The following is a 54,702-nucleotide window of genomic DNA, read 5'->3' on the forward strand; positions in this document are numbered from 1 at the left end:
CGCCGGCCTCGGACAACCTCCCGGCGAACGTCTTCATCTCCCCGCTGGGGCACGAACTGCCCTCGACGCCCCAGTGCATGAAGACGACGACCAGGTCGGCCCGCTCCCGCGCCGACCGCACCGCGGCGGTGGCCCGGGCGGTGTCGAAGGCCATCGCCACCCCCGATCGGTCGTCCGTCGCCCGCCACGACCCGGCCAGGTCGTGCACCTGGGACATGCCGAGCACCGCGATCCGCAGCCCCCGTACGGTGGTGAGCCAGGGCGCGTACGCCGAGTCGGCGTCGCGGCCCGCCCCGAACACCGGATACCGGGCGTCCGCGGCGGCGTCGAGGGTGTCGGCGAGCCCCTGCCGGCCGTAGTCGAGGATGTGGTTGTTGGCGATCGACACCGCGTCGACCCCGGCCGCGCGCAGCGCCGCGAAGGCGGTCTCCGGAGCTCGGAAGTGGTACTTCTTCGGCTGCGGGGTACCGCGGCCGGTCACCGCCGTCTCCAGGTTGACCAGGGTCACGTCGGCGTCGCGCAGCGTCGGCGCGATCGCCCCGAAGGCAGTCTGCGGATCGTCGAGCAGGCCCAGGGTGCGGCCGGTGAAGTGGACGTCGCCGGCGAAGGCCAGCCGCACCTCGACCGGTGCGCTCGGCCCCGGCGTCGCGGTGCCGGACGCCGTCGGACCGGCCGTGACGCCGTGCCAGGCCGGCGCCGGGCCGGTCGATCCGGCGGCGCATCCGGCCACCGCGACCGCCGTCACCGCCGCCAGCGAGGCACGCGCCGTCCTGCGCATCACGCGGGCGAGGCTACGCGCTCCGGACCGCGCCCGGTGTCCCGCGTCGGGGCCCGGCGATCAGCGGCAGCCGCGTGCGGGTGACCGGCGGTGCGCATCGGATGGCCGCATCGGCATTCCCGTGTGATGGTTGCCGGATGCCCCAACCGATCCTGCGCACCGACCGTCTGCTGCTGGTACCGCTCGCCGACCGGCACCTCGAGTGGGAGGTCCAGCTCGACGCCGATCCGCAGGTGCTGCGCTACCTCGTCGGCCGGGCGCGGTCCAGGGACGAGGTGATCGCCTCCCATGCGCAGCGGATGGCCTTGGCAGGCAAGGTGGATGGCCTGGGCTACTGGATGGCGTTCGGAACCGATGGCGGCGCGCGCGACTCGACGCCGCCGGCAGGTGAGGACGACGGCGAGTTCATCGGCCTCATGATGCTCCCGCCGGCGCACGGCCCCGACCAACCTGACGACCCCACCGTCGCCGAGCTGGGTTACCGCCTCCTCCGTCGGCACTGGCGGAAGGGCCTGGCCAGCGAGGCGTCCCGCGCTCTGCTGCGGCACGCCTTCGACACCGTCGGGCAGAACCGGGTGATCGCGCAGACCATGGCCGTGAATACCGGGTCGCGGCGCGTCATGGAAGCCGTCGGCATGCGGTACGTGCGCACGTACTTCCCGGACCTGGACGACCCGCTGCCGGGAGCGGATCTGGGCGAGGTCGAGTACGAGATGACCCGCGGGATGCGGGCGGCGGATTCTGGCGGCTGCTGAGGCAGCCGTGCCCTGCCTCCAGCAGCTGTCCGCTGTCCTGGCTGCCCCTACGGTGTGAGCCGTGACGGATGACCTGTTCGATCCGACGGCCATGTACGACGAGGACTTTGTCGGAGATCGTGCGTGCACGTCGGCCCGGCGGCGCCATGGCCATGGACCTGGACAACCTCACCAGGTTCCTGGCGTCGTAAACGCCGTCGCGTGTCACGGCGACACGGGGCAACGGCGACATGCTCGTCGACCGTCATCACCTGGATCCGCTGACCGGGCGCTTCGAGGTCGAACGCATGGTCGTCCGCGACGGTCGAGCCCGCAGGCTGACCTTCGTCAAACGACTGTTCGCCTTCCCGGAGCTGCGTGACCGGTGTACCGCTGCGGGATTCGCATGGGTCACGGGTTACGGCGAGGCCGGTAGCCCGCTGAGAAGTGACCACCATCGGATGATCACGATCGCGGAGGCGCCCTAGTACGGCAGGGCGGGGACACAGCTCGATTCCGTCCCGCGGCACGTCACCCTCGCCTAGCCTGAAGCTCAGCATGCGGCGTCGGCACGGCGTGCCGCTCCGCGCACAGGTGGAGCCAACCGTCGAGGCGCTCGCCGTTCGGCCCGGTCACCATCCGGACCTTGCTGGTGAACCCTGCGGCGGGTGGCTCACGGTCACATCCGGTGCGCCGCGCACCGGTCCTGAGACAGGAGCCAGACATGCTGGTGGCCGTCGCCGGCGCGTCCGGCAACATCGGATCCCTGACCGTGGCCGCGCTGCGCCGCCACGGGCACGATCCCGTTCCGATGAGCCGGTCGCACGGTGTCGACCTGGTGGCCGGCAGCGGGCTGGACGAGGCGCTGGCCGGCGTCGACGCCGTTGTCGACGCGATGAGCGCGCCGGCGGCCGACCGCGAGGCCACCGTGGCGTACTTCGGCGCCGCCACCCGGAACCTGCTGAGAGCCGAGCAGGACGCGGGGGTCCGGCACCACGTCCTGCTCTCCATCGTCGAGGTGCACCGGATCGCCGGCACCGCGCACTACTCCGGCAAGCGGGAGCAGGAGCGCCTGGTCTCGGCCGGGGACGTGCCGTGGACCATCGTCCCCGTCACCCAGTTCTTCGACTTCGGCGAGACGGTGGCCTCGTGGACCGAACGTGACGGCACCGCCTACCTCGCGCCGGTGCTCATGCAGCCGATCGCGCCGGCTGACGTCGCCGACGTTCTCGCCGAGGTGGCCGCCGGGCCGCCGCACGGGCGCTACCGGGACGTGGCGGGCCCCGATCGGCACGATCTCGTGGACATGGCGCGCCGGACCCACCAGGCGACCGGGCGCGAGATGATCCTCGTCCCCACGTGGGAGGCGATCCTCGGCCCGGACATGGCGGGCAACGTGTTGCTGCCGGGACCGGACGCCCGCATCGCGCCCACGACCTTCGACGACTGGCTCGCGGACCGGGCGCGGCAGCGGTAGCGACCGCACTGCCCGGGCGTCGGTTCAGCGCGACGGCGGGCGGTCAGGATCGGCACGGGAAGCTGCTCTTCGTGCAGGTCACACCGGTGTTGTACGCGTCGTTGAAGTGGGTGTAGTAGGCGTCGTAGAGCGGGTGCGTGCTGCCGGTCTCGGGGGCCATCTTGACGAAGATCTCGTCGTTCTCGTTCAGCGCGTCCTGGGTCCAGTTCTGGGAGCCGGTGTAGACGCGGTACTGGTAGGCGCTGCCGTACCGGCCGTAGGCCACGAAGAACTTGTCGTGCACCTTGTCCTTGCGGCGGATGGACACGCCGGCGTCGAGCAAAGCGTTGTAGACCGACTGGCTCATCGCGATGCCGCCCTCGGCGTTCGTACCGATCGCCATCCAGACCTTGCACCCCGCGGCGCGGAACCGGGTGACAAGGCTGACGATCTGCGGGCGTCCGGTGGTCACCGACGCCATGCCCACGCGCAGTCGGCAGTTGGCGTCCGGGGTGAGGTCGTTGAGCCGGGTGGCGATGGTGTCGGTCTGCCCCGCGCCCTCCGGTGAGGCGTAGGCGTCGGCCGCGGCCGCCTGGTAGTAGCCCCGTCCGGACGCGGAGTCGTAGTAGTCGTTTCCGCTGTAGTGCCGCCGGTTCCACAGGTCGGTGAAGTTCGCGTTCAGGCCGGCGGCGAGGGCTGTGTCGCCGTAGACGGTGATGGCGTTGTTGAACGCGTCCGGACCGGTGGCGTAGGTGAGGTTGCTCGACCCGAACCAGACGACGTTGCCGCGGGCGACGCCGTTCGGGTCGGTGGTGCTGGAGAAGGTGACCAGCTTGGTGTGCATGTCCCCCGCGGCGCTCGTGCTGATGCAACCGTGACCGCCGCTGCTGTTCAGGCAGAACTGGTGATTGGCCAGCTGCTTGATCGTGGTGATGGCCGGGTCGGTCGAGGTGGCGTTCTTGCCGTCGAGGACCACCAGCACGGTGACGCCGCGGGTCTGGGCCCGCACCAGCGCGTCGGCCACCGAGTCGACGCTGAGGGAGTGGATGGCCGCCCGGATCGTGGCCCCGGTCGGCGTGGCGTCGATGAGCCGTTGCAGCTCGGTGATGATGGTGTAGTCGCGGCCAGCGGTCGGGTTGCTGAAGTGCGCCCACACCGGGTAGCCGGCCAGGGTGGCCGATGCCGCGGACACGCCCGCCTGTGCCGCCGCCGGCACCCCGCTCAGGGACACCGCGAGCGACCCGGCGAGCAGAGTGCACAACAGCATGCGACGGAACGCGGCACTCGCCCGACTGATGTTCATGGATAGGCATCGTTGGAGGGAATCTTCCGTAAGTCAATGCCTGCTGGCAGGATTCTCCGCAGGCGCCCCTGCCGCACTTCCAGATCCTGTCGCCCGGAGGTGGACGATGGCCGGATCAAGCCCACCTGCGAGCCGCACCGCGCCCGCCCGGATGCTCGCGTCGCTGTGTGCGGTCGTGGTGGCCGCTGTGGCGGCCTTCGGGTGGACCACCCCCGCCGCGGAGGCGCGCGGCGCCTCCCATCGCCAGGACCTCGGGGCCCACGGCGAATCGCTGTTCGCCGTGAACATCGACCCCAGCAACGAGGCGGCCTGGCAGCAGTCGCCACCCGCCCGGCTCGCGGACGAAGGCTTCCGTGGGGCCCGCTTCGTGTCCCGGCAGTGGATCCAGCCGCGCATCGACGAGCTGAAGCAGGCCGGCCTTCAGGTCATGGCCGTCGTCACCGACGAATCGGGCGGCTACGTGCCGTGGAACGCCGACTACCTGCAAATCGGCAACGAGCCGGACCTCCCCGGCACCTATCTCTCGCCGGCGGCGTACGCCGACCTGTGGGTGCTGTACCGCAACACGTATCCGCAGTTCGCCGGCCGGTTCGTGATGGCCGGCCTGGCCTCGGGCGGGCAGAACGCCGTCAACTACGCCGCCGCGGTGTTCGCCGCGATCGGCGGTCGCGCGCCCCTGCCGGACATCGTCGCCATCCACCCGTACGCGAAGACCAGCGAGCAGGCCGCGGGCGACTTCGACCTGATGTGGAACGCCGTGGGTCGCCCGGTGATCGCGACCGAGTGGCACAACGAGGACGACACCTGGAACTTCCAGTGCATGCTCGCCGGCCGGTCCAGCGTCTGGAACTCGGTCTTCTCCTACACCGACGCCATGGTCCCGGGCTTCGGACTGCGCGACGGGGCCGGGAACCCCAAGCCCTTCTACTACTCCCTGCTGTCCGCTCCGGAGTCCTGCCGCTAGCGGTAGTAGGACCTGACCGCCGGCTGGCCGGTGTAGTTGGGCCCGGCGCGGTCGTCGGCGCCGAGGTACGTGTACGGCAGAGACACGACGCCGGGCCCGACCCGCCCGATCCGGCGACGGCGGGTGTCGACGGTGAAGCCTGCCCCGCGCAGGGCGGCCGCCAGCTTCCGGCCGGCGGGACGGCCGTCGGCGAGGCGGATGCTGTCCAGGTCGAGATCGGCGATGAACCGCCCCTCGTCGGTGAGCCAGCCAGCGAGGCGGGTCAGCACCGCGAGTTTGTCGCCGACGTAGTGCAGCCCGTGGACGCAGGTGATGAGGTCGAACCGGCGCGGCGGCGACCAGGACGTGACAGAGGCGCAGGTCAGGTGCAGCGCCGTGCCCTGGCTGGGCGTGGGATCGAAGAAGTCGACAAGGTCCACGCCGACGATGGTGACGAGATGATCGAGTCCGTCGCGGGCGAGGGTGTTCGCAGCCTGCACGAGGCAGCGACCAGTCCCGCAGCACAGGTCCAGCCAGGCGGTCGTCGTGCGGGGTGGGGACTGCCGGACCCGGGTAATGATCCACTCGAGCGGGTTGAACCCGAGTTCCCGCGCATAGCTGTTCACGCCGGCGAGCTGGCGTTCCCGGTTCATCGCCGAGTTGGCCACCACGGCGGACGATTCCAACGCCTCGTCATCGAGCAAGCGATCCGGCATGGTGAGCAGCCTGCCAGAGCTCCGCCCTCATCCGGCAGTGGAGCCGCCCCATCACAACGACGTGCCCTTCGAGGCCCTCGACGCGGCGTTCGCCGGCTTCTGCTCGACGGACCGGCCGGGGCTCCACGGACGCCGGTGTCCGCCGCGGACCTGGCCGCCAGGCTGGTGCCGCAGTAGCCGCCGCACCGGCATCGGTCCGGAGCCGTACCTTGGTGCGGTGGCTACCTTCGCGCGCATGCCGATCACGGCCCGTACGGTGCGGCTGCTCATGCCGGTGGCCGCGCTGCTGTTCCTGGGCCTCGCACTGCTGATCCGCGTCGTCGATGACGGGGCACTGCGGCAGTACTCCGGCACCGCGCTGTACGCGTCGATGGTCTGGGCCGGGGTAATGTTCCTGCGGCCAGGGATGGCGCCGGTGCCGGCCGGGGCGATCGCCACTGTGTTCTGCTTGTTGGTGGAGTGCGCGCAGCTGACCGGGGTGCCGGCCGAACTGTCGGCGCGGAGCCTGGCGGCGAGGCTGGCGCTGGGTGTGCAGTTCGACCCGGTCGACCTGGCCTGGTACCCGGTCGGGGTGGCTCCCCTGGTGGTGCTTCACCACCTGGTGCGCGCGCGGGCCCGCCCGGCGCCGCAACCGCAGCGCGACGTCGTCCCCACGCCAGCGGCCCGCGCGGTTGACACCCTCCCGTAGCCGCTGCACCCCTTCGCGGGCGGGCGGGGGCTGACAACTGCTCACTCTCCCGTGATCAAACATACGAATATATGAGCGTTACTATCGTTCTGTGAAGCTTGCCGAGTGGGCGCGCCGTAACGGTGTGCACCCGCAGACCGCGTACCGCTGGTTCCGCGAGGGGACCATGCCGGTGCCCGCTCGGCGTCTTCCGTCCGGCACGATCATGGTGGAGGTGACCGACGACGCCCGGCAGGTTCAGGTCGTCGTCTACGCCCGGGTGTCGTCGGCCGACCAGCGAGCCGACCTGGACCGGCAGGTCGCCCGGGTGACCGCCTGGGTCACCGGGCGGGACATGGCCGTCGCGCGGGTGGTGACCGAGGTCGGGTCCGCGTTGAACGGGCGGCGCAAGAAGCCTCGGGCTGCTGCGCGACCCGGCCGTGTCGACGATCGTGGTGGAGCACCGGGATCGATTCGCGCGGTTCGGTGCCGAGTATGTTGAGGCGGCGCTGGCCGCGCAGGGGCGCCGGCTGATGGTGGTCGATCCAGCCGAGGTGGACGACGACCTCGTGCGGGACGTCACGGAGATCCTCACTAGTCTCTGCGCCCGACTGTACGGCCGCCGCGCAGCGGCGAACCGGGCCAGCCGCGCCGTGGCCGCCGCCACCAAGGACGAGTCGTGAAGCGGTACGAGCCGCCGGCCGGCTGGACCGTGCAGGCGTACCGGTTCGCCCTCGACCCGAGTGACGCCCAGGTTCTCGGTCTGCGCCGGAACACCGGCGCGGCTCGGTTCGCGTACAACCACATGCTGCGGCGGGTCAGCGCGGTGAAGGCGCAGCGCGCTGCCGAGGCCAGCTACGGAGTAGCCGAGGCGGACCTGACGCCATGGCAGGGCTGGTCCCTGCCGGACCTGCGGCGCACCTGGAACGAGATCAAGCAGTGGGTGGCGCCGTGGTGGGCGGAGTGTTCCAAGGAGGCGTTCAACACCGGCCTGGCGAACCTGTCCGCAGCACTGGGCAACTGGCACGCGTCACGCACCGGCACCCGCAGGGGCCGCCGGATGGGCTGGCCCCGAGCCAAGAAGAAAAACGGCCGTAGGTCGGCCCGGTTCACCACCGGCGCGATCCGGGTCGACCCCAGCTACCGGCATGTGATGCTGCCCCGGCTGGGTCGCATCCGCACCTACGAGTCGACCCGCAAGCTGGCCCGCCGGGTACGGGCGGGCACCGCGACGATCCTGTCCGCCACGGTCACCGAGACCGCCGGCAGGTGGTTCTGCTCGTTCCAGGTCGCAGTCCAGCGCGCGGTCGGACGGCGGCCGGCGCACGCGCCGAAAGCCGGCCGGGTCGTCGGCGTGGACGCCGGGGTCAAGCACCTGGCGGTGCTGTCCACCGGTGAGATGGTGCCGAACCCGGCGCCGTTCAAGGCCGCGTTGAGGAAACTCGGCAAGGCCCAACGCCGGGCCGCCCGGCGGATCGGCCCCTACGACCCGCAGGCCAGGCGCAAACGGACTGCGTCGAACCGGTGGCAGCGGGCACAGGACGCGGTGGCTCGACTACAGGCCACAGTCTCGGCTGTCCGCGCCGACTCGTGGCACCAACTCACCACCCGCCTGGCGCAGCAGTTCACCACGATCGTGGTCGAGGACCTCCACGTGGCCGGGATGGTCCGAAACCGCAAGCTGGCCCGGTCCCTGACAGACGCCGCCCCGGCGACGCTGCGCCGGCACCTCGGCTACAAGACCGGCTGGTACGGCAGCACGCTGTACGTCGCCGACCGGTGGTACCCCAGCTCCAAGACGTGCTCCGCCTGCAAGACGGTGAAACCCAAGCTGTCGCTGGCCGAGCGCATGTTCCACTGCACCACGTGCGGACTGTCCCTGGACCGCGACGTCAACGCGGCACGTAATCTTGCCGCGCTCGTGCGGCACGTCGACCTGGAGTTGCTGGGCGACGCAAAACCAGGACGTGGAGCCTACGTAAGACCCGTAAGACCTGCATCCGCAGGCGGGGCGGCGGGCCGTGAAGCGTCTAGACCGGTTCATCCGGTCAACGTCGCCCGGCAACGGACGACTGCCAATCGTGAGTCACGTTTGCTCACTGAAAGGTAACGGTCGTATGACGCCTCCGCCGTCCGCCGCGCTATCCGGGGCGCTCGGCCGCCAAGCCGGTGCACCGCTGTGCGGTGGCGAGGTTGTCGAGGATGCGCTTGTTGGCAAGCATCCAGATCGGGGAGATCGAGAAGTCGACGGCTCCCAGGTGCGGTCATCCGGCAGTTGGTGGAGTCCTGCCACGCCGCTGACGGGACGTTGCAGGCGGAGAACCGCGTTGCGCCGGTGCCGCGTCGTGGGCCATAGTCGTTCCATGATCTCGTACCGGAAGGGCGGCGACGCCCTGGCGCGGTGAGCGCCCCCGCGCGGCGCAACGACGCCGCGAAACCCCCACAGGCCGTTCGCAGCGGCAACCCTCACGACCTGTGGCAGCAGGCCATCCGGATCCGCCAGGAATGGCTCGACCACGCCCTGTCCACGCAGCCGGCTGACAAGTCGACCGCCGAGCGCTGCCTGAGCGCCATCTACGCCAGGGCATCGCGGCCACGACCCCGGTTCGAATGGGTCGACTCCCCAGACAAGGCGCGCCCCCTGATCACCGGCTGGCCCACCCTCGATCAGCTCTACGAGCGCATCCGGGACCCCCGGCCGCGCGGCACACCACCGCTGGCAAGCGATCTCGCCATGATCGCCTCCCAGTTGCGCGGCGCGCTGAGCGCGGGCGTCACTCACACCGATCCCGAACTGTCACCCGTGCGCACGAGCAGGACCAAGGAACCATGGCCCGAACTGGCGCCGCTACAGGCGCTCGACAGCGGCGTTCCGCTCGCTGTCGTGCTGCACCAGGGCCTACGTACGGCATTGCACCGGAGCCTCGCGCACGGGTACTGCCTACCCGTGCGTGCGGCGCTCGCGGGCGACGGCCCGTTACCCGTGTGCTGGTACGGGCAGCAGGATGCGTCATGGATCGCCTACTACGACATGCTGCATCGACTCGGCCTTGCCCGGTACGGGCCAGACGAGGCCGAACACCTCAACGCCTGGGCCGGCCTGGCCCGCTCCTGCGGCTGGTGGTGGCCCGGCGAGGACGTCTGCGTCGTGGTGGACCGGCCCCAGGCGATACGAACCGAGCCGATCCCCGGAGCAGTGCACCACCAGATCCGACTGCAACCTCGCGGCGCGCGCTACCGCGACGGCTGGCAACCACTCCTGAGCAGATGAGCTGAGTCGATGGCCGGCCGGGACGGGCACCCGCCGGTCCCGGCCGGCCCGTTCCACACCCTGCAAACGTCAGAGCAGACTTCAACAGGACAGCCGAACTCCGGCAGAGAGCCGGTTGCGGTACGGTCCGCGTCACGAAAGCTGGCGAGCGCGGGACCGCGCACCGCCGATGGGAAAGGACCGCTGCGTGGGCATGGTGTTGATCGGGCGCAGGTTGTCGGCCGAGGAACTGGCGGCGGTGCGCGCCGACCCGACGACGGTCGACGCGCTGCTCTACGGTGACCTCGACGACGATGATGCCGAGATGCCGGAGCCAGAGCTGGACCTGGACAAGTCATGGCACGGCATCCACTACCTACTCACCGGCACTGACTGGCAGATCGGTGACGGCGCTGGCGCAGCGATCCTCGGCGGTGCCGAGATCGGCCAGGACGGCGGTTACGGTCCCCCTCGGCTGCTCGACCAGGACACCGACCGCGCTGTGGCCACCGCGCTCGACATGCTGGACGTGGGAGTGCTACGCGCCCGCTTCGACCCGGACGCCATGACCGCGGCCGAGACCTACCCGGACATCTGGACCAACGGCCCCGACGAGCTCGACTACCTCATGTCGCACTACACCGAACTGCGCCGCTTCTACCACGCCGCAGCAACGAACGACCAGGCCGTGCTGCTGGCGATCACCTGACGTCGACGCCGGCTGCCCCCGATCGCCGACGGCGGCCGGCGTCTCACCGCATGCGCACTGACCCGCGCCTGGAGGGGGTCGCCGACGCCCAGGCAGCGCGCCGGCAACCACTCGACGCCCGGCGTCGATGCCAGCGAGGTCGAGGTGCAGCCATGGGGCAACTCGTCCACTTCGGCGATCCTGACGGCAACAGGTGGTCGCGACAGGCGATCGAGCTCATCCGTCGGCCGCGGCCCCTTCTACGGGCAGGGTGCGCCCGCGCAGACGTCGACGACCTTGCCGGTGAGCAGGAACACCGCCTTCTGTCGCTGGGCTCCGGCCTGAGCGCGCGGGAACTCGTGCGGATCGTCGCCGTACTCCGGCCCGGCCGGGGCGAGGTTCGTCGGCGGTGGCGCGTACGCCGTGCCGCTGTTCCAGATCACGATCGCCGATCCCCGGTACGGGTACCTGCGGATCGGTGCGATGCCCCAGTACGGCCGCACGTCCGCCGACCAGCCGTCGGCGAGCGCGGGAGTGTGCAGGCGGGCGCCGATCGTGCGCGCCTGCACCTCGGCCGCGGCGGGCGAGACCTGATGGTCGCCGAAGGCCACGTGCATGAGCACCTGGTGCGCCGGGGTGCCGGGCAACGGGCGGTCGGTCATGTGCTGGGCGTACCCGTTGGCCTCGGAGCGGTCCCACAGCATCTGGAGCAGCGCGAGGATCAGTTGCTGGTCGACCTTGTCCGGGTAGGAGCCGTCCATGATCGTCTGGAACGGGGCGAAGTCCACGCTGCGCTGCAGCAGCGTGGAGTAGTTCATCGCCGGCACGCCGAGCACCGACCGGGTCCAGTCCTGGGCGATGGCGGTGAGCGCGCCGCCGTTGATGCCGCCCTGGCTGTTGCCGTCGTAGTGCAGCCCACCGGCCACGTCGAGCAGCGGCCGCGCGGAGGCGTCCCGGAACGCCGGGTGGGCGGCGAACCCGCCCCGGTGGACCATCGCGCGACCGAGGAAGAGGAAGTTCAGGAAGCTCTGCTGCAACCGGTCCACCACGGCGGGGAAGGCACTGAGGTCGCCGAAGGCGCCGGCCACGTAGGGGACGTCGGCGGCGGCCATGCCGATCCAACTGGTCGCGCAGAAGGTGAAGTTGTACGTGTTCGACATCGTCTTGACGTTGCCGGCGTTGATCTCGGTCGGCTTGCCGAGCAGGCCGTGGCCGTAGAGCGAGAGGTGCGCCGGGTTCGCGGCGGAGGCGCTGCGCGGGATGTTGCAGACGAAGTCTGCCACCACCGTCCTGCCGGACGGCGTCGGCAGGGCGTTCGGCGTGGGTGGCGTACCGTCGCCTCCGGCCGGCCCGTAGTGCAGTCGCGAGCCGGGCCCGCCGTCGCCGGTCAGATAGGACGGTACGTCGACCGTGCCGGTCACCTGCCGGGCGATCAGCGGCTCCTGCTCCGGGGCGTAGTCGGTCACCTGCGTGACGGTGAACGACGGCACGGCGCGGCCGAGGGCGGCGAACGCGGTGTCGCGGATCGCCAGCATCCGCCCGGTCAGCCCGTGCCGGCTGGCCACCGTGAAGTCCCAGGCCAGGTAGAGGCTGTGCCGGTTGACGCCGGTCCGGCCCAGGTCGGCGAGGATCCGTTTCATCTGCGGGGCCCGGGCGTCCCGGTGGCCGAGGCCGGCACCGGTCACGTACGCCCGGAACGCCTTGGGCGCCGGGATCGTCGCCCCCGTGCCGTCGCGCATGCCGCGCAGGCCCACGACATACCGGGTGCCCTCGGTCAGCGCCACCGCCGGCCGGATGATCAGCAGTTGCCGGTCGGGCTGGCCGGCGGCGTGCGCGTCCAGCTCGGCCCAGTACGGGGTGCGTTCGCCGGTTCGGGCGTTGAGCAGCACGATCGGCGCGTCGGGCGCCAGCGAACGGCCGATGTCGGTGACCGGCGCGATGCCGGTCGCCGCGGCGTCGAGGCCGGGCACGCGTACCAGGATCGGCGAGCCGGGGCTGAACCCGTCCTGCCGGTTCCACTCCGCCGGGTCGATCGACGTCCCCTGCACGGTGGCGGGCATCGCCGAGGCCGCGAACCGCACCCGCTTGCCGGTGGGGCTGGTCCGGTCCGGCACGGTGAAGTAGTCGTTCGGGAACGGCAGCAGGCAGGCCGTCGGATCGATCGGGTCGCACGTCCGGTCCTGGGCCGGCGCGGGGGCCGCGGGTGCCGCGACGGCGCCCGTGCCGAGCAGCACGGCGCCCGTGGTCACCAGCACGGACACGGCGAGACGGAGGCGTCCGGGTGTGGCCACGCGCTTCTCCTTCGACAGGGGCGGTGCGTCGACGCGGCGGTCAACGGGTGGTCTTCTTCCTACGCTCGTGAATGGATCTCGGCAAGACCCGGTGACCGAGGTACGCCATGCCCTCGCCGCGGTACCGGCTTATCGGACCGGCGACGGTCAGGCGGTCGGGTGTCGTCCCGACGAACGCGAACTCGCGGCCCGGCAGCCATGGTGGCCGGTGTCACCGCGGCCAGACCCGGCGGGTGACGCCCACCAGCCGGTACCCTTGATCGAGTACAGACTGTACCCATATGTCCGCCAGCGGAGGGGTGCCCATGTCCGATCACATCGACCTCGCTCGCCTGCGGGAGGTGCTCGACGGACCGTGGGCCGGCGTCCGCAACGCGCACCGGGAACACCTCGACGCGCGGTTCCTCCCGGTCTACGGCGAGACCGGCGACCAGGCCCGTGCGCGGATCACCCGGTTGCTCACAGAACTCCCCACCGAGCTGGGGATCGCGTCGGCCTTCCCGACCGAGTACGGCGGCGGGTCCGACGTGGGCGGTTCGATCGTCGCCACCGAGATGCTCGCGCAGGTCGACCTGTCGCTCATGGTCAAGGCGGGCGTGCAGTGGGGCCTGTTCGGCGGCGCCGTCAGCGCCCTCGGCACGAAACGGCACCACGACGCATACCTGCGGGACATCATCTCCGGCAAGATCTTCGGCTGCTTCGCGATGACCGAGACCGGTCACGGCTCCGACGTCCAGCAACTGCGCACCACCTGCACGTACGACCCGCACACGCAGACCTTCGACCTGCACACCCCGCACGAGGCCGCCCGCAAGGACTACATCGGCAACGCGGCACGCGACGGGCGGATGGCGGTGGTCTTCGCGCAGCTGGTCAGCAACGGGCGGCGGCATGGCGTCCACGCGTGGCTGGTCCCGATCCGCGACGCGCAGGGCAACCCCCCGCCCGGCGTGACCATCGGCGACGCGGGCGCCAAGGCCGGCCTGCTCGGCGTGGACAACGGGCGGCTCAGCTTCGACCACGTGACGGTGCCGCGGGACATGCTGCTGGACCGGTACGGTCAGGTCGCGCCGGACGGGACGTACTCCAGCCCGATCGAGAACGACTCCCGCCGCTTCTTCACGATGCTCGGCACCCTGGTGCGCGGCCGGGTGAGCGTGGGCGGCGCCGCGTCGGCGGCCACCAAGTCGGCGCTGACCATCGCCGTGCGCTACGGCGACATCCGCCGGCAGTTCGGCACGCCCGACGCGGATCGGGAGGTGCTGCTCAACGACTACCTGGCCCACCAGCGCAAGCTGCTGCCGGCCCTGGCCACCACGTACGCGTTGCACTTCGCCCAGACCGAGCTGGTCGCCGCGCTGCACGAGGTGCAGGGCGGCGACGGCCCGGTCGACGAGCATCGGCAGCGGGAACTGGAGTCCCGGGCGGCCGGCCTCAAGGCGGCGCAGACCTGGCACGCCACCCGCACCATCCAAATGTGCCGCGAGGCGTGCGGCGGCGCCGGCTACCTGGCGGAGAACCGGCTACCGAGCCTCAAGGCCGACACCGACGTCTTCACCACCTTCGAGGGCGACAACACGGTGCTGCTGCAACTGGTGGCCAAGGGCCTGCTCACCGGCTACCGCGACGAGTTCGGCTCCCTGGACGGCTGGGGGCGCGCCTCCTTCGTCGCCGAGCACGTCCGCGAGATGGTGCTTGAACGCACCGCCGCCCGGTCGCTCATCGAGCGGCTGATCAGCGCCGTGCCCGGCCGTGACGAGGAGGTCGCCGTCACCGACCGCGGCTGGCAGCTCAAGGTCTTCGAGGACCGCGAGAGGCACCTGCTCGACGGCGCGGTCCGCCGCCTCCGCAACGGCGCGGCCACGAAGAAGGATCGCCCCTTCGACATCTTCAACGACGTCCAGGACCACGTCCTCGCCGTCGCGGCCGCGCACATCGACCGGGTGACGCTGGAGGCGTTCGTCGCCGGCATCGAGGACACCGCCGACACGCCGGTCCGAGCGCTGCTCTCCCGGGTCTGCGACCTGTACGCGCTCAGCGTCATCGAGGCCAACAAGGGCTGGTTCCTGGAGCACGGCCGACTCACGCCGGCCCGCTCGAAGGCGGTGACCGGAGTCGTGAACGGCCTGCTCAAGGAGCTGCGCCCGCACATGCGGACGCTGGTGGACGGCTTCGGCATTCCGGACGCGTGGCTGCACTGCGCCATCCTGCGCGAGGAACCTCTCCGGCAGGAGGCGATGGCCGCCCACGACACCGCCGGTGATCCGCAGGCCGTCGCGGCGTAGCGGGTGCGCCGGCCGGTGTTCCGCCGACCGGGCCGGCGCACGGGGTACTCACCGTTGCCACGGTCCGCGTCTGCTCAGGCAACACTCCGGCTGGGTGCCAGGGCGAACATGCGCGGCGCCGGGTCGGCTGCGCGGATCGCGACGACCACCTGAGTCAGTTGCGGGTAGTCGCCGCCGGCCGCCCTGATGAGGGCGTCCGCAGCAGCGTGGTTGTCGAGGTAGCACTCGGCGATGGCGGACAGGAGAAACGCGACGTGGCGGAGGTCCGGCGGGTCGGCATTCGGCCGAATGTCGAGAAGCAGCGACCGCGCTTGCTCCGACCGCTCGTTGAGCAGGTGAGCCAGGCTCATGGCGATGCGCGCGGACAGTGTGTGCGGGCGCACGTGGAAGGCGAGCTGGGCCAGTTCCGAGATCTCCACGACCTCTCGGTGTTCCACCGGTGAGCGGTTCACCACTGCGTCGTACAGGTACCACAACCCGAACTGGACGGTGAGTACCTGCCCGATTGCGGCGGCGGCCATCGGGTCGGTGCGGTCGGCGCGAGCCAGCGCCGCGAGCCTCTCGGCGTCGGCGATGTAATCCGCCGCCGAGTGCGCGTGCCCCATGCTCCAGCGCCGTTGGAAGGCAGCGAGCGCCAGTCGCGGGTCGTCGCCGTCGCGAACCGGTTCTCCGACACCGTGGTCGCCAACCTCCCCTCGGGCGATCGTCCGCACCGTCCTGGTGACCTCGTGCTGGTAGTAGCCCGCCCGTAGCGCGGCGCGGGCGACGGTCGGCGTCAGGAGCCAGCGAAGCAGGTTGCGGCCGTCACTGCGCGGCGATATCCCGGGGATGACATTGACCATCCCGAGCAGCCCCCCGACGAGCGCTGCGCCGAGCAGGACGACGCGGGTAAACGCTGTGCTCGCCATCGCCGCCGCGGTGGCGAGCACCGCCGCAGTGCACAGGTTCGCTATCGGGCCACCGAGGTAGAACGACACCATCCGCAGCGGCAACGCGGTCGCCGTCGGCGTCGGCCGGACCCACACTTCGCTTCGCCAGCCGGTGAAGGGCGCGATACGGACCGCGACGACCGGCAGGCGCAGCAGCTTCGCCGCGACGAGGTGCCCGCACTCGTGCAGGACGACGTGCACCCACAACGACACGCAGGTGAAGCCCACGGCGGCGATCGCACTCGTCAGGGACTCGGTGACGAACAGCGCGAACGCCACCGCCTCGGACACCAAGAGGATGGACGCGACGACCAGCCGTCGGCGGGAGGGGATCACCGGGAGATGGTACCGCCGGACACGTGAAGGCTGAGGTACGTGAGCACGTCGCAGACCCCCCGCAGTTTCCTTCTTCAACGGCGGCCAGGTGGCACACGAAGGGCTACTCACGGAAGGGGCGGGTCATGGCTGCGAGGAGGGAATGCTCGCTGTCGTCACCGGCGAGCTGCCAGGTGAACGCGCCGCACAGCCCGTGCCTCGCCGCGAACGCCGCTCGCTCCTGGATGGAGTCGGCGTCCTCGTAGCTCACGAACGTCTGGGTACCAGGGTGGTAGAGCCACGGTGTGCGAGCGACCGGGTGGCGGTGGCGCTGCCATGCCGGGTCGGGCAGCAGGTCCCGGCTGATGTCGCGCCAGTTGCCGACATCGACGGTACCGACCTGGGGCTGGAACAGGCCGGCTTGCTCGCCGGGTGAGGCGACGCGGAATCCGCGGCCGTAGAACGGCACGCCGAGCACGAGCTTGTCCCGTGGTACGCCGTGGCGCTCGTAGTAGTCGACCGCACCGGTGACGTTGTTCCACTGCCGCAGGCCGGGTTCGAGCGGGTCGTCGGCGACTTCCGCCAGCGGCGCGTTGAACGTAGCGATCTGGGAGAAGCCCGTACCGAAGTCGTAGGTCATGAGGTTGACGAAGTCGAGGAGATCGGCGAGTTCCGCGAGCTCGTAGCTGTCCGCCGGGTCATAAGGACCGGCCGACTGCAGCCGCCCGGCCGGCAGGGCGGCGGTCAGCAGGCGGTCCGGGCCGAGACGGTCACGCAGCTCCTGGAAGAGAAGCGTGCAGTTACGCCGGTCCTCGGGCCGTCGGGTGAGCTCGGCAGGGCCGCCCGATACCGGAAACTCCCAATCCAGATCCACGCCGTCGAAGCCGGCGGCGAGTTCCACGCCTTCGGCGACCAGGTCGGCGCGTGTGCGCGGGGTCAGCGCGGCATCGGAGAACCCGCCGGCACCCCAGCCGCCGATCGAGAGCACGACGCGCAGGTGCGGATGCGCCTGCTTGATCGCGGCGAGCTGCGCCGGCGCCGCGGACGGAAGCGTCAGGTGGCCGTCCTCGATCGTGGCGAATGCGTAGAACAGGTGGGTCAACAGGTCGGCGGGAAGATGCTCGATCGGGTACTCGTGCGCGTCCACTGCGGGAAAGTAGGCACCCAGAACCGTCTGCCCCATGATCACCCGCACACGGTATCAGCCGGCGTGAATCAGAGTACGGTTCAGGATTACGCGTTCGTGTCAGACGACGACTGTCACGTTCCCCTGCTCCTCGCGCACCCGGTACCGGTAGCGCAGTGGTGACACGCCCACCTCGCGCTTGAACGCGGTGCTGAAGGCGCTCTCGGACGCGTATCCCAGGTGGGAGGCAAGCGACCCGACGCGGACGTCGCCGTCGCGGAGGGCGCGTTGCGCGAGCAGCATCCGCCACCGGTTGAGATAGGTGACCGGCGGCATCCCCGCAACGGTCCGGAAGCGGTCGGCGAACGACGTGCGCGACATCGCCGCGGCACGCGCCAGCTCCTGCAGGCCCCAGGGTTTTCCAGGTTCGGTGTGCATGAGGGTGATCGCCGGGCGCAGCCGTTCGTCGGTCAGCGCCCGTAGCCAGCCTGGAGGCAGCTCGGCTTGGTCGACGTAGGCGCGCAGCACCTCCAGCAGCAGGAGCTGACCGTGCTGCCGGATCGCGAACGCCGAGCCGAGCCGACCGCCCGTCGCCTCGTCGAACAGCCGGTCGAGGCTTGTACGCAGGCTGCTGGCCGCTGCGGCCGATGCCCGCACGTGCGCCACCGGAGGGAGCGCCTGCAGCAGCAGTGTCCGACCAGCCTGGTTTAGGTCCACGCGTACACCGATGACGACGTCGTCGGTGTGACGGTCGGCGCCGGCGAGGCCGAGGTGGGGGTCGATCTCCACCGGGACGATCACGCGGGGCGGACCGTCGCCGGCGCCGCCTTCGACCTCCAGCCATGACCGGTTGTTCACGATCGCGACGTCGCCCGGCTCGAGCTCGATCGAACCGCCGACGCCGTCGGTGGTCAGACGGGCGCTGCCGCTCACCATCGCGAAGAACTTCAGGAGATCCTGCACCGGCGCGCGCGACACCCACCGGCCCCTGGCTGCCAACCCGCCGGTCAGGAGCCCGCGCACCTCGACGAGGTCCAACACCTCGGACAACTGATCGCTCGCCATCGCCGTACTCTCGCACAAGAAATTCGGACCGACAACCATTCAGAGTTCGAGGGTGCGGGCGCACAGTGGTGGAATGACTCAGAACATGACCCACAGGCAGCACCCCATCGGATCCGGCTTCACCGCGGCGTCGACGGCCGACGAGGTGCTCGCGGGGATCGACCTGTCCGGCATCAACGTCGTCATCACCGGCGGCCACCAGGGACTCGGCCTGGAGGCGACCCGGGCGCTAAGCAAGGCGGGCGCATCCGTGACGGTGGCTACGCGTAACCCAAACCGGGCGGCGGCCAGGTTGACGGGCATCGAGCGCGTCGACACCGGCCGGCTCGACCTTCTCGACCCAGGCTCGATCGACGCCTTTGTCGCCCAGTACCTCGACTCAGGGCGCCCGCTGCACATCCTGATCAACAACGCCGGCATCATGGGTGGTCCCCTGGTTCGGGACGCCCGCGGGTACGAGTCGCAGTTCGCCACCAACCACCTCGGACACTTCCAGCTGACCCTCGGTCTGCTGCCCGCCCTGCGTACCGCGAACGGTGCCCGGGTGGTCACCCTCACCTCCGGGGGGCACCGGTTGTCTGACATCCGCTGGGACGACCCGCACTTCACCAGCGGGTACGACCTCATGGGGATGCTCGGATACGGTCAGTCGAAGACTGCCAACGTGCTGTTCGCCGTCGAGCTGGACCGCCGATGGGCCGCAGACGGAATCCGGGGCTACGCCGTGCACCCGGGCATCATCTACGGCACGAATCTGGGTCCCCACATCGCCGAGGGGGTGGCGCGCACGGACACGTTGAGCGACGAGCAGCTGCGGGCCATGGGGCTGATCGACGAGTCGGGCCAGCCGGTCATCGACCCCGACCGCGAGCACAAGACGCCGCAACAGGGCGCCAGCACCAGCGTCTTCGCCGCGACCAGCCCGCTGCTGGCCGACATCGGCGGCGTCTACCTCAAGGACAACGACGTCTCACCGCTGGACGAGAACCCACAGCCCATCGCCTTCGGCTCCGGGAAGCTACCCCCCGCCACCGTCGTGCCGCACGCCGTCGACCCACAGTCCGCACAGCGCCTCTGGGACCTGAGCGAGGAACTGCTCAAGGCATAACCAGGCGCAAAGCTCACCACGGTCTCGGCGTGTCGAGTGGCCCCACTCGACAGGTCGAGACCACGAGCTCCAGCCGCACTTGGCGCCGCGGCCCGTCCACCTCGGCGATCGTGACGGTGACCATCTCTCCCATCACTGGCTTCCAGGTCAGAACTGACTCGTGGAGCAGTCCCGCGATGCCCGGCGCGATGCGGACGAAGACACCGAACGGCACCACCTTGACGACCGGCCCGGACAACACCTCCACGCTGTGGGGCGGGAGCACTCGGGCTGGGAGGGGCCTACGTAGGGTCGATGCGTGGTATGAGTGTTGGTAACGGGCATGTCGGGGGCGGGTAAGACCACGCTTCTAACTGAGCTGTCCCGTCGCGGCTACGAAACGGTCGACACCGACTATGACAGTTGGACATCGCCGGACGGCGACTGGGAGGAGCCGCGGATGGCAGCTCTGCTCGCAGATCGGCCCGTGGTAGTTGTATCGGGGACGGTGGCGAACCAGGGACACTTCTACGACCGTTTCGACCACGTCGTCCTGCTGACGGCGCCACTCGGCGTCCTACTCGATCGGGTTGCGGAGCGGTCGACCAATCCGTACGGGAAGACAGCCGAGCATCGCGCCGAGATCGCGCGCTACGTCCGCGAGGTGGAGCCGTTGCTCCGACGCGGCGCAACGCTGGAACTCGACGGCCAACGCCCAGTGGGCGAGCTGGCCGACATCATCGAGCAGTTGCTCGGTCCGGCGTCCCGGCCGCCCGGCGGCGGGCGAGCCATCCGGCCAGGCCGACCAGCACCAGCGCCTCCGCGACCAGGATCGCAACAGCCCGCCCGCCGCCGGTCCAGCGGGCCAGCGTGACTTACCAGTAGCGCACGAGCAGCGTGAGCAGCGTGACCGCGAACGCCAACGAGGCCAGCCCGTAGAGGGCGTAGGCGGCCCGGTCGCGGCGCCGGTAGCCGCGCACCGCCTGCGGCCGCGGCGGAGCAGTCGACCCCAGAAGCGGAAGCTGTCGCTCCGCAGGTCGGCCAGGTTCACGGCGTGGCTGAGCATGTAGCTGTGACAGGCCGGCCATTCGGACGGCGCGTCCACTTGCTAGCCTGAGCTGGTGAACCGCCGCACCGACCTGTCGACCGGCGATCCGACCGGCGCTCGCGCTGACGGTGAGCGGGCCGACGCGGCCAGGAATCGGGCACGGGTGCTTGCCGCCGCCCGGAAACTGTTCATCGACGGCGATCCTCGAAGCGTGACGATGGAGGACATCGCCCGCGCGGCCGGCGTAGGACGCGCGACTCTCTATCGGCGCTATCCGGACACCGCGTCGATCGCCCAGGCTCTACTCGACGAGCACGAGCGCGGCCTGCAGCAGCGAATGATGTCCGGCCCCCCGCCGCTCGGTCCCGGCGCTCCACCCGCCGAGCGGCTGGCTGCCTTCTACGCCGCGATGGTGGAGTTGCTCGAGCAAAACCTGCCGCTCGTGCTCGGCGCCGAGTTCGGGCCGGCGCGCTTCGCCACCGGGGCGTACGGCTTCTGGCGGGCACATGCGCGGGTGCTGCTGGCGCAGGCCGCCGTGCCGCAGGTCGACGCGCTCGTCGACGTCCTGCTCGCACCGCTCGCTCCGGACGTCTACCAGTACCAGCGCGAGCAGCGTCGGCTCACCCCGGAGCAGATCACCACCGCGCTGCGTGCCCTCGCCGTCGGCGTTCTCCGCGGCGGATGAGCCGTGCGGGATGGGTCCGGTGGTCGCTCCCGGACCCAGTCCGCGGCCATCCCCGTCATGCCCGGTGAGAGCCGTCCGCGCCGGGCGGTCGTACGGGTGGACAGTGCGGTGATCCCCCGGCCCTCACTCCGGGTTGGTGACACGGGCGAGCACGATGCCGCCGATGATCAGGGCCAGTGCGGCGAACCGGCCGATACTGACCGGGTCCTTGTGCAGGACGATGCCCAGCGAGATCGCCCCGATCGCGCCGATGCCGGTGAACACGGCGTATGCGGTGCCGACCGGCAGGTCCCGCATCGCGCGCGACAGCAGGTAGACGGCCGCAGCTCCGAGGACGAAACAGATCAGGGTCGGCAGCGGCCTGGTGAAGTTCTGGGTGGGCTTGATGCTCTGCGACCAGACGATCTCGACGAGGCCGGCCAGCACCAGAATCAGCCAACTCATCCGGCGCCGCCGGCCGTAACGGGCTCACCGGCGGCCAGGACGCGACCCAGGTCGTACGCCGCCCGCTTGGCTTCGGCGTACGAAGCAGCGTAGGACTCGCGCCACCTCTCCAGCGTCGGGTCGACGGTCGAGTTCACGAACTCGGCGTTGATGACGGTGACGTCGTCCACCTGGAAGTGACCCCGGAAGAAGTCACGCAGGTAACGCTCCTGGTGGTCGACCGGCTCACGGGGCGTGCCGGGTGCGTACGAGCCGCCGCGAGCCGAGACGACGACCACCTTGACGTCCAACGAAGCGCGCGGGAACGTCACCTGGTCGATCCACAACTTCAGGCTCGCCGGGATCGAGAAGTTGTACATCGGGACGCCGATGAGCAGCACATCGGCCGCGAGCAGCTCGGTCAGCAACGGCTCGACGACGGCCCAGGCCTCCCGCTGCGCCGGGGTACGCACCCCCTCGGCAAGGCGGCTCGGATCGGTGATGCCGTGCTCGAGGGCGTAGTCGCAGAGCTCGGTCCACGCCTCCCCGATCACCGGGACCGGATTCGCGGCGAGATCCCGGTAGGAGTAGGCGCTCTCCGGACTTGCCGCCCGCCACCCGTCGGCGAACAACCTGCCCAGCGCGCGGGAGTGCGAGGCGCGGCGCGCGCTGGTGTCCAGGTGCAGCAGATTGGCCATGACACCTTCCCCTTCTTCCCGACATGCGGACATCGTGTCCGCTTACGAGTGCCAACGCTAACAACTAACTGGACGCAGCGTCCACTTATTGTCGACCCCCTCCACAACCCGGGTGATCCGTCCGCGAGTCTTGATCGCTGCCACGTCTGCTGATTGGCTGACCGGCATGACCGAGCTCGGACCCGTCGCCTGGCCGCCCGAGCCGATCCGGACCGAGCGGCTCGTGCTCCGTGCGTCCGAGGCCCGGGACCGTCCGGCGTTCGTCGAGCTGCTGGCGTCGCCGAAGGTGCACACCTACCTCGGCGGCCCGCGCCGGCGTCACGAGCTCGAGCGCGAGTTGCCCGAGGTGCCCGAGCGGTGGCCCGGGAGTTTCGTCGTCGACCTCGACGGGGCGATGATCGGCCAGATCCTGCTCCGGAGAGCGACCGGGCACCGTCGCCCGGCTGCCGTGGGGAAGGTCGACCTCGGTTACCTGTTCCTGCCTCGGGCGTGGGGATCCGGGTACGCCGACGAGGCGTGCGCCGCGGCGCTCGACTGGTTCGACCGTGTGCTTCCCGGCGAGCCGGTGGTGCTCACCACCCAGACCGCCAACGTCGGCTCGATGCACCTCGCGGCGAAGCTGGGATTCACCGAGGTGGAACGGTTCCAGGCCTGGGACGCCGAGCAGTGGCTCGGCCAGCGGCCCCCGGTCCCGCCGCCGGGCGGGTAACCAGGCGCCCTACCGGGCGAGCACGTCGACGGCGAGCTCCCGCACCACCGACTCGTCCACGTCCACGCCAAGCCCCGGCCCCGTCGGAACGTGGGCGACGCCGTCCCGCACCTCGACCGTCGCCCCGGTGGCGTAGGAGGAGGTGAGGAACTGCCGACCGTTGAGGTCGACGGGTGTGTCGATGCCGTACGCGGCGAACAGGTGCAACGAGGCGGCCAGCCCCAGGTCGGAGTCGGTGAGCCCGGAGCCCATGAGCCGCACCCCGGCGTCCTCGGCGAGCGCGCAGAGCCGCCGCGACAGCGTCAGCCCGCCGCTGCGCTGCACCTTGGCGATGGCCACGTCGACCGCGTCGAGTTTCACGAAGGTCGCCAGGTCGTTGGGGTGGCGCAGGCTCTCGTCGAGGGCGACGGGAATCGGCGAGGACTCCCGCAGCCGGCGCTGCCCGGCCACGTCGTTGGCCGGCAGCGGCTGCTCGAAGGTGGTGACGTCGTACTCGGCCAACCGGCGGGCCATCCGCAGCGCCCCGTCGACGGTGTAGCCCTGGTTGGCGTCCACCCAGAGCGCCGCGTCGGGCGCGGCCTCGCGCACGGCCCGCACCACGGCGGCGTCCTCGGCCTCGCTGTGCAGGCCGACCTTCACCTTGAACGCCCGGTAGCCGAGTTCGGCGCCCTCCGCGACGGCGTCGGCGACCTCCCCGGCGGTCTGCCCGGAGACGATCCAGCCGAGCTCGATGGTGTCCCGGCGGCGCTGCCCCCACAGCACCCCGACCGGTACGCCGAGAGCACGGCCGAGCAGGTCGTGCAGGGCGATGTCGACAGCGCTCTTGGCCAGCGGCGAGCCGATGGTGAAGCCGCGGTTGATCGCGCGGTCGAAGGCGGTGGTGACGCCGTCGAGGTCCCAGGCGGGACGGCCGAGGATGGCCGGGGCGAGGTAGCGGTCGATGGTGGTGACGATGGACTCGGCGGTCTCGTAGGTCCAGGCCGGGATCGGGGTGGCCTCGCCCCAGCCCGTGACGCCACCGGCGGTGACCTTCACGAGCACCCGGATGCTGGGCGTGCCGGCGACGGCCACCGAACCACCGGAGACGCCGAACGAGCGGATGGTGGGCAGCGCGACGGCGTACGTCCGGACCGCGTCGATGGTCAGGCCGGCGAGCGGGGTCACGAGCCCACCTTCGCGGTGCTGCCGCGCAGGACCACTTCGCCGCCCATCCGCAGGAGCCGCCGCCGTCGCCCGTTGTTCTCGGTGAGCGCCAGCTCCATGGCCTTCTCCCCGAGGCGTTGCAGCGGCAGCGCCACCGTGGTCAGCGCCGGGGTGAGGTCACGGACGATCGGGATGTCGTCGAAGCCGGCGACGGAGATGTCGCCCGGGACGGACAGGCCCTGGTCGCGCAGCGCCGCGCAGGCGCCGATGGCCATCACGTCGGTCAGGGCGAACACGCAGGTGGCCGCCGAGCCCCGGGCCAGCAGCTCGGACATCGCGCCGTACCCGCCGTCGCGGGTGAAGGGGCCCTCGACGATGTCAGCCGGGTCGAGCGCCACGCCGGCCTTGGCCAGCTCGTCACGGAAGCCGCCGAGCCGGTCGGCGACGGTGGTGAGCGCCCGCGGCCCGGAGAGCACGGCGAAGCGGCGGTGGCCGAGGTCGAGCAGGGCGCGGGCCATGGCGGCGGCGCCGGCCCGGTTCTCCGGCAGCACGCTGTCGACCTTGAGGCTGCGGTGCCGGCTGACCACGGCGACCCGACCGCCACCGTCCAGATAGGGCCTCAGCTCGGCCTCCAGGGCGCGCTCCCAGCGGACGTCCTCGAAGCCGGAGCCGATCAGCAGGATGGCCGGGGCCCGCTCGGCGCGCAGCATCGACACGTACGCGATCTCGCGCTCCGGGTCGCGGAAGGTGCTGGCCAGCATGACGAGCAGGCCGTTGTCCCCGGCGACCCGCATGACGCCGCCGGCGACGGCGGCGAAGTAGGGGTCGGTGACGTCGTGGCAGATGACGCCGACGGTGCGGTGGGAGGCGCCGGCCAGGGCCCGGGCGTGCGCGTTGGGGGTGTACGCCAGCTTCTCGGCGGCGGCGATGACCCGGTCCCGCAGTTGCGGGGTGACACGCATGCCGTTGAGCGCCCGGGAGGCGGTGGCCAGCGAGACGTCGGCGGCTCTGGCCACGTCTTCCAAGGTCACGTGCGCCCGTGGCTGCATCGCTTCCCCCTGCGAAAGTTCTTGACCGGATTATTTCGGCGTGGTTACCGTAGCACCCTGAAAGCGCTTACTGAAAGCGCATTCAGGGCCGGTTCCCCGTCCTCACCGGGGTCGTCCGGCCCTGCCGACGGCACGCGCCTACCCAGCGGCTGAGTACCCGGAAACCGCCGGCCAGCCAGGGAGAACGGAGGGTCATGGCCGCGCAGAGCACCATCGAGCAACGGGAGCGCACCGCTCCCGCCGGCGCCACCACGTCGGCCGCCCGCCGCACGGGCGGGGCGGGCGCCGGCCTGCTGCGGTTCGCCCGCAACACCTGGCGCCCGGCCGCGGTCCTCGTGGCCATCCTCCTCGTCTGGTGGGTGGTCACCGCCGCGGACCTGGTGAAGCCCTACCTGGTTCCCTCACCCGGCACGACGCTGGACGTCGTCCTCGCCCAGCCGGGCTACTTCGCGCACCACACCTGGATCACCACGTACGAGACGGTGCTGGGCTTCGCCATCGCCATCGTGGTCGGCGTGCTCTCCGCCGTGGTCATGGTCTACTCCCCCACCGTCGAGAAGAGCCTCTACCCACTGCTGCTGTTCGCGCAGGTCATCCCGAAGATCGCGATCGCGCCGCTGTTCATCGTGTGGCTCGGCTTCGGGCTCTCGCCCAAGGTCGTCGTCGCGGTCCTCATGGCCTTCTTCCCGATCGTCATCTCCACGGTCACCGGCATGAAGTCGATCGACCCGGAGATGCTGCAACTGTCGGCGACCATGGGCGCGGGGCAGGCCCAGACGTTCCGGAAGATCCGGTTCCCCGCCGCCCTGCCGCACCTGTTCTCCGGCTTGAAGGTCGCCGCCACCATGGCCGTCACGGGCGCCGTCGTCGGTGAGTTCGTCGGCGCCAACGAGGGCCTCGGCTACGTGATCCTGCAGGCCAACGGCAATCTCGACACCCCGACCCTCTTCGCCGGGCTGATCATCATGTCGCTGCTCGGCGTGATCCTCTTCGTCGTCGTGGAACTGCTGGAGTACCTCGTGCTGCCCTGGCACGCCAGCCGCCGCACCGACGCCGCCACCACCACCCTGTGAACAGGAGAACCCTCGGATGAAGTTGCGTACTTTCGCCGCCGCGCTCCTGCCGGCAGCACTCCTTCTGGCCACCACCGCCTGCGGCTCGTCCTCCGACAAGCAGGAGAAGAACGCGCAGGGCCTCGACAAGGTCACCCTGACCCTCAACTGGTACCCGTACGGTGAGCACGCGCCGTTCTACCTGGGCAAGAAGCAGGGCATCTACGCCAAGCACGGCATCGACCTGACCATCCAGGCCGGGCAGGGCTCGCAGAAGACCGTGCAGGCCACCGCCGCCGGGCAGACCGACTTCGGCTGGGCCGACACCCCGGCGCTGCTGTCGGCCGTCGGCCAGGGGATGGACGTCAAGAGCGTCGGCGTCTTCCTGCAGACCACCCCGTCGTCGGTGCAGTTCTTCACCGACAAGAACGTGGCCTCCCCCGCCGACCTCAAGGGCAAGACCATCGCCTCCACGGCCGGTGACGCGCTGAGCAAGACCTTCCCGGCGTTCCTCAAGGCCAACGGTCTCGCCGCCAGCGACGTGACCCTGCAGAACACCGACCCGGCCGGCAAGATGGCCGCCGTCATGTCGGGCAAGACCGACGCGCTGCTCGGCTTCGCCACCGACCAGGGCCCGACCATGCAGGAGAAGGCCGGCAAGCCCGTCTCCTACCTGAAGTTCGCCGAGCACGGCCTGAACTTCTACAGCAACGGCCTGATCGCCTCGACCGACACCATCAAGAACAAGCAGGACCTGGTCAAGCGGATGGTCGCGGCCAGCAGCGAGGCGTGGTCCGCCGCCGAGAAGGACGCGGCCGGCGCGGTCGCCGCCATGGCGGGCGCCTCCCAGCAGCTCCCGTCGGAGAAGGTGCTGACCGACCAGTTCAACGCCACGCTGCAGCTGCTGCACACCGACGCCACCAAGGGGCAGGCCCCGGGCGTCAACGACGAGGCCGACTGGCAGAAGACCATCGCCGTCTTCGCCGACTCGGGTGTGATCACCAAGGCGGAGTCGCCGTCGGCGTACTGGGACGCGAGCTTCGCGCCGAAGGGATGAGACCGATGACGGTCGGCAACACCACCACGCAGCGCGCCGCGGACGCCACGGCGACCGGCGCCACGGTCGAGATCGACGAGGTCGCGGTCCGGTTCCACACCAAGAAGAAGGACGTCACGGCGCTGCGCGACGTCTCCCTGCGGATCGAGCCGGGCGAGTTCGTCGCCATCGTCGGCGCCTCCGGCTGCGGCAAGTCCACGCTGCTCAAGCTGGTGTCCGGCCTGCTGCGGCCGTCGTCGGGCCAGGTCCGCCTGCACGGCGAGGACGTGCGGGGGCCGCGGCGCGACATCGGGTACGTCTTCCAGCGCGCCGCCCTGCTGGAGTGGCGCACGGCCCGGCGCAACATCCTGCTCCAAGCCGAGATGCGGGGCATGCCCAAGGCGCAGGCCCGCCAGCGCGTCGACGAGCTGATCGCCATGACCGGGCTGACCGGCTTCGAGGACGCGTACCCGAACGAGCTCTCCGGTGGCATGCAGCAGCGCGTGGCCCTGTGCCGCGCGCTGCTGCACCGCCCCCCGGTGCTGCTCATGGACGAGCCGTTCGGGGCGCTCGACGCCCTCACCCGCGAGCAGATGAACGTCGAACTGCGGCGGATCTGGCGGGAGACCGGCACCACCGTCCTGCTGGTCACCCACTCCATCGCCGAGGCGGTCTACCTGGCCAACCGGGTGATCGTCATGACCCCTCGACCCGGCACCGTCGCCGAGGTCATCGATGTCGACCTCCCCGTCGAGCGGGACTACGGCCAGACGATGTCGGCGCCGGAGTTCGCCCGCGCCACGGGACGCATCCGGGACCTCCTGGGTGCGACGACGACCGCCGAATAACCACTGGAAGGACACACACGTGGAGCGCACGTCTATCGGGATCATCCTCAACGGGGTGACCGGCCGGATGGGGTACCGGCAGCACCTGGTCCGGTCCCTGCTCGCCATCCGCGAGCAGGGCGGCCTGCCCGCCCGCGACGGCAGCCGGATCTGGCCCGAGCTGACCCTGGTCGGCCGCAACGAGGCCAAGCTCGCCGAGATCGCCGCCCGGCACGGGCTGACGTCGTACACGACCGACCTGGACGCCGCGCTCGCCGACGACTCCCACCAGATCTACTTCGACGCGCAGGTCACCGCGCAGCGGGAGAAGGCCATCCGGGCGGCCATCGAGGCCGGCAAGCACATCTACACCGAGAAGCCGCTCGCCGAGGGGCTGACCGGCTCGCTGGAACTGGCCCGGCTCGCCGCCGCCCGGGGCGTCAAGAACGGCGTCGTGCAGGACAAGCTGTTCCTTCCCGGCCTGCGCAAGCTCAAGCGGCTGGTCGACAGCGGCTTCTTCGGCCGGATCCTGTCGGTGCGCGGCGAGTTCGGCTACTGGGTGTTCGAGGGTGACTGGCAGGACGCCCAGCGGCCGAGCTGGAACTACCGCACCGAGGACGGCGGCGGCATCACCGTGGACATGTTCCCGCACTGGCACTATGTCCTGGAGCAGATCTTCGCCCCGGTCACCGCGGTGACCGCGCACATCGCCACGCACATCCCCGAGCGGGTCGATGAGACCGGCCAGACCTACCGGGCCACCGCCGACGACGCCGCGTACGGCATCTTCGAGCTGGCCGGCGGCATCACCGCGCAGATCAACTCCTCCTGGGCGGTCCGGGTCTACCGGGACGAGCTGGTCGAGTTCCAGGTCGACGGCACGCACGGCAGCGCCGTGGCCGGCCTGCGCGAGTGCCGCATCCAGCACCGCGGCGCCACGCCCATGCCGGTGTGGAACCCGGACCTGCCGGTTACCGAGAACTTCCGCGCGCAGTGGCAGACCGTCCCCGACAACGAGGACTTCGACAACGGCTTCAAGGTGCAGTGGGAGGCGTTCCTGCGGCACGTCGTCGACGGCGAGCCGTTCCCGTGGGACTTCATGGCCGGGGTTCGGGGGGTGCAGCTCGCCGAGGCGGGGCTCCAGTCCGCCCGGGAGGGGCGGCGGGTCGAGATCGAGGAGATCCGACTGTGACCGTCCGCATCACCCTCCCCCGCCCCGACGGGGGCGCCGAGGAGCTGACCCTGCGCGAGCCGGCCGGCTGGCAGCGGCCGGCCACGCCGCCGGCCAGCCGGATCGCGTACGCCGCGGCGCACGTGGTCGCCGACCCGCACGCGGACAACGCGCCCGGCCGGCCCGCCCGGCTGGACTGGGACGCCACCCTGGCCGTCCGGCGCAACCTCTGGTCCTGGGGCCTCGGTGTCGCCGAGGCCATGGACACCGCCCAGCGCGGCATGGGGCTGGACTGGGCGGCCACCCGGGAGCTGATCCGGCGCAGCGCCGCCGAGGCCGCCGCCTGCGGCGGGCGCATCGTGGCCGGGGCGGCCACCGACCAGCTCACCGGCCTGCCGGACACCCTGGACGAGGTCGTCGGCGCGTACGCCGAGCAGGTCGCCTTCGTGCAGGAGTGCGGCGCGACTCCCGTGGTGATGGCCAGCCGGCAGCTCGCCGCGCTGGCCACCGGGCCCGACGACTACCTGCGCGTCTACGAGCAGGTGCTGCGGGAGACGTCCACGCCGGTGGTGCTGCACTGGCTCGGCGACATGTTCGACCCGGCCCTCGCCGGTTACTGGGGGTCGGCCGACCTGGACGAGGCGACCAAGACGTTCGTGTCGCTGGTGCAGGCGCACGCCGACCGGATCGACGGCGTGAAGGTGTCGCTGCTCGACGCCGCCCGCGAGGTGCGGCTGCGCGAACTGCTGCCGCCCACCGTGAAGGTCTACACCGGCGACGACTACCACTACCCGGAGCTGATCGCCGGTGACGGCCGCCGGTCCAGTCACGCGCTGCTCGGCGCGTTCGCGGCCATCGCACCGGCCGCGTCGGCGGCGCTGCAACGCCTCGACGCCGGAGACACGGCGGGTTTCCGGGAGATCCTCGACCCGACCGTGCCGCTGTCCCGGCAGGTCTTCGCCCCGCCGACGCAGTACTACAAGACCGGCATCGCCTTCCTGTCCTGGCTCAACGGCTTCCAGCCCGGCTTCATCATGGTGGGCGGCCTGCACAGCGGGCGCAGCGTGCCGCACCTGGTGGACGTGTTCCGGCTCGCCGACGCCGCCGGACTGCTGCTCGACCCGGACCTGGCCGTCGCGCGGATGCGCCGTTACCTGTCCGTCGCCGGGGTGTCGGCGTGAGCGCCCCGGTCGATCCGCGGCTGGCGAAGCTGTCACTCAACCAGCGCACCACCGAGTCCTGGTCGGTGCGGGAGGCCGTCGAGGGCTGTGTCCGCGCCGGCATCCCAGCGATCGGGCTGTGGCGCGAGCCGGTGGCCGAGATCGGGGTGGCTGCCGCCGCGAAGCTCGTCGCCGACGCGGGACTGCGGGTGTCCTCGCTGTGCCGGGGCGGGTTCCTCACCGCCGGCGGCGAGGCCGGCCGGGCCGCGCTGCAGGACAACCGGCGCGCCATCGACGAGGCCGCCGGACTGGGCACCGACTGCCTCGTCATGGTCGTCGGCGGCCTGCCGCCCGGCTCCCGCGACCTGATCGGCGCCCGGCAGCGAGTGGCCGACGCCCTGGCCGAGCTGGCCCCGTACGCGGGCGAGCGCGGTGTGCGCCTGGCGTTGGAGCCGTTGCACCCCATGTACTGCGCGGACCGCGCGGTGCTGTCCACCCTGGGGCAGGCGATCGACCTGGCCGAACCGTTCCCGGTCGCGCAGGTGGGGGTCGTCGTGGACACCTTTCACATCTGGTGGGACCCGGACGTCTGGCGGCAGATCGCCCGCGCCGGTGACCGCATCGCGAGCTTCCAGGTCTGCGACTTCCTCACCCCGCTCCCGGCCGACGTGCTGCTCGGCCGGGGCATGATGGGCGACGGGCACATCGACTTCCCGCCGTTCCGGCGGGCCGTCGAGGAGGCCGGTTACACCGGAGACACCGAGGTGGAGATCTTCAACGCCGAGGTGTGGGCGACCGACCCCGACGAGGTCCTCGCCACCATGAAGGACCGCTACCTCCGGCTCGTCCTCGCCGACTGATGCGGGTCGTCGTCGCGCCCGACTCGTTCAAGGGCTCCGCCACCGCCGGCGAGGCGGCCCGGGCCCTGGCCCGCGGCTGGCTGGCGCAGCGACCCGGCGACGACGTACGGCTGCTCCCCCTGGCCGACGGCGGCGAAGGCACGCTCGACGCCTTCGCCGCCGCCCGGCCCGACGCCGAGCGGCGCACCGTGACCGTGCCCGGGCCCGACGGCCGGCCGGTCAGCGCCGCCTGGCTGCTGCTGCCGGACCGGACCGCCGTGCTGGAGCTGGCCCAGTCCAGCGGGCTGCCGCTGATGGCCTCCCCGGACCCGCTCGGCGCGCACACCTACGGGCTCGGTGTGGTGGCGCGGACCGCACTCGACGCCGGAGCCACCCGCCTCGTGATCGGCCTCGGCGGCTCCGCGTCCACCGACGGCGGCACCGGCGCGCTGCGCGCCCTCGGCCTGCGGCTGCACGACGACCAAGGCGAGGACCTGCCGCTCGGCGGCGCGGCGCTGACCCAGCTGGCCCACCTCGACACCACCGACCTGGTGCCCCCGCCGCCCGGCGGCGTGCAACTGCTCGTCGACGTGACGGCGCCGCTGACCGGCCCGGCCGGGGCCGCCACCACCTACGGACCACAGAAGGGCGCCGGCCCGGCCGAGGTGGCGCTGCTGGACGCAGCGCTGGGCCGGTTCGCCGACCTCGCCGGCGGCTCGCCGGACCAACCGGGTGCCGGCGCGGCCGGCGGCACGGCGTACGGTCTCGCGGCGCTGTGGGACGCCCGGATCACGCCGGGCGCGGCGACGGTCGCCACGCTGGTCGGGTTGGGCGACGCGCTCGTCGGCGCGGACCTGGTGCTCACCGGCGAGGGGCGTTTCGACGAGACCTCGCTGACCGGCAAGGTGGTCGGCTCGCTGCTCGATGCGGCCGCGTCCGCCGGCGTACCCGTCGCGGTGGCCGCCGGGCAGGTCGCCGGACCGGTTCCCGGATCGGTGGCGGCGGTGTCACTGGTGGAACTCGCCGGCTCGCTGGACGCGGCCCTGAACGGCCCGACGACGTGGCTGGCCGAGGCCGGTGAGGCGCTGTCCCGGCGGCTGACCCGCGGGTAGCACGATGCTCCCCGTCGCATTGCGCGTCGTGGTGCTCGCCTGCCACCGGACGGACTGTCAGGAGTAGCGAAACTCCGCCGGCGAAACTGCTGTGCTGCCGCAGGTCGGTGGAGTCCCAGCGCATTCCACCCAGTGGTCCGTCCCGGCCATGACCCGGTATCCGTGCGGGCTCACGAAGCCGGTCGTCCGGAAGGGTTGGCCATGGTTCGTCACCTGGACTTTCTGCGACTCGCCGCCCACGACGAGGTCGAGATCAATGGCCCACTCCACCGTGCCCATGGTGGTGGCGGTCAGCTCGAAGACCTCGGTCTCCCCCCTGTCGAGGGTGAACCCGAAGAGCGGCAGCCGGCCGTCGACCTTGGTGGCGTACTCGGCCGACGGCACCGCTTCGTCCAGATTCATGGCGATCTGCCGCGGCGTGACGGTGCCCTGCCCGCCGCCGCAGGTCAGTGAGGTGCCGCCGGGGTCAGGGCGCTCCGAACGCCTGATGATGTGTGCGCGCATCCCCTGGATGAGCACACCCTTGTCGGACAGGCCCTGCGCCACCAGCCGCACCCTGGTGGCCTCCTGATCGACGCCGCCGTTGCGGTGCGCCCAGTCCACGATCGAGGGGCAGTCGAGCGGAGGACTTGTGGCGGGACGTGCAGTCGTGGGCATGACGAACGAGAACACGTCGTTTCCCCAGGTCGGCACGGTGGCGGGGTTGCTCACCAGATTGATCGCGATCGGCCGCTCGTCCTGCGGGTCGAGCGCCTTCGGAACATAGATTCCCGCCGCGGCGCCGATGACCGCCAGGACGGTGCCGCCGACCACGAACCACCAGCCCTTGCTGATGGACTGCAGCACCCGCCGCAGCGGGCTCAGTTCTTGCCGCGTGGCTGGATCTGCACGCGGACGCCGTCGGGTATCGACCAGATCTGCCCGCCCTCGCCTCCGTCGAGCAGCAGCCATTTCCCGTCCTCCGTGAAGTGCGGCTCCACACCGAAGTACCGCAGTTGATAGTCCCCGTTGAGCGGTGGTTGCTCGGGCAGCGTCCAGACCCGCTGCTCGCGTCGGCCGGGCACGTCCCACAGCGACAGCCTGTTGTCCGGAATCACCAGGGCCACCAGACTGCCGGCACGGTTCACCGCGCCGGTGTCCGCTCCGCAGCCGCACGGCACCCAGGAAAGCTTCTGGCTGTCCACCGCCCAGTGCAGGAATCCGTCGCTGCCGGCGGCCACGACCTGCTTTCCGTGATCGAAAACGGCGAGCGATCCCGAGTACCAGTACTTGCCCGGATCGTTGGACACTTCGATCTGCGGCGGGACCGGTGAGGCGGTCCATTTCCCCGTCGCCACGTCGATCACCACCAGGCGCCCGTTGCGGACCTTCTGGTAGTCCTCCCGGCCGACCAGGTAGGCGCTGTCCGCTGAGAAGCGAATGCTCTCCACGGACGGGGTGAACAGCGCCTTCGGCCGCTTCGTCGTCAGGTCATAAGTGATCACCGTATCGGGGTGCGCCACGGCGAGATAATGTCCGTCCGGCGAGAAGTCGGCGCCGAGGATACGCTCCGCGGCGGTGCCGAAACGGCCGAACTCCTTGCCGTCCCGGGTGACCACCATCCATTCGTTGACGTGCCTGGCCTCGAATCGTCCATCCTGGCTGAGATAATGATCGAGCTGGCGCCACGACAGGTCGAAGGCCTCGGCCGGCATCGTGATCGACGTCGGTGACGCCCGGGTGGTGACGATCGGGTCGGACCCGTCGGAGGTCGTCTGCTTGGGTGTCGACTGGCATGCCGCCAGACAGGCCAGCATCGCGACGCCCGCAACCAGTCGCACCGACGCCCTCCCCCGAAATCGCCGCACATCCTCGCCGTACTTTATAGAACCTCGTCAAGGTCACCGGCGGCGCAGCTGGATCACTGGTGAAGCATGCCGCAGAGGGGCCGCGGCAGCTTTCCTGCATCCTGGCGCCTGGATCCTCGGGTCTGATCAGCGAACGCGAGCCGGCCGCCGCGGTGGCCATCGCCCGGTCCAGCTCAGGATGGCCGCCCGCCGAACGCCCAGTCGTGCACCTCGATCTCGGCGTACCGGCCCGGGGTCAGAACGGCGCGCGCCTCGTCCCGATCCGACGCCACGACCAGCGCGGCCGTGCCCAGCCACCGGACGCCGTCGTCGGAGAGCAGCGGCCCGTACGCGATCAGGTCGTGCGGGTCGTGCGGCACGGCCACGTCGGCGGCCTGCCCCGCGCCGAGGCCGAGCACCAGGTAGCGGTTGCCGCCGGTCCGACCCCCGGGGAAGTCCCACATGGTGCGCCCGAGCAGGTTGCGCCACCGGCGCAGGAGCACGTCCCGGTAGACACCGGCCTGGTAGTTGGGCTCGTCGAACGCGAAGGCCCGGGCGGCGGCGGGGTCGGGCAGGTCGAGGATGTGCACGCTGCCGGTGGGGTTCGTGCCGTCGGCGGCGAAGGTCGGGCCACGGGCGATCATCTGCGCCGCGTACCGGTCCATGTATGACCAGTGGTGCTCCAGCAACTCCCTGCGCAGCGCCATCGAGTCGGGTCGGTCGCGGTGGTAGCAGAAGAACGCCATGCACCACATCCTGGACGGGCGGGGCGGCGGCATGCTCCCCGCCCCCACATCCTGGGTCCGTCAGGCCGGGGAGCCCGTCACGTGAACCGACGGGCACGGCCGATGGTGTCGGAGGATCGGTGTCCGTGGCGGTGTCCTGGTGGAACGCGCCGGGTCGGTCGAGGCGGCCCTGAGCGACCCGGCGAGGCAGGTACTCGCGCTGCATTGATTCCCAGCGCGGCGGGCTGCGTCAATCCAGGGAGCTTCGCTGGCGCAGGGGCGCGAGCTGCACGGTCCAGGTCCGGGCCGTTCCGACTACCGCCATTGCCCGGCAGAGGAGGTCGCAGCCCAGCTGCGGACTACCTTCTGCGAAGCCGCGGTTGATGAAGCTGATCGCTCTCGGGTGGTCACCCGCTTCAAGAGCCTTCTCCAGCCCGGCGGCCAGAACCGCGGCGAGCGCCGCGTGAAAACTGTCTGCCCCTTTTTCGCGGAGGGTCTTGGTGGGCTCCCGCAATGGTGACGAGGAGACCGTGGGCGGGGCTAACACGAAAGTCATGTCCTTCTCCTGTGTCGGTGCTGCTCGGTCGGGCCAGCCTTACCGGCGACCACCTGCCGCAGCGGCCTCGCCGTACGCGCCTGGTGGGATTGGCTGATTGTTGCCGCAAGATAGCGGCCGACGACCGGCTTGTCCGTCAGCACACTGACGTGTCCGTGGCGATCGGATGATCTGCCAACGCTCGGCCCTCAAACCTCGACGTTGTCCTGGGGACACTGCCGAGACCTGGGCAGCACGCCCGGTAGGCGCTGGCCCGCCAACGATGTTGACGAACTGATCCACCGCCCACTCTACGCGCACGACACGCAGCGGTGCCGCCGCCAGCTCAGGGAACTGACTCCAGCGACGAGTGTGGCTCCCTCCCGGCGAGAATCGACACGACCTCGGACGTCCCTCTTCGACTAGTTTCTACGACATGGCAACTACGGTGCTACGCGTCCGGCTCATCGGCGGCGACCGCATGGACCTCACGTACGACGAACCGGGCGTCTCCGACGAGGACGAGCTCGTGGAGCACGTGATCTCGACACTGGCGCAGGAGTCGGGAGTGCTGCGGACCAAACACGGTGATCGGCTCGTCGTGCTCTACGGCCGAGGCGTCGCGGCGATCGAAGTTGCCCCTCGCGGTGCCGTGCTGTGACGCGCCGCGCGCATGAGCGGCGTAGATCGACCGACACTGTGTTATGGTTGCCCGGTTGCAGTTTTGATTTCCGTAGACGTTTCGGCGCCTGATGGGTTAACCAAAACCCATCGAGGCGCTTTTTTCGTTTCGTGTCGTTTCCGGCGCGGCTGATCAACGCGGCAGCGCGAGTCCGCACAACGCGGTCTTCAACAGCCTGCGAAGGAGCAGACATGGCTACAGGTACCGTGAAGTGGTTCAACGGCGACAAGGGCTTCGGCTTCATCAGCCAGGACGGCGGCGGCGCCGACGTTTTCGCCCACTTCTCGGCGATCTCCGCGAGCGGCTTCCGCAGCCTCGAGGAGAACCAGCGGGTGGAGTTCGACATCACTCAGGGCCCGAAGGGCCCGCAGGCGTCGGACATCCGCCCGCTCTGACCCACGATTTGCCGAACGGCGGCCCGACTGGTTCAGCGGGCCGCCGTTCGGCATGTCATCCATCATCTTGTTCAGGTTCGTTCTGCGATGTCCCGCGGCCTGCGGCCCGTGCCTTCTCTGCGACGCGCCGTTCGAGGAAGGCACACCATGACCGTGATCACCACGCCACCGCGCACACCGGACGCCCACCCGGCGCCGGTCCCCGGCGGGTTCAGCGGCGACGGGCACCCGGTTGCCGGCGCTCCGCGTTTCCGCGGCCCGACCCCTGCTCCGGCCTGCGGTCCCATGGCCCCGTTTCTTTCACCGTCCACGGCGGAAGACGAAAAGCTCGCGCCTCGTGCGTCCGACTGCGGTGAGGTGACGATGCGTCGACTGCGCCACCCGTTCACCGTCGCAGCCGGCACGACGCCACACATCGAACGACAGTAACGGCGGCCGCCCCGGTCGTGTGAGCTCAGACAACACCGTGCCGGCACACCTGCGGTTGTTCCCACCCGCAGCACCGGCTACGGCCGCTTCCGGTACGAGACCGGTGAGGCCAGCGGTTTCACGCAGGCCGGCTGGCACGCGTCGTGCCTGCCGTGGCTGCATGAACGGGAGGTCGCGCTGATCGGCGCTGACACCCCCCGGGACGTTCAGCCGTCGGGGTACGAGGACGTGTTGATGCCGGTCCACGCCGTGAGCCTCGTCGCGATGGGTCTGTGGATGCTCGACAACTGCGACCTGGAGGTGTGCGCGACGACCGCCGCCGAACTCGGCCAGTGGGACTTCCACCTCACAGTCGCGCCGGTCCGGTTCGCCGGTACGTCCGGCAGCCCGCTCAGCCCGATCGCCACGTTCTGACCGTGGCGGACGGCTTCGGCCCGCCACTGCCCGTCGCGGGTTGGCATGGCCCGGCCGCTGAGCCGCCGAAGCGCCGGAGGGGACGGCGGCACCCGGCCGCCGTCCCCTCCGCTCCTCGAATCAGGCCGGGGAGCCCGTCACGGTGAACTGACGGGTACGGCCGATGTTGTCGAAGGAGCCGAAGCCGACCCGACCGGAGCTGAAGGTGGTGTCCTTCGCGGTCAGCAGCGGGTCCTTGTGCCCGTCGACGTAGACGGCGATCTCACCGGTGGCGGGCAAGTGCACGACCCGCACCTTGTGCCAGTCGGCGTCGGTGATCGCCGGGTTGGCGCCCCGCGAACGCCCGTTCCACTGGTGGTCGATCCGCTCCCGGTCGGCGTTGTTGACCTTGAAGATGCCGTTGTGCGGGTAGATCGTGTTGTCGGTGGACAGGTGCGCGTAGTAGTACTGCGTGTCCGACTGCCAGCCGAAGACGATGATCACGTCCCGGTTGGTGACCTCCACGGGCTCGTCGAGGCGCACCCGGGCGTCGATCTGGACCGAGGACCAGGCCGGGCCCTTGTTGAGGATGGCGTACTCGAACGGGCGGCGCGGGCCGGGGCGGCTCACGCCGGCCTCGGCGAGGATGACCTGGTCGCCCTCGAACCGCCACTTCGACGGGGTCACCGGCGCCCAGTTCTGCGCGCCCGCGGTGTGCACGACCTTGGTGTGGCCCACCTTGCCCTCCGCCACGGTCTTCGTGTCGACGACCTTCCAGATCTTCCCGTTGGCCTTGGCCACGATGTAGAGCTCACCGGCGGCGTCGGTGCCGAAGCGCAGGTCGACCCGGTTCGGGTCGCCGGGCGCGCCCGGGCTGGACAGGTCCTGCATGCGTACCAGGTCCCCGGCGGTGGTGTACAGCGCGAGCCGGTGGATCGGGGCGAGCCCCTCGCCGCGACGCATCTCGTTCGCCTCGGTGTAGAGCACGCGGCCGTCGACCAGGTCGCCGAAGACGTACTTGCCCTTCAGCGCGGGCACCGACGTGCCGCGGTAGACGAAGCCGCCGGCCACGGCGACGCCGACGTCCGAGGTGCAGTTCCAGTTCGCCGCCGGGTCGTGGTCGTAGGCGGCCACCGGGTAGGTGTAGCCGTACTTCGCGTCGTCGGCCGGCAGCGGGTAGAGCTTGTCGCACGGGTTGGTCGCGGTCTTGTCGAAGACCCAGTTGCCCTCGCGCTCGCTCCAGCCGAAGTTGTCCCCGGCCCGGACCTCGTAGATGGACTCGATGGCGTGCTCGCCGATGTGGCCCAGGTACATCCGGCCGGTGGCCCGGTCCCAGCTGAACCGGTGCGGGTCGCGGAAGCCGACCGCGTAGATCTCACCGAGCGCGCCGGCCCGCCCGACGAACGGGTTGTCGGCCGGGATCCCGTACCGGCCGTTGGGCGCGTTGGTGCCGCGCGGGTCGATGCGCAGCAGCTTGCCGTGCGGCAGGCCCATGTTCTGCGGGTCGCCGTTGCGAGCGCCCTGGCCGCCGTCGCCGACGGCGAGGTAGAGCATCCCGTAGTCGGGGTCGCCCGGCTTCACGGTCGGATTGAAGTTGATCTCCTGGACGCCGTGGATCTGGCCACCGAAGCCGATCCGCAGCACCTCGCGGTGGGTGCCGGCGAACGTGTCGGCGGCCGGGTCGCTGGCCGTCCACTCGGTGATCACAGCCTGGTAGATGGTGTTCGGCTGGGCGTAGTCCGGCGTCCGGGTGGCCAGCGACGCCTGCTCGGTGTGGATCGTGTAGAACCGGCCGTTGCTCCCGAACTCGGGGTGGAAGGCCACGTACCCGAAGCCCTGGCCCAGGCCACGGCCGGAGAAGAACTGCGGCGCGAAGGTGGCCGCCACGTCCAGGTAGACGTGCGGCGTGCCGTTCTCCACGAAGTAGAGGTTGCCGTTGAGGTCCGGCACGGCCCGGCGGCCCGAGCCGTCGGGCAGCTCGCTGATCGTGTTGATCCGGGCCTTGCGAACCAGCCGCTCGTCGACCGGCACCGGGTTCGGCGTGGACTGCGGGAAGCTGGCGTACTCCTGAAGCACGAGCCCCAGCCGTGACTGGATCTGCGACTCGGGGATCGGGTCGTAGACGGCGCCGTCGGCCCGGGCGGGCGCGGCGACCAGGGTGGACATGACAACGGTGGCGGCAGTGACCCCGGCGGTGAGCGCGGCTCTGCGGAGCCTGCCGGTGCTGCCAGCGCGAATGAACACGCGGTTCTCCTTCTCGGTGGGACGATCCGAGGAACGGTCAGCGGGCCATGTAGCGGTACTGCTTGGCGATGTCGCTCGCCGGGATCACGCTGTCGAGGAACATGAGGCCGTCCATGCGGCAGTCGCACGGGTTGCGTTCCAGGTTGTTCTGCGGGAAGCTCCCGCCGATCTTGATGCCGCGCGGGTCGGTGGCGCTGGTGACGTGCGGGCCGGGCCCGTTGAGCTGCCACGGGTCGCCGGCGGTCGTGTAGAAGCCGTCGACCGGCTCACCATTGCGGTAGAGCGCCATGGTGCCGCTGGTGAAGTCGTACGTGGCGGCCAGGTGCACCCACTCCCCCTTCGGCAGCAGGGTCCGCCAGTCCTCGTTCGCGGCGAAGGTTTGCGAAGCGCCGCCGTCGACGCGGCGGCCGAGGGCGACCAGGCGCAGCTCTCCGTTGACGTCGATGAGTTCCAGCAGCGCTCGCACGCCGTGCCCGTCGGAGTCGCCGGTCAGCACGCCGGCCAGGCCGATGGCGTTGAACCGGTCGGTCGGGTTGGCGGTGGTGGAGTTCAGCGCCGGCCCGTCCATGTCCCGCTTGAACCAGCCCATCACCGTGGTGCCCTCGGCGCCGCTGAACGCGCGCAGCGTCCGGACGCCGCTGGAGGACCAGGTGCCGGCCTTCCAGTCGTCGTTACCTGCAGCCTGCGGGTTGACCTGCCGGGTCTGCAGCGCGTCGCCGCTGCCCTTGTACGCCTGGTCGGGCACCCGCATGGCCGCGCCGCCGTTGACCAGCTCGATCTCGGTGCCGGAGCGGCCAGGTCCCGCTCGAGCGCGGAATCGCCGACCACCGGGTGGTCGAAGTCGTAGAAGGCGACCAGGTGCGACCAGAGGGCGGGGTGGACGTCGTGCGGTCCGGGCCGGTCGGCCTGGGCCGGGCTCGCCGCCGCGGTCAGGGCCAGCGCCAGCAGGGCGGTGGCCGCGACGGCGGCGCGTCGAGGTCTTCTCATGGGGAGGTGCTCCCTTCGTCGGTGCGGTGGTGGCGGTGACGAAAGCGCTTACGCACCGGGCGTGAATCGGCGCCCGGATGTGGAGTCGGGGTCTGTCGGGACAGGACGGTCCGCCGTGGGGCCGGCCGGTCGGCCGAGGCGGTGCCGCGCTTACGAAAGCGCTTACGTAAGCGCTTTCGTACCCTATGCTGTGCCCTACGCCACACGCAAGAGCGCGGTGCGGATCAATGCCTGCCAGGAGTTACCCATGCCCCGACCCGGACCACGGCTGCGTCTCGTCGACGTGGCGGAGCGCGCCGGCGTGTCGCTGGCGACTGCCTCCCGTGCCCTCGCCGGCCGGGAGGGCGTCAGCGAGGAGGTCGCGCGGCACGTCCGCCAGGTCTCCCTGGAACTCGGGTACGTCGCCAACCCCTACGCCCGCACCCTCGCCGGCGGCGCCAGCACCACCGTCGGCCTGATCGTCCACCAGATCGACGACCCGTACTTCTCCGAGATCGCCAGCGGCGTCCTCCAGGTCGCCGCCGAGCAGGGCCTGCTGGTCCAGATCGCCCACTCCGGACGCGACCCCGAGAACGAGCTGCGCCAGCTGCGACACCTCATCGCCCAGCAGGTCGGGATCATCCTCATCGCCGGCTCCGGCTACGACGACCCGCGCGTGGAGGCCGAGGCGCGCGCCGAACTCGCCGGCTTCCAGCGCGCCGGCGGACGGGTCGCCGTCATCGGCCGGCACGCCCTGGGCGTCGACGCGGTGGTGCCGGACAACGAGGCCGGCGGCCGCGACATCGGCGCCCACCTGCTGGGCCTCGGCCACCGGCGGATCGCCGTCGCCGCCGGCACCCCGGGCCTGACCACCGTGGCGGACCGGCTCGCCGGGGTGACCGCCGCGCTCACCGCGCACGGGCACTCCCCCGACGACCTCGCCGTCGTCCACTCCGACTTCACCCGCGACGGTGGCCGGGTGGCCACCGAGCGGATCCTGCACTACCACCCGGAGACCACGGCGATCATCGCGCTCAACGACGCGATGGCCATCGGCGTGCTGTCCGTGCTGCGGTCACGGCGCATCCCGGTGCCCGAGCGCGTGTCGGTGGTCGGCTTCGACGACGTGTCCGTCGCCGCCGACCTGGCGCCGAGCCTCACCACGGTCCGGCTGCCCATGACCGAGATGGGGCGGATGGCGCTGACCCTCGCGCTGAAGCCGAGGTCGACGCGGCCGCGACGACGGTCCACGGGGCACACGCTGATCGTCCGCGACTCCACCGGCCCACCACCCGCGACCGACGGCTGACCCACCGGGTGCTGCCACACTGGTGCCACGAGGGAGGAGCGTAGGCATGCGGGCAACCACGGTCGTCAACCTCAAAGGCCACCGCGACGACCCGGAGTACGCCGACGTGGTCTACGTCGGGCGGGCCATGTCCCGCGGCGGCTGGCGGCTCCCGCAGTCCCCGCTGTCCAGCCCGTTCCGGCCCGGCCCCGACGGCACCCGGGACGAGGTGATCGAGAAGTACCGGGCGTACCTGCTCGGCCGGCCCGACCTGCTCGCGCTGCTGCCCGACCTGCGCGGGCGCCGGCTCGGCTGCTGGTGCGTGCCGGAGCGCTGCCACGCCGAGGTGATCGCCGAACTCGCCGACGCGCCGCCGGAGTCGGCGCCCCGGGCCTGACCCGGGAGGCTGACCGTTCCGACCGCAGCCGCGGCGATGCTCGTCCGCGACCAGCGAGAGCTGACGGTGTGGGTAGCGGGGCCGGGTGCTGGCCGGCGGCGTCGATCTCGACGGCGCAGTCGCCCGGACGGCAGCAACGCGATCCGACTCCTCGATCCTGCGGGCGCACCACATGCTGCTGGGGCCGCAGTACGTGGCACCATTGCCGGATGACCTGGACCGCCCCCGAGGTGAGCCGTCCCAGTGACATCCTCATCGCACCGGAGGCCGACCACCTCCGGAATCTTCTCGACTGGCATCGCGCCACGCTGCTGCACAAGTGCGCCGGCCTTGATGCCGAACAACTGGCGCGGGCGCCATTGGCCTTCACGAACCTGTCGCTCCTCGGTCTGCTCCGGCACATGGCCAAGGTGGAGCGCACCTGGTTCCGAATGCTGTTCCGCGGCGAACCGTTGGAGGCGCTCTACTCCACGGCGGATTGGCGCGACGGCGACTTCGAGGGCACCGACCCGGCGAGCGCTCAAGCGGACTACGCCGTACTGATCGAGGAGACAGAACTCGCCCGCAAGGCCGTGGCCACGGCCTCGATGGACGACACCTTCACGTTTCCCGACGAGGACGTGGCGTCGCTGCGCTACGTCTACCTGCAGATGATCGCTGAGTACGCCCGCCACAACGGGCATGCCGACATGCTGCGACAAGCCATCGACGGAGCGAAGGGCGTCTGAGGTTCCCGAGCGGTGGCGGCTGATTCCGCGGGGCCCTGCGAGCTGCCCCGTGCAGTACTGTCCGTGGTGTGGCCATGTTCCTCGTCCTGCTTCGGCGATCCGGCCCGCGGTGGGACCCGGCACGGCCCATGGAAGAGCAGTCCGACTGGCCCGCCCACTCGGCGTTCATGGACGAGCTGCTGAATGCGGGCTTCGTCGTCCTGGGCGGGCCGCTGGCGGACGAGCACAGGGTGGTGCTCGTCGTCGACGCCGAGTCTGAAGACGTCGTCCGCGCTGCCCTCGCCCGCGATCCGTGGAGCGAGACGCATCTCCAGGTCGACAGTGTGCAGCCGTGGACGATCCGGCTCGACGGAAGGCGTGGCTAGCAGGCGCCTGACGCCGCGCCGCGCGGCTCAGCCGAGCTTTTTGCGCAGGGTCTCGAATGCGAGATCCGGTCGCAGGGGCACGCCGAACCGCTCGTCGCCGTACGGGAACGGGCTCAGCTCGCCGGTGCGGACGTAGCCGCGCCGCTCGTACCAGGCGATCAGGTCCTCCCGCTGCGTGATCACGGTCATCCGCATCTCGCCGCTGTGCCACCGCTCCCGCGCGTGCCGCTCGGCCTCGGCCAGCAGGTCCCGGCCCAGCCCGCCGCCCTGCCGTCCCGGGGCCACCGCGAACATGCCGAAGTAGACGTGGTCATCGCGACGCTCCAGGTGGCAGCAGGCCACGATCTCCGTGCCGTCCTCAACCACCAGGACCGTCCCGGCCGGGCTCGACACCGCCTCGGCCACCATGTCCGGGTCGGTCCGCTGCCCCGCGAGCAGGTCGGCCTCGGTGGTCCAGCCCGCCCGGCTGCGCTCCCCGCGGTACGCCGACTCGACCAGGTCGACGAGGGCGGCCACGTCGGCGGGACGGGCGGGGCGGACGCTACGCGGGCTGGTCATCGGCGGTCTCCACGATCACGACGGGTCACCGGGCCAGCGTACGCAGCCCGTGGACGAGGGCGGATCCACGGGGCGGCCCGACGGCGTGCGGCATGGTTGACTGCCGGCATGGAGCTGCACGTCGGTCGGCTCGAGCTGTCCGCCACCCTGGGCCTCCCGGCCGGGCCGCTCCGGGGCGGCCTGGTGGTGCTGCACGGATCGCACGCCGACCGGCGGTCGTACTTCCTGTACGAGCACCTGGCCCGGCTGCTGCCTCCGGCCGGGATCGCGGTGCTGCGGTACGACCGGCGTCCCCGGGTGGACGGGCACGACGTGCCGCTGGCCGGGCAGGCCGACGACGCGGCGGCGGCCCTGGACGTGCTCCGCGGGCACGTCGGGGACGTTCCGGTCGGGTTGTGGGGTTTCAGCCAGGGCGCGTGGACGGCGGCCCTCACCGCCACCCGACACCCGGTCGATTTCCTCGTGCTGGTCGGATGCAGCGGGGTGAGCCCCGCCGCGCAGATGCGCTACGGCACCGCCGAGCAGTTGCGCCGGCACGGGTACGGCACGGCCGACCTCGCCGAACTGGACCGGTTGCGCGGGGTCGCGGAGGGGTTCCTGCGCGGCGAGGTGCCCCGGGCCACCGCCCAGGCGGAGCTGGACGTCGCCGTGCGGCGACCCTGGTTCCCGCTCACATACCTGCCCCGCGAGCTGCCCGACACCCCGGGCAGTTGGGCCGACATGGATTTCGACCCCGAGCCGGTCCTGGCGAAGCTGTCCGGTCCGGTGCTGCTCTGCTACGGCGAGACCGACGGTTGGACCCCCATCGAGGAGAGCCTGGCCGTGTGGCGACGCGCCGCACGCGACGCGGAGCTGACCGTGGCCCGGTTGGCCGGCTGCGACCATGCGCCCACCCTCGACGGACGCGACGACCTGGCCGGCGTCAGCCCGGACTACGAGCGGGTCCTGCTGGACTGGCTCGGTGGTCGGCTGCCGGAGCGCCGGGCCGTGCGGTGACGGCCCGGTGCCCAGCCGGTCAGCGCTGCTTCTGCTGACAGGGCACGCAGAAGCGGGCGTGCGGCACCACCTCCAGGCGCTCCACCGGGATCGGCGTGGCGCACCGCTCGCACTGGCCGTAGCCGCCGTCGGCCATCCGGCGCAGCGCGTCGCCGATCTCCCCCAGGCTCTGCCGGGTGGCCGCGATCAGCGCGGCGCGGGTGTGCGCCTCGCCCGGGTCGCCGGTGTCCGCGGTGAGTTCGGTCAACCGGGCCGTCTGCGCCGCGAAGTCGTCGGTCAGCGTGGCCCGCAACCGGGTGAGTCGGTCGTCGTGCAGGTCGGTGCCCATCTGGATCCCCTTCCAGGAAAAAGAAAAAGGCCGAAGCCGGATGGCTTCGCCCTGGGTGGCCGTACGCGGATGAAGGGGGATCCGGGTGGGCCACGGTCGGTGGGGATCGGGCTCGGGAGGCCGTGGATGGGCGCGACGGAACGGCTGCCCGCCGGACGGGCGGGCACGGTCTCGGGACGCCGGCGGCGGGCAGCAGCGAACGCCGCCGTGGTGACGGCGGTCGCGGACAGCCCGACCGGGTACATCCGCCCACCATAGGCCAGCCCACACGGTTCGCCAACGACTTTGCCGACTGCTTCCGCCCTGCGCGCGCATCCTGCCGGAGCAGCCGTTCGGCCGGTCTCCGCCGCCGATCATGCCGCGCGCCGGACCCTCCGGTCGGACGGGATGTCCGGCCACCGACAGGCCCGTTCCCGGGCACCCGCGAGCTGCGGTATTCGAGAGGTGTCCCTCCGCCCACACCCCGACAGAGCGGAGCGCCGACGTGTGGATCACCACGGGAACAGCGCCGGAGGCCGTACCCCCACACCGGGCCGGCTGGCGGCTGCGGCTGCTCGGCCGCTTCGCGCTCGACCAGGACGGCGAGCCGGTCGCCCTGCCGGCGACCGCGCAGCGGCTGGTGGCCTTCCTGGCCGTGCGCGGCGCGTCGGACCGGGCGCGCACCGCCTGGTCGATGTGGGCGAACAAGCCCGAGGAACGGGCCTCGGCGGACCTGCGGACGGCGCTGTGGCGGCTGCGCAAGGCCGCGCCCGGCCTGCTCACCGACTCCACCGGCGCGCTCGCGCTGACCGGCGGGGTGACGGTGGACACCCGCTGTCTCGCCGGCCGGGGTCCGATCGACCCGGCGTTCCTGCGCCGGTACGCCGCCGACGGCTGCCCCGACCTGCTCCCCGGCTGGTACGACGACTGGGTGCTCATGCACCGGGAGCTGCTGCGGCACCGGGCCCTGCGGGCGCTGGAGGACGCCGCCGGGGCGGCGATCCGGGCCGGTGACCCGGCCGCCGGGCTGGGCTGGGCGCTGGAGGCGGTCGCCGCGGACCCGCTGCGGGAGAGCGGCCACCGGCTGGTGCTCACCGCGCTGCTGGCCGACGGGAACGTCAGCGACGCGCTGCGCCACGCCGACCTGGTGGTCCGCCTGCTCGCCGAGCAGCTGGGGGTGCGGCCGTCGGCTCAGCTCATGGCGCTGATCGAGGAGGCGGGCTCCCGGTCGGCCGTGGCCGCCGGCCGGGCGCGCGGGTAGGCGTCCAGCAGCTCGTCCAGGCAGGGATCGGGTTCCATGTCCAGCTCCCGGGCCAGCAGCCGGCGGTAGGTGTCCAGGCCGCGCCGGCCCTCCACCCAGTTCCCCTCGGCCAGGTGCGCCTCCAGCAGCACCCGCTGGGCGCTCTCCCGCAGCGGCTCCGCGCCGGCGGCGGTCAGCGCCACCTCGACGGCCTCGGCGCAGCGGCCCGTGGTGAGGAGGTGCCGGCTCATCGCCTCCATCCCGTGCAGCACCCGCTGGCGGACCCGCTCCCGTTCGGTGAGCACCCAGTCGTCGTACCAGCCGGGGAGCAGGTCGAACAGGATCCCGCCGGTGGGCAGCGCGGACAGGTCGGCGCCGGCCGGGCGGCCCGCGATCAGCCGGCCGGCCCAGGCGGTGACGAGGTCGATGTCGACCAGCACGCCGGGCCGGAACGCCAGGTGGTGCCGGTCCACCCCGATCAGCCCGACGTGCGCCTGGTTGAGCCGCCACAGCGCCGAACGCAGGTTGCCGGCCGCGCGCGCGTCCGGGGCGTCCGGCCAGAGGGTGGCCGCGGCGTGGCCGCGGTCGAGGCGGCGGCGGTGCAGGGCGACGTAGACGAGCAGCCGCTTGCTGCCCTCGGGCACGTCGTACCAGCGGGAACCGTGACTGACCCGGACGTCGCCGAGCAGCCGCAGCACCGGACCGGACCCGGCCGGCTGGTCGGCCACGAGGGCGTCGACGAAGTCGGCGGTCATCCGGGACCTCCCTGCGCCGCGGGCCTGGTCCCGGCAGGGTAGAACGCGGTGCGTCACCCCGGCGTCACATCGCGGCGGCCCTCACGGGGTGACGTCCCGGCCGACGAGGATGTCCAGCCGGGCCGGTTCGGCGGTGTCGTTGGTGAAGGTCAGGCTCGCCGGGTCCGCGCCGAGCAGCCGGGCCGCCCCGGCACCGAGGAAGGCGTGCGCGCCGTCGAGCGCGATCGCCGTGCCGTCGATCTCGTACGACAGGTCGGCGCTGGGCGTGGCCGGCACGATCAGCACCATGCCGACCCGCTCGGTGCCGGCGGGCACCAGGTCCACCTGCTGGCTCTCCCCGGCCGCGATCTCGACCGAGACCTTGTCGTACGCCTCGACGTCGACGACGCCGGTGGCCGCGATCTGCGGGCCGTGGGCCACGCGGACCTGGAGGCTCCAGTTGATCTTCTCGGTCATGTGCCTTCCCTGGGTCGGGCGGTGGGCGTCACCGCGCTCGGTGACCGGCGAGGATCTCCACCAGTCGGCTGCGCACCACCTCGACGACCGCGTCCGGCGAGGTCACCGCCCGGCTCTCCGACCGGCCGCCGACCAGGTCGACGCAGCTCGTCACCAGGGCGCGGAAGGCCAGCTCGTCGGGCCCGTCCTCGAACCACACCCGGACGACCACCACCCCACCGCGGTCGGGGTCAACGGCTGTCACGGGAGCGCCTCCGGACGGGGGTTGGTGCGTGGGCTCGCCCAGCCTGCGGCCTGCTCGTCACCGGCGCGTCGCCCGCCGCGTCACCGGGACAGCTGCCCGGGGGGATCCCAGGCAGAAGCCCGGGGCCCGCCGATCGTCACTTCTGCCGGTACGCCGTCCAGACCGCGAGGCTGAGCCCGACGGCGCCGGCGAAGGCCATGCCGCCACGGAGGATGGCGTCGGCCAGCTGGTGGGTGCTGAGCCAGACGATGAACCCCGTCCAGCTGGCCACCAGCAACGCGGCCAGGAAGACCACGGCGAGCGACATGGCCCTGGTGCCACCCGGGTCGGCGGGCGGCTGCGGCGACGGCGCCGCAGGCAGTACGGTCATGGCTGTCGTCGCTCCTCTCCGGACCCATCGCGTCATGGGTCACCTCCGTCGTCAGCCTAGGCCCGGCGGCGCGTCGACCCCGTCGACGGCAACAGCTCCGGGTACTGCGCCCGGCCTCCGCCTGCGAGTTCACACCGGCCGGGCGGGGTAGCCGGCAGTCGAGCTGGTGAGTCCGCCGGGCATTCCTCGGCTGGACCCAGCTTCGCCCCGTCCTCGAACGTGGTTGACCCGGAAACGTCCGCAGCCGCTGCGTGCGGTCACCGAGTCCACCAGGAACGGCATGTCGTCCGTGACGATCTGGCTCATCCTTTCCCGGGCCGACACGGCCGGGTGACGGCGCGGTGACGGGCGGGCGGCACAGTCGCGCCAGCGGCGTACGGCACGCCTGCGGAGTCGAGGAGTCGTCATGGCGGCAACGCTCAGCCATCCCGGCGTGTACATCCAGGAGATACCCGGCGGCAGTCGCACCATCACCGGCGTCGCCACGGCCGTGGCCGCGTTCGTCGGGCGGGCGCTGCGCGGCCCGGTCGACGTGCCGGTGGCCATCTCCTCGTACGCGGAGTTCGAGCGCACCTTCGGCGGCCTGTGGCGGGACAGCGGCCTCGGCTACGCGGTGCGCGACTTCTACCTCAACGGCGGCAACCAGGCCGTGATCGTCCGGCTGGCCCGCGACGCCACCAGCGCGCAGCTCGACCTCAACGGGGCGCTGACCCTCGAAGCGGTGGGACCGGGCGGCTGGGGCAACGGGCTGCACGCCGAGGTGACCCACGCGAGCGGCGAGGAGGCCACCACGGTCGCCGACCAGCAGGGGGTGGACGCCGACGAACTGTTCCACCTGACCGTGCGGGAGGGCCCGGCGGAGAACCCGGTGCTGATCGAGACGTACCCGAACGTGACCCTGGTGGACGGGCCGCGCCGGGTGGACACCGTGCTGGCCGCGTCCCGGCTGGTCCGCGTCGGCGCGGCGCCCGCGCTGCCCGGCACGGGCCGCCCCGACGCGGGCGGCTACGACGTGGACACCGCCGACCCGGCCGCCACCGGCACCGACGGCACCCACCTGACCGCCGCGGAGTACAGCGACGGCGGCGCGCTGGAGGGCACCAAGCAGGGCATCTACGCGCTGCGCGACGCCGACCTGTTCACCCTGCTCTGCCTGCCGCCGTCGGTGCCCGACCAGGCCCTCGACGACACCGTGTGGGCCGACGCGCTGGACTTCTGCGTACGCCAGCGGGCCTTCCTGCTGGTCGACCCGCCGCCCACCGAGACCGCCGACACGATCCGGACCTGGCTCGGCGCGCGGGGGCTGACCGCCAACGGCCGCAACGGCGCCCTCTACTTCCCCCGGGTCCGCCGGCCCGACCCGCTGCGCGACGGCGCGGTCCGCGAGTTCGCGCCCTGCGGCGCGGTCGCCGGCGTGATGGCCCGCACCGACGCGGCGCGCGGGGTGTGGAAGGCGCCCGCCGGCGTCGAGGCGGCCCTCGCGGGGGTGACCGGGCCGGCGCTCGCGCTCACCGACGGCGAGAACGGCGCCCTCAACCCGTACGCGGTGAACTGCCTGCGCACCTTCCGGGCCACCGGCACGCTGGTCTGGGGCGCGCGGACGCTGCGCGGCGCGGACCTGCTCGCCGACGAGTACCGGTACGTGCCGGTGCGGCGGCTGGCGCTCTTCCTGGAGGAGACGCTGGTGCGGGCCACCCAGTGGGTGGTGTTCGAGCCCAACGACGAGCCGCTGTGGGCGCAGGTCCGGGCGTCGATCGGCGGGTTCCTCCAGGACCTGTTCCGGCAGGGCGCCTTCCAGGGCCGCACCCCGCGGGAGGCGTACTTCGTCAAGTGCGACAGCGAGACCACCACGCAGTACGACATCGACCGGGGGGTGCTGAACATCCTGGTCGGCTTCGCGGCCGTCAAGCCAGCCGAGTTCGTGGTGATCGGCATCCAGCAGCGGACCGCGGCCGCGGCGACCTAGGAGGGGCGGGCATGGCCGAGTTCACGGTCAACGCGCAGCGCTTCGACCCGTACAAGAACTTCAAGTTCCGGGCGAAGTGGGACGGGCGATACGTCGCCGGGATCAGCAAGATCGGCACGCTGAAGCGGAGCACCGAGGTGGTCACCCACCGGCACGGCGGCGACCCCAGCAGCAGCCGCAAGTCGCCGGGGCGCACCGAGTACGACGCGATCGTGCTGGAGCGCGGCGTCACCCACGACCCGGACTTCGAGCAGTGGGCCAACAAGGTGTGGAACTACGGCTCCGGGCTGGGCGCGGAGACGTCCCTGGCGGACTTCCGCAAGGACATCATCATCGAGATGTACAACGAGGCCGGGCAGCTGGTCATCGCGTACAAGGTCTACCGATGCTGGGTGTCCGAGTGGGTCGCGCTGCCCGAACTGGACGCGAACGCCAACGCCGTGGCCATCCAGAGCATCAAGCTGGAGAACGAGGGCTGGGAACGCGACTACACGGTGGCCGAGCCCGCCGAGCCGTCCTTCGTCGAACCCTGACCGCGATGACCACGCTGGACGACCCCGGCCGGCTGCTGGCGGTCTGGGAGGCCGCCGCGACCGCCCCGCCGGCCGCCCGCGGCCCGGTGCTGCTGCACGCCGCCGGGCTCCTCCCCGACCTCGACGCCGCCCTGGACCTGCCGGTCGGGACGGTCGCCGCGCTCGCCGCCCGGCTGAGCGTCGACAGCTTCGGCGATCCGGTCGACGCCGTGCTCACCTGCGGCTGCGGCGAGGTCCTCGACGTGGCGCTGCCCCTGGAGCCGGTCGCCGGGCTCCCGGCCGGGGTCACCGGAACGGTCGCCGGCGGCGCGCTGCGGGTCCGCGCCCCCACCGCCCGGGACCTGCTGGCCGCCGGGCGGTCCGGCGACCCGCTGGGCACGCTGCTGGCCCGCTGCGTCCGCGACGCGGCCGACCGGCCCGTCGCCCCCGCGGAGCTGACCGCCGACCAGCGCCGGGCCGTCGACGCCGCCGCCGAGGAGCTGGCCGGCGCGGCGGCCGTGGTGCTGCGGACCCGCTGCCCCGGCTGCGGGGAGACCGTGGTCGCCGCGCTGGACGTGGCCGAGCTGCTGTGCGAGCGGGTCGCCGGTCGCGCCCCGGCCGTGCTGGCCGAGGTGGCCACCCTGGCCGCCGCCTACGGCTGGGCCGAGGCCGACATCCTCGGCCTGCCCGCCGGGCGGCGGCGCGCGTACCTGGCCCTCGCGGCGAGGCGGGCGGTGTGAGCGGCGACGGTGGGTTCTTCGCCCGGATGGCGCAGCGCGCCACCGGCCGGGAGCCCCTGGTCCGCCTCCGCGCCCCGCAGCCCTTCGAGGCCACGTTCCCCGACCCGCCCGTCGACGCGCCGGCCGACGTGGGTCCGACCGCGCCGGGGCCGACGCCGGCCCGGCGCATCCCCGACCGGCCGGCCGCGCTGCCTCTCCCACCCCCCGGCCGGAGGGCACCAGCGCGGGCGGCAGCCGTTGTCGGGGACCGGTCGGACGCCGACCGGACGCCGCCGGCCACGCCATCCGAGGCCGCCCCGGCCGAGCCGCGCCCGAGCGCCGCACGGGCCGAGCCGGACGGCCCGGCAGGCCGCGAGCCCGACTCCGCCCGTCCGACCACGGGCGCTCCCCCGGCGGTCGCCCCGCCACCTGACGCGAGCCCGGCAGCAGAACCCGCGCGGCCGGCCGCCGTCGTCCCGCCCGCGCCGCCGGCCCCGGCGCCCGCCGCCCGCCGGCCCGCCCCCGCCCCGGTACGCGCCGCCGCGCCCGACCTGGCCCGGCTGCTGCGGGAACGCCTCGCCCCCGCGCTGATCGCCCGCCGCGCCGTGGAACCCGGGGAGCGCCTCGTCTTCGTCGACCGACCGGGGCGGGCCGGCGCGCCGCCCCGGCCCGGCACCGCCGAGGTGCGCACCGGCCCGATCCGTCCCGCGCCCACCCCGCCCGCGCCGGCCGGGGAGGCGCCGCCGGCCGGCGACGTGCACCTGCACATCGACCGGGTGGTGGTCACCCGCGCGCCCGCACCGCCACCGCCCGCGCCGCCCGGCCCACCACCGTCCACGGTGGACCACACCGCGTACCTCGCCCGCCGCCGGGAGGACCGATGAGCAACGGGCTGGCCATCGCCGCGGTCACCTCGACCCTGCGGTACGTGCTCGAACGGGCCCTCGACGCCACCCACCCCGGACCGGTCGGCGGCGCCACCGTCACCACCCTGCGCCCCAACCAGCTCTCCGACAGCACGCTGGTCTCCACGCCCGGCATCAACATCTACCTGTACGACGTGCGCCCCAACCACGCCTGGAACCTCACCGACCTGCCCACCCGCAGCCGCGACGGCGGCTTCACCCGCCGGCCGGTCGCCGCGCTCGACCTGTACTACCTGCTCACCTGCTACGGGGAGGCCGAATCCCTCGACGCGCAGCGGCTGCTCGGCCGGGCGGTGCTGGCCCTCGCGGTCACCCCGACGCTCACCCGGGACCTGGTCACCGCCGCCATCGACCTGTACGCCGACGACGTGCCGACCGCCTTCCTCGCCGAATCCGACCTGGCCGACCAGGTGGAGCGGGTCAAGGTCGCCCCGTACACGCTGTCGGTGGAGGAGATGTCCAAGCTGTGGGCCACCTTCGCCACCCCCCACCAGCTCTCCCAGACGTACCTGGCGACGGCCGCGCTGGTCGAGGCGGACGTCACCCCGCGCCGGGCCCTGCCGGTGCGCCAGCGGACCGTCACCGTCCTCCCCGGCGGCCCCACCGTGCTGACCGCCCTGGTCACCGACCCGCCCGGCGGGACCGCCGCCACCGGTGACCGGGTCGAGCTGCGCGGCGCCGGGCTGCGCGGCCGGCCCGGGCAGGCCACCCGGGTCCACGTCGGACCGGCCGTCCTCACCCCGGAGCCGGGCGGCACCGACACCACCCTGGCCGTCACCCTCGACGGCACCGTGCCGGCCGGGCTGCACGGCGTCCGCGTCGCGCACGTCACCCCGGCCACCGGCGGCACGCCCGCCCGCGTCACCGCCGGCTCCAACGCGCTACCGCTGCTGGTCCGCCCCACCGCCTCGGTGGTGGACGGCCCGCCCGACATCATGCTCGGCGTCGACCCGCCGCTGATGCCCTGGCAGCGCGCCACGGTCCTGCTCACCCGGCTCACCCCCGGCCCGGCCGGCGAGCCGGACGCGCTGGCCGTCCGGCTCGCCCCCCTCGCCCCGGACGCCACCCCGCAGGACCGGCTCCCCCTCGCCGCCGGCGACGTGCCCACCGGCGACTGGCTGGTCCGGGTGCAGGTCGACGGGGTCGACAGCCTGCCCGACCTGGTCGGAGAGGTTTACGGCGCGCCCGCCCTGACCGTGCCGTGACCGCCGCCGACCACCGGGCCCGCCCGGCCGGCCCGCCGGCCGTGCCGTGGGACGAGGCGAACCGGCTGGCGCTGGTCGCCGAGCTGGACGTGCTGCGGGTACGGCTCGTCGCGTACCCGGGGGAACCTGATCGGGCGGACCTCGCGGCGGCCGAGGGGCGGCTGGCGGCCGCCCGCGCGCTGCTCGACCGGCCCACGGCCCTCGACGCGCTCGCCGCCGCGCTGCGGCTCACCGGCTTCGAACGGGCGGTGCTGCTGCTGGCCACCGGCCCGGAGCTGGCCGGCGAGGTGGCCGACGAGCTCACCGCCGCGCACGGGCAGCCCCGACCCACCTTCGGCCTCGCCCTGGCCGCGCTGCCCGGCCCGCACTGGAGCGCGCTCACCCCGGACGGGCCGCTGCGCCGGTGGGACCTGGTGCGCCTGCTCGACCCGGACACCCCGACCGGCAGCCCGCTGGTCACCGAGGAACGGGTGCTGCACCACCTGATGGGCGTCCGCTACCTGGAGCCCGACCTCGCCGCCGTGGCCCGGCCCGTCCCGCCACCCGCCGGGCTGCCGCCCGCGTTCGCCGCCGTCGCCGCGACCATCCGCACCGTCTGGGAGCACGGCCGCCCCGCCGTGCTCCAGGGTCCGCAGCCGGCCAACCTGCCGGTGCTCGCGGCCGCCGCGGCCGATGCCGCCGGCCGCGAGCTGCGGCTGGTCGCCGTGGCCGACCTGCCCTCCGCGGTACGCGACCGGGACCGGCTGCTGCGCCTCGTCGGGCGGGAGAGCCTGCTCGCGCCGGCCGCCTGGGCGTTCGACGCCGACGGGGCGCGCCCCGAGGACGCCCGCGCCCTGATCCGCGCGCTCGGCACGCTGCCCGCGCCGGTCGCCGTGCTCGGCGCCGTGGAC

60 protein-coding genes and 1 pseudogene (2 of these 61 cut by a window edge) are annotated in these 54,702 nt (G+C 72.0%); 36 read left to right on the forward strand and 25 right to left on the reverse strand.

The annotated features are described in order from the left end of the window. Positions 1-778: the 5' portion of a CapA family protein gene (locus RMN56_RS30230; protein WP_313724893.1), read on the reverse strand. It extends 299 nt beyond the left edge of the window; only the first 778 of its 1,077 coding nucleotides appear in the window; the start codon lies at positions 776-778; the stop codon falls past the left edge of the window. Between the two features lie 137 nt (positions 779-915). Here RMN56_RS30230 and RMN56_RS30235 point away from each other — a divergent pair, with 137 nt between their 5' ends. From RMN56_RS30235 to RMN56_RS30245, 3 genes are all read left to right on the forward strand, one after another. Then, positions 916-1,533, forward strand: a complete 618-nt coding sequence (locus RMN56_RS30235) for a GNAT family N-acetyltransferase (RefSeq protein WP_313721266.1) — start codon at positions 916-918, stop codon at positions 1,531-1,533. A gap of 230 nt (positions 1,534-1,763) precedes the next feature. Further along, entirely contained in the window at positions 1,764-2,000 is a 237-nt protein-coding gene (locus tag RMN56_RS30240) for a hypothetical protein (RefSeq protein WP_313721267.1), read from the forward strand. Positions 2,001-2,236: 236 nt separating this feature from the next. Next, a complete protein-coding gene (locus RMN56_RS30245; protein WP_313721268.1) occupies positions 2,237-2,989 on the forward strand; it encodes an SDR family oxidoreductase in 753 nt (250 codons plus the stop codon). A 43-nt stretch (positions 2,990-3,032) separates the two neighbouring features. Here RMN56_RS30245 and RMN56_RS30250 read toward each other — a convergent pair whose 3' ends face one another. Beyond that, positions 3,033-4,271, reverse strand: a complete 1,239-nt coding sequence (locus RMN56_RS30250; RefSeq protein WP_313721269.1) for a phospholipase D-like domain-containing protein — start codon at positions 4,269-4,271, stop codon at positions 3,033-3,035. Positions 4,272-4,377: 106 nt separating this feature from the next. Here RMN56_RS30250 and RMN56_RS30255 point away from each other — a divergent pair, with 106 nt between their 5' ends. Continuing rightward, positions 4,378-5,235, forward strand: coding sequence for a glycosyl hydrolase (locus RMN56_RS30255; protein ID WP_313721270.1), 858 nt, complete (start codon positions 4,378-4,380; stop codon positions 5,233-5,235). Here the strand turns inward: RMN56_RS30255 and RMN56_RS30260 are convergent. Further along, positions 5,232-5,930 carry a class I SAM-dependent methyltransferase gene (locus tag RMN56_RS30260; protein WP_313721271.1) on the reverse strand — a complete coding sequence of 233 codons (699 nt, stop codon included), beginning with the start codon at positions 5,928-5,930 and terminating at the stop codon, positions 5,232-5,234. The genes RMN56_RS30255 and RMN56_RS30260 overlap by 4 nt on opposite strands. A 235-nt stretch (positions 5,931-6,165) precedes the next feature. Between RMN56_RS30260 and RMN56_RS30265 the strand changes: the two genes are divergently transcribed. From RMN56_RS30265 to RMN56_RS30285, 5 genes and pseudogenes are all read left to right on the forward strand, one after another. Continuing rightward, entirely contained in the window at positions 6,166-6,618 is a 453-nt protein-coding gene (locus tag RMN56_RS30265; RefSeq protein WP_313721272.1) for a ribosomal maturation YjgA family protein, read from the forward strand. A gap of 91 nt (positions 6,619-6,709) precedes the next feature. Continuing rightward, positions 6,710-7,280: pseudogene (locus RMN56_RS30270) on the forward strand (IS607 family transposase). Next, complete coding sequence (gene tnpB / locus RMN56_RS30275) at positions 7,277-8,707, forward strand: IS607 family element RNA-guided endonuclease TnpB (RefSeq protein ID WP_313721273.1); 1,431 nt, start codon at positions 7,277-7,279, stop codon at positions 8,705-8,707. Before RMN56_RS30270 ends, tnpB begins: the two are co-directional and overlap by 4 nt. Positions 8,708-8,998: 291 nt before the next feature. After that, positions 8,999-9,868 (forward strand): DUF6745 domain-containing protein, encoded by an 870-nt coding sequence (locus RMN56_RS30280; RefSeq protein WP_313721274.1) that lies wholly within the window; start codon positions 8,999-9,001, stop codon positions 9,866-9,868. Between the two features lie 193 nt (positions 9,869-10,061). Further along, positions 10,062-10,556 carry a YfbM family protein gene (locus RMN56_RS30285; protein ID WP_313724894.1) on the forward strand — a complete coding sequence of 165 codons (495 nt, stop codon included), beginning with the start codon at positions 10,062-10,064 and terminating at the stop codon, positions 10,554-10,556. A gap of 239 nt (positions 10,557-10,795) precedes the next feature. On the opposite strand, the gene RMN56_RS30290 is transcribed toward RMN56_RS30285, so the two are convergent. Next, positions 10,796-12,826, reverse strand: a complete 2,031-nt coding sequence (locus RMN56_RS30290; RefSeq protein ID WP_313721275.1) for a hypothetical protein — start codon at positions 12,824-12,826, stop codon at positions 10,796-10,798. 305 nt (positions 12,827-13,131) lie between these two features. Between RMN56_RS30290 and RMN56_RS30295 the strand changes: the two genes are divergently transcribed. Beyond that, on the forward strand, positions 13,132-15,111 hold the full coding sequence (locus RMN56_RS30295) for an acyl-CoA dehydrogenase family protein (RefSeq protein ID WP_313721276.1): 1,980 nt from the start codon (positions 13,132-13,134) through the stop codon (positions 15,109-15,111). Positions 15,112-15,185: 74 nt separating this feature from the next. Here the strand turns inward: RMN56_RS30295 and RMN56_RS30300 are convergent, their stop codons facing one another. From RMN56_RS30300 to RMN56_RS30310, 3 genes are all read right to left on the reverse strand, one after another. Beyond that, positions 15,186-16,376, reverse strand: coding sequence for a zinc metalloprotease (locus RMN56_RS30300; protein WP_313721277.1), 1,191 nt, complete (start codon positions 16,374-16,376; stop codon positions 15,186-15,188). Positions 16,377-16,479: 103 nt separating this feature from the next. Beyond that, positions 16,480-17,538 carry a glycoside hydrolase family 18 protein gene (locus RMN56_RS30305; RefSeq protein ID WP_313724895.1) on the reverse strand — a complete coding sequence of 353 codons (1,059 nt, stop codon included), beginning with the start codon at positions 17,536-17,538 and terminating at the stop codon, positions 16,480-16,482. A gap of 63 nt (positions 17,539-17,601) precedes the next feature. Continuing rightward, positions 17,602-18,546 carry an AraC family transcriptional regulator gene (locus RMN56_RS30310; protein ID WP_313721278.1) on the reverse strand — a complete coding sequence of 315 codons (945 nt, stop codon included), beginning with the start codon at positions 18,544-18,546 and terminating at the stop codon, positions 17,602-17,604. 85 nt (positions 18,547-18,631) lie between these two features. Here RMN56_RS30310 and RMN56_RS30315 point away from each other — a divergent pair, with 85 nt between their 5' ends. Further along, positions 18,632-19,654 (forward strand): SDR family NAD(P)-dependent oxidoreductase, encoded by a 1,023-nt coding sequence (locus RMN56_RS30315; protein WP_313721279.1) that lies wholly within the window; start codon positions 18,632-18,634, stop codon positions 19,652-19,654. Positions 19,655-19,667: 13 nt separating this feature from the next. Here the strand turns inward: RMN56_RS30315 and RMN56_RS30320 are convergent, their stop codons facing one another. Next, positions 19,668-19,901, reverse strand: coding sequence for a S1 RNA-binding domain-containing protein (locus RMN56_RS30320; RefSeq protein ID WP_313721280.1), 234 nt, complete (start codon positions 19,899-19,901; stop codon positions 19,668-19,670). A 60-nt stretch (positions 19,902-19,961) separates the two neighbouring features. Between RMN56_RS30320 and RMN56_RS30325 the strand changes: the two genes are divergently transcribed. After that, positions 19,962-20,507 (forward strand): ATP-binding protein, encoded by a 546-nt coding sequence (locus RMN56_RS30325; RefSeq protein WP_313721281.1) that lies wholly within the window; start codon positions 19,962-19,964, stop codon positions 20,505-20,507. 247 nt (positions 20,508-20,754) lie between these two features. Next, positions 20,755-21,366: a helix-turn-helix domain-containing protein gene (locus RMN56_RS30330; RefSeq protein WP_313721282.1), complete on the forward strand. Its 612-nt coding sequence runs from the start codon at positions 20,755-20,757 to the stop codon at positions 21,364-21,366. Between the two features lie 123 nt (positions 21,367-21,489). Here RMN56_RS30330 and RMN56_RS30335 read toward each other — a convergent pair whose 3' ends face one another. Next, positions 21,490-21,810 (reverse strand): DMT family transporter, encoded by a 321-nt coding sequence (locus RMN56_RS30335; protein WP_313721283.1) that lies wholly within the window; start codon positions 21,808-21,810, stop codon positions 21,490-21,492. Then, the gene (locus RMN56_RS30340) at positions 21,807-22,487 is read right to left on the reverse strand and encodes an FMN-dependent NADH-azoreductase (protein WP_313721284.1); all 681 of its coding nucleotides are present in this window, start codon (positions 22,485-22,487) and stop codon (positions 21,807-21,809) included. The genes RMN56_RS30335 and RMN56_RS30340 overlap by 4 nt, the downstream gene beginning before the upstream one ends. A gap of 166 nt (positions 22,488-22,653) precedes the next feature. Here RMN56_RS30340 and RMN56_RS30345 point away from each other — a divergent pair, with 166 nt between their 5' ends. Next, positions 22,654-23,196 carry a GNAT family N-acetyltransferase gene (locus tag RMN56_RS30345; RefSeq protein ID WP_313721285.1) on the forward strand — a complete coding sequence of 181 codons (543 nt, stop codon included), beginning with the start codon at positions 22,654-22,656 and terminating at the stop codon, positions 23,194-23,196. A 9-nt stretch (positions 23,197-23,205) separates the two neighbouring features. Here the strand turns inward: RMN56_RS30345 and RMN56_RS30350 are convergent, their stop codons facing one another. Further along, positions 23,206-24,360: a mandelate racemase/muconate lactonizing enzyme family protein gene (locus RMN56_RS30350; RefSeq protein WP_313721286.1), complete on the reverse strand. Its 1,155-nt coding sequence runs from the start codon at positions 24,358-24,360 to the stop codon at positions 23,206-23,208. Further along, complete coding sequence (locus RMN56_RS30355; RefSeq protein WP_313721287.1) at positions 24,357-25,355, reverse strand: LacI family DNA-binding transcriptional regulator; 999 nt, start codon at positions 25,353-25,355, stop codon at positions 24,357-24,359. The genes RMN56_RS30350 and RMN56_RS30355 overlap by 4 nt, the downstream gene beginning before the upstream one ends. Before the next feature lie 227 nt (positions 25,356-25,582). Between RMN56_RS30355 and RMN56_RS30360 the strand changes: the two genes are divergently transcribed. From RMN56_RS30360 to RMN56_RS30390, 7 genes are read left to right on the forward strand one after another with little or no spacing between them, the layout of a single operon-like run. Beyond that, entirely contained in the window at positions 25,583-26,461 is an 879-nt protein-coding gene (locus tag RMN56_RS30360; RefSeq protein WP_313721288.1) for an ABC transporter permease, read from the forward strand. Positions 26,462-26,477: 16 nt separating this feature from the next. Continuing rightward, positions 26,478-27,497, forward strand: coding sequence for an ABC transporter substrate-binding protein (locus RMN56_RS30365; RefSeq protein WP_313721289.1), 1,020 nt, complete (start codon positions 26,478-26,480; stop codon positions 27,495-27,497). Between the two features lie 5 nt (positions 27,498-27,502). After that, entirely contained in the window at positions 27,503-28,324 is an 822-nt protein-coding gene (locus tag RMN56_RS30370; protein ID WP_313721290.1) for an ABC transporter ATP-binding protein, read from the forward strand. Between the two features lie 19 nt (positions 28,325-28,343). Continuing rightward, the gene (locus RMN56_RS30375; RefSeq protein WP_313721291.1) at positions 28,344-29,495 is read left to right on the forward strand and encodes a Gfo/Idh/MocA family protein; all 1,152 of its coding nucleotides are present in this window, start codon (positions 28,344-28,346) and stop codon (positions 29,493-29,495) included. Continuing rightward, positions 29,492-30,655: a dihydrodipicolinate synthase family protein gene (locus RMN56_RS30380; protein ID WP_313721292.1), complete on the forward strand. Its 1,164-nt coding sequence runs from the start codon at positions 29,492-29,494 to the stop codon at positions 30,653-30,655. The genes RMN56_RS30375 and RMN56_RS30380 overlap by 4 nt, the downstream gene beginning before the upstream one ends. After that, complete coding sequence (locus RMN56_RS30385) at positions 30,652-31,494, forward strand: sugar phosphate isomerase/epimerase family protein (RefSeq protein ID WP_313721294.1); 843 nt, start codon at positions 30,652-30,654, stop codon at positions 31,492-31,494. Before RMN56_RS30380 ends, RMN56_RS30385 begins: the two co-directional genes overlap by 4 nt. Then, a complete protein-coding gene (locus RMN56_RS30390) occupies positions 31,494-32,585 on the forward strand; it encodes a glycerate kinase (protein WP_313721295.1) in 1,092 nt (363 codons plus the stop codon). Before RMN56_RS30385 ends, RMN56_RS30390 begins: the two co-directional genes overlap by 1 nt. 57 nt (positions 32,586-32,642) lie before the next feature. Here RMN56_RS30390 and RMN56_RS30395 read toward each other — a convergent pair whose 3' ends face one another. The 4 genes from RMN56_RS30395 to RMN56_RS30410 all read right to left on the reverse strand — a co-directional run bounded on the left by RMN56_RS30395 (position 32,643) and on the right by RMN56_RS30410 (position 35,692). Then, complete coding sequence (locus RMN56_RS30395; protein ID WP_313721296.1) at positions 32,643-33,431, reverse strand: hypothetical protein; 789 nt, start codon at positions 33,429-33,431, stop codon at positions 32,643-32,645. Between the two features lie 14 nt (positions 33,432-33,445). After that, positions 33,446-34,405 carry a WD40 repeat domain-containing protein gene (locus RMN56_RS30400; protein ID WP_313721297.1) on the reverse strand — a complete coding sequence of 320 codons (960 nt, stop codon included), beginning with the start codon at positions 34,403-34,405 and terminating at the stop codon, positions 33,446-33,448. Positions 34,406-34,605: 200 nt separating this feature from the next. Then, positions 34,606-35,157, reverse strand: coding sequence for a YciI family protein (locus RMN56_RS30405; RefSeq protein WP_313721298.1), 552 nt, complete (start codon positions 35,155-35,157; stop codon positions 34,606-34,608). A gap of 229 nt (positions 35,158-35,386) precedes the next feature. Continuing rightward, positions 35,387-35,692, reverse strand: a complete 306-nt coding sequence (locus RMN56_RS30410; protein ID WP_313721299.1) for a hypothetical protein — start codon at positions 35,690-35,692, stop codon at positions 35,387-35,389. Between the two features lie 415 nt (positions 35,693-36,107). On the opposite strand from RMN56_RS30410, the gene RMN56_RS30415 reads away from it, so the two are divergent. From RMN56_RS30415 to RMN56_RS30425, 3 genes are all read left to right on the forward strand, one after another. Further along, the gene (locus tag RMN56_RS30415; RefSeq protein WP_313721300.1) at positions 36,108-36,332 is read left to right on the forward strand and encodes a hypothetical protein; all 225 of its coding nucleotides are present in this window, start codon (positions 36,108-36,110) and stop codon (positions 36,330-36,332) included. Between the two features lie 212 nt (positions 36,333-36,544). After that, the gene (locus tag RMN56_RS30420) at positions 36,545-36,748 is read left to right on the forward strand and encodes a cold-shock protein (RefSeq protein WP_212836447.1); all 204 of its coding nucleotides are present in this window, start codon (positions 36,545-36,547) and stop codon (positions 36,746-36,748) included. A 663-nt stretch (positions 36,749-37,411) separates the two neighbouring features. Next, positions 37,412-37,591, forward strand: a complete 180-nt coding sequence (locus RMN56_RS30425) for a hypothetical protein (protein ID WP_313721302.1) — start codon at positions 37,412-37,414, stop codon at positions 37,589-37,591. A gap of 120 nt (positions 37,592-37,711) precedes the next feature. Here the strand turns inward: RMN56_RS30425 and RMN56_RS30430 are convergent, their stop codons facing one another. Then, positions 37,712-39,814 carry a PQQ-dependent sugar dehydrogenase gene (locus tag RMN56_RS30430; RefSeq protein ID WP_313721303.1) on the reverse strand — a complete coding sequence of 701 codons (2,103 nt, stop codon included), beginning with the start codon at positions 39,812-39,814 and terminating at the stop codon, positions 37,712-37,714. A gap of 37 nt (positions 39,815-39,851) precedes the next feature. Beyond that, positions 39,852-40,565 carry a LamG-like jellyroll fold domain-containing protein gene (locus RMN56_RS30435; RefSeq protein ID WP_313721304.1) on the reverse strand — a complete coding sequence of 238 codons (714 nt, stop codon included), beginning with the start codon at positions 40,563-40,565 and terminating at the stop codon, positions 39,852-39,854. Between the two features lie 483 nt (positions 40,566-41,048). Here RMN56_RS30435 and RMN56_RS30440 point away from each other — a divergent pair, with 483 nt between their 5' ends. From RMN56_RS30440 to RMN56_RS30455, 4 genes are all read left to right on the forward strand, one after another. Further along, positions 41,049-42,089: a LacI family DNA-binding transcriptional regulator gene (locus RMN56_RS30440; RefSeq protein WP_313721305.1), complete on the forward strand. Its 1,041-nt coding sequence runs from the start codon at positions 41,049-41,051 to the stop codon at positions 42,087-42,089. Between the two features lie 46 nt (positions 42,090-42,135). Next, entirely contained in the window at positions 42,136-42,465 is a 330-nt protein-coding gene (locus RMN56_RS30445; protein ID WP_313721306.1) for a DUF4326 domain-containing protein, read from the forward strand. A gap of 209 nt (positions 42,466-42,674) precedes the next feature. Further along, positions 42,675-43,193 (forward strand): DinB family protein, encoded by a 519-nt coding sequence (locus RMN56_RS30450; protein WP_313721307.1) that lies wholly within the window; start codon positions 42,675-42,677, stop codon positions 43,191-43,193. 74 nt (positions 43,194-43,267) lie between these two features. Beyond that, positions 43,268-43,558, forward strand: coding sequence for a YciI family protein (locus RMN56_RS30455; protein ID WP_376787342.1), 291 nt, complete (start codon positions 43,268-43,270; stop codon positions 43,556-43,558). 27 nt (positions 43,559-43,585) lie between these two features. On the opposite strand, the gene RMN56_RS30460 is transcribed toward RMN56_RS30455, so the two are convergent. Beyond that, positions 43,586-44,116 (reverse strand): GNAT family N-acetyltransferase, encoded by a 531-nt coding sequence (locus RMN56_RS30460; protein WP_313721309.1) that lies wholly within the window; start codon positions 44,114-44,116, stop codon positions 43,586-43,588. Positions 44,117-44,224: 108 nt separating this feature from the next. On the opposite strand from RMN56_RS30460, the gene RMN56_RS30465 reads away from it, so the two are divergent. Then, positions 44,225-45,112, forward strand: a complete 888-nt coding sequence (locus tag RMN56_RS30465; RefSeq protein WP_313721310.1) for an alpha/beta hydrolase family protein — start codon at positions 44,225-44,227, stop codon at positions 45,110-45,112. 19 nt (positions 45,113-45,131) lie between these two features. Here RMN56_RS30465 and RMN56_RS30470 read toward each other — a convergent pair whose 3' ends face one another. After that, a complete protein-coding gene (locus tag RMN56_RS30470; RefSeq protein WP_313721311.1) occupies positions 45,132-45,440 on the reverse strand; it encodes a TraR/DksA family transcriptional regulator in 309 nt (102 codons plus the stop codon). A gap of 484 nt (positions 45,441-45,924) precedes the next feature. On the opposite strand from RMN56_RS30470, the gene RMN56_RS30475 reads away from it, so the two are divergent. Then, positions 45,925-46,680 (forward strand): AfsR/SARP family transcriptional regulator, encoded by a 756-nt coding sequence (locus RMN56_RS30475; RefSeq protein ID WP_313721312.1) that lies wholly within the window; start codon positions 45,925-45,927, stop codon positions 46,678-46,680. Here RMN56_RS30475 and RMN56_RS30480 read toward each other — a convergent pair. The 5 genes from RMN56_RS30480 to RMN56_RS32815 all read right to left on the reverse strand — a co-directional run bounded on the left by RMN56_RS30480 (position 46,611) and on the right by RMN56_RS32815 (position 48,955). Further along, positions 46,611-47,414: an AfsR/SARP family transcriptional regulator gene (locus RMN56_RS30480; protein ID WP_313721313.1), complete on the reverse strand. Its 804-nt coding sequence runs from the start codon at positions 47,412-47,414 to the stop codon at positions 46,611-46,613. The two genes, RMN56_RS30475 and RMN56_RS30480, sit on opposite strands and share 70 nt — an antisense overlap. 81 nt (positions 47,415-47,495) lie before the next feature. Further along, the gene (locus tag RMN56_RS30485; RefSeq protein WP_091308430.1) at positions 47,496-47,870 is read right to left on the reverse strand and encodes a hypothetical protein; all 375 of its coding nucleotides are present in this window, start codon (positions 47,868-47,870) and stop codon (positions 47,496-47,498) included. A gap of 28 nt (positions 47,871-47,898) precedes the next feature. After that, positions 47,899-48,114 (reverse strand): hypothetical protein, encoded by a 216-nt coding sequence (locus RMN56_RS30490; RefSeq protein WP_313721315.1) that lies wholly within the window; start codon positions 48,112-48,114, stop codon positions 47,899-47,901. 136 nt (positions 48,115-48,250) lie between these two features. Beyond that, positions 48,251-48,484 (reverse strand): hypothetical protein, encoded by a 234-nt coding sequence (locus tag RMN56_RS30495; protein ID WP_313721316.1) that lies wholly within the window; start codon positions 48,482-48,484, stop codon positions 48,251-48,253. 129 nt (positions 48,485-48,613) lie between these two features. Beyond that, positions 48,614-48,955 (reverse strand): hypothetical protein, encoded by a 342-nt coding sequence (locus tag RMN56_RS32815; protein WP_376787343.1) that lies wholly within the window; start codon positions 48,953-48,955, stop codon positions 48,614-48,616. Here RMN56_RS32815 and RMN56_RS30500 point away from each other — a divergent pair. The 6 genes in view from RMN56_RS30500 to RMN56_RS30525 are tightly spaced (at most 11 nt apart) and all read left to right on the forward strand, a layout consistent with a single transcriptional unit that may run on beyond the window. Then, on the forward strand, positions 48,891-50,450 hold the full coding sequence (locus RMN56_RS30500; protein ID WP_313721318.1) for a phage tail sheath family protein: 1,560 nt from the start codon (positions 48,891-48,893) through the stop codon (positions 50,448-50,450). The genes RMN56_RS32815 and RMN56_RS30500 overlap by 65 nt on opposite strands. Before the next feature lie 11 nt (positions 50,451-50,461). Next, complete coding sequence (locus tag RMN56_RS30505) at positions 50,462-50,983, forward strand: phage tail protein (protein ID WP_091261579.1); 522 nt, start codon at positions 50,462-50,464, stop codon at positions 50,981-50,983. A gap of 5 nt (positions 50,984-50,988) precedes the next feature. Continuing rightward, positions 50,989-51,702, forward strand: a complete 714-nt coding sequence (locus RMN56_RS30510; RefSeq protein WP_313721319.1) for a hypothetical protein — start codon at positions 50,989-50,991, stop codon at positions 51,700-51,702. Next, positions 51,699-52,565 carry a hypothetical protein gene (locus RMN56_RS30515; RefSeq protein ID WP_313721320.1) on the forward strand — a complete coding sequence of 289 codons (867 nt, stop codon included), beginning with the start codon at positions 51,699-51,701 and terminating at the stop codon, positions 52,563-52,565. The genes RMN56_RS30510 and RMN56_RS30515 overlap by 4 nt, the downstream gene beginning before the upstream one ends. Continuing rightward, positions 52,562-53,812, forward strand: coding sequence for a Pvc16 family protein (locus RMN56_RS30520; RefSeq protein ID WP_313721321.1), 1,251 nt, complete (start codon positions 52,562-52,564; stop codon positions 53,810-53,812). The genes RMN56_RS30515 and RMN56_RS30520 overlap by 4 nt, the downstream gene beginning before the upstream one ends. After that, a protein-coding gene (locus tag RMN56_RS30525; protein ID WP_313721322.1) for an ATP-binding protein crosses the window boundary here: on the forward strand, positions 53,809-54,702 show its 5' portion. The gene runs 1,017 nt beyond the window's last position; only the first 894 of its 1,911 coding nucleotides appear in the window; the start codon lies at positions 53,809-53,811; the stop codon falls past the right edge of the window. Before RMN56_RS30520 ends, RMN56_RS30525 begins: the two co-directional genes overlap by 4 nt.

It is taken from the genome of Micromonospora halotolerans, assembly GCF_032108445.1.
GTDB lineage: Bacteria > Actinomycetota > Actinomycetes > Mycobacteriales > Micromonosporaceae > Micromonospora > Micromonospora halotolerans.

Coding starts and splice junctions, on each gene's coding strand:
- RMN56_RS30425 (WP_313721302.1), top strand. CDS start 37,412: ATGCCGGTCCACGCCGTGAGCCTCGTCGCGATGGGTCTGTGGATGCTC.
- RMN56_RS30455 (WP_376787342.1), top strand. CDS start 43,268: ATGTTCCTCGTCCTGCTTCGGCGATCCGGCCCGCGGTGGGACCCGGCA.
- RMN56_RS30440 (WP_313721305.1), top strand. CDS start 41,049: ATGCCCCGACCCGGACCACGGCTGCGTCTCGTCGACGTGGCGGAGCGC.
- RMN56_RS30470 (WP_313721311.1), bottom strand. CDS start 45,440: ATGGGCACCGACCTGCACGACGACCGACTCACCCGGTTGCGGGCCACG.
- RMN56_RS30310 (WP_313721278.1), bottom strand. CDS start 18,546: ATGGCGAGCGATCAGTTGTCCGAGGTGTTGGACCTCGTCGAGGTGCGC.
- RMN56_RS30285 (WP_313724894.1), top strand. CDS start 10,062: ATGGTGTTGATCGGGCGCAGGTTGTCGGCCGAGGAACTGGCGGCGGTG.
- RMN56_RS30420 (WP_212836447.1), top strand. CDS start 36,545: ATGGCTACAGGTACCGTGAAGTGGTTCAACGGCGACAAGGGCTTCGGC.
- RMN56_RS30365 (WP_313721289.1), top strand. CDS start 26,478: ATGAAGTTGCGTACTTTCGCCGCCGCGCTCCTGCCGGCAGCACTCCTT.
- RMN56_RS30390 (WP_313721295.1), top strand. CDS start 31,494: ATGCGGGTCGTCGTCGCGCCCGACTCGTTCAAGGGCTCCGCCACCGCC.
- RMN56_RS30505 (WP_091261579.1), top strand. CDS start 50,462: ATGGCCGAGTTCACGGTCAACGCGCAGCGCTTCGACCCGTACAAGAAC.
- RMN56_RS30265 (WP_313721272.1), top strand. CDS start 6,166: ATGCCGATCACGGCCCGTACGGTGCGGCTGCTCATGCCGGTGGCCGCG.
- RMN56_RS30520 (WP_313721321.1), top strand. CDS start 52,562: ATGAGCAACGGGCTGGCCATCGCCGCGGTCACCTCGACCCTGCGGTAC.
- RMN56_RS30235 (WP_313721266.1), top strand. CDS start 916: ATGCCCCAACCGATCCTGCGCACCGACCGTCTGCTGCTGGTACCGCTC.
- RMN56_RS30510 (WP_313721319.1), top strand. CDS start 50,989: ATGACCACGCTGGACGACCCCGGCCGGCTGCTGGCGGTCTGGGAGGCC.
- RMN56_RS30305 (WP_313724895.1), bottom strand. CDS start 17,538: ATGGGGCAGACGGTTCTGGGTGCCTACTTTCCCGCAGTGGACGCGCAC.
- RMN56_RS30460 (WP_313721309.1), bottom strand. CDS start 44,116: ATGACCAGCCCGCGTAGCGTCCGCCCCGCCCGTCCCGCCGACGTGGCC.
- RMN56_RS30450 (WP_313721307.1), top strand. CDS start 42,675: ATGACCTGGACCGCCCCCGAGGTGAGCCGTCCCAGTGACATCCTCATC.
- RMN56_RS30360 (WP_313721288.1), top strand. CDS start 25,583: ATGGCCGCGCAGAGCACCATCGAGCAACGGGAGCGCACCGCTCCCGCC.
- RMN56_RS30370 (WP_313721290.1), top strand. CDS start 27,503: ATGACGGTCGGCAACACCACCACGCAGCGCGCCGCGGACGCCACGGCG.
- RMN56_RS30465 (WP_313721310.1), top strand. CDS start 44,225: ATGGAGCTGCACGTCGGTCGGCTCGAGCTGTCCGCCACCCTGGGCCTC.
- RMN56_RS30240 (WP_313721267.1), top strand. CDS start 1,764: ATGCTCGTCGACCGTCATCACCTGGATCCGCTGACCGGGCGCTTCGAG.
- RMN56_RS30345 (WP_313721285.1), top strand. CDS start 22,654: ATGACCGAGCTCGGACCCGTCGCCTGGCCGCCCGAGCCGATCCGGACC.
- RMN56_RS30260 (WP_313721271.1), bottom strand. CDS start 5,930: ATGCCGGATCGCTTGCTCGATGACGAGGCGTTGGAATCGTCCGCCGTG.
- RMN56_RS30445 (WP_313721306.1), top strand. CDS start 42,136: ATGCGGGCAACCACGGTCGTCAACCTCAAAGGCCACCGCGACGACCCG.
- RMN56_RS30500 (WP_313721318.1), top strand. CDS start 48,891: ATGGCGGCAACGCTCAGCCATCCCGGCGTGTACATCCAGGAGATACCC.
- RMN56_RS30250 (WP_313721269.1), bottom strand. CDS start 4,271: ATGAACATCAGTCGGGCGAGTGCCGCGTTCCGTCGCATGCTGTTGTGC.
- RMN56_RS30435 (WP_313721304.1), bottom strand. CDS start 40,565: ATGCGGGTGCCCGACCAGGCGTACAAGGGCAGCGGCGACGCGCTGCAG.
- RMN56_RS30340 (WP_313721284.1), bottom strand. CDS start 22,487: ATGGCCAATCTGCTGCACCTGGACACCAGCGCGCGCCGCGCCTCGCAC.
- RMN56_RS32815 (WP_376787343.1), bottom strand. CDS start 48,955: ATGGTGCGACTGCCGCCGGGTATCTCCTGGATGTACACGCCGGGATGG.
- RMN56_RS30410 (WP_313721299.1), bottom strand. CDS start 35,692: ATGACTTTCGTGTTAGCCCCGCCCACGGTCTCCTCGTCACCATTGCGG.
- RMN56_RS30415 (WP_313721300.1), top strand. CDS start 36,108: ATGGCAACTACGGTGCTACGCGTCCGGCTCATCGGCGGCGACCGCATG.
- RMN56_RS30315 (WP_313721279.1), top strand. CDS start 18,632: ATGACCCACAGGCAGCACCCCATCGGATCCGGCTTCACCGCGGCGTCG.
- RMN56_RS30480 (WP_313721313.1), bottom strand. CDS start 47,414: ATGACCGCCGACTTCGTCGACGCCCTCGTGGCCGACCAGCCGGCCGGG.
- RMN56_RS30255 (WP_313721270.1), top strand. CDS start 4,378: ATGGCCGGATCAAGCCCACCTGCGAGCCGCACCGCGCCCGCCCGGATG.
- RMN56_RS30405 (WP_313721298.1), bottom strand. CDS start 35,157: ATGGCGTTCTTCTGCTACCACCGCGACCGACCCGACTCGATGGCGCTG.
- RMN56_RS30335 (WP_313721283.1), bottom strand. CDS start 21,810: ATGAGTTGGCTGATTCTGGTGCTGGCCGGCCTCGTCGAGATCGTCTGG.
- RMN56_RS30245 (WP_313721268.1), top strand. CDS start 2,237: ATGCTGGTGGCCGTCGCCGGCGCGTCCGGCAACATCGGATCCCTGACC.
- RMN56_RS30485 (WP_091308430.1), bottom strand. CDS start 47,870: ATGACCGAGAAGATCAACTGGAGCCTCCAGGTCCGCGTGGCCCACGGC.
- RMN56_RS30295 (WP_313721276.1), top strand. CDS start 13,132: ATGTCCGATCACATCGACCTCGCTCGCCTGCGGGAGGTGCTCGACGGA.
- RMN56_RS30495 (WP_313721316.1), bottom strand. CDS start 48,484: ATGACCGTACTGCCTGCGGCGCCGTCGCCGCAGCCGCCCGCCGACCCG.